The organism is Cellulosimicrobium cellulans, assembly GCF_007679345.1.
Taxonomy (GTDB): Bacteria; Actinomycetota; Actinomycetes; order Actinomycetales; family Cellulomonadaceae; genus Cellulomonas; species Cellulomonas cellulans_A.
In genome coordinates this window covers 281231-338901 of sequence record NZ_VEGH01000001.1, presented here as the reverse complement: position 1 = coordinate 338901, position 57671 = coordinate 281231, and the positions used below count along the sequence as shown (strand labels likewise).

Here is a 57671-nt window from a genome sequence, read left to right as displayed (position 1 = left end):
CGAACGGACGACGCCGGGCCGCGGGATCGTGCGGACGGCCGACGACCGCGCCCCGGCTCCGCGGCGAGGCTGCCCGGCATGGACGCCCTGCGCGAGAACCCCGTCGCCCTGCTCGTCGTCGCCTGCGAGGTCGCCTTCTGGGTGTTCCTCGCCGCCGCGGTCGTGGCCCGCTACGTGCTGCGGCGCCGGCGCCTGTCGACGGTGCTGCTGCTCTGCGAGCCGCTGCTCGAGGTGGTGCTGGTCGTCGCGACGGTCGGCGACCTGCTCCGGGGGAGCGAGGCGACGTGGACCCACGGCCTCGCGGCGCTGTACCTCGGGTTCACGGTCGCGTTCGGGAAGCGGACCGTGCACGCGGTCGACGCGTGGGTGGCGCACCGGTTCTTCGGCGGTCCCGAGCCGGTGCGACCGCCCAAGCACGGCCCGGTGCGGGTCCGGTACGAGTGGGCGCTGTGGCTGCGGGTGCTGCTGGCCTGGGCCGTCGCGTGGGCCGTGCTCGGTGTGCTGCTGCTCGTCGCGTCGGGCGCCGGCGAGGCGGCGGCGCAGCAGCGCGAGGTGCTGCTCGGCTGGGGTGCGCGGGCGACGCTCGTGCTGGTGGGGTGGCTGGTGTTCGGCCCGGTGTGGGAGACGCTGACGCCCGCGCGGCGCGAGGAGGAGCCCCGCGCGGGCGACGGCGCTCAGCCGGCGAAGATCCGGCGGTAGGTCTCCGGCGGGAGCTTCGGGTTCCGGTGGGAGTCGCACAGGCCGTTGGTCTCCAGGCCCGTGTCGGTGAGCTGGGTGTAGCAGTAGCCCTGCAGCACCGTCGACGCGCGGACCGCCCCGACGATGTCGGACAGCCGCGCCTCGAGGTCCTCGGCCGACCGGGCCTCGGAGTAGCCCCAGGACCCCTCGGGCGCACCGGGCGCGTAGGAGACGCCGCCGAACTCGGTCAGCAGCACGGGCAGCGACCCCGGCTCGGGTGCCGGGCCGCCGACCCACATCCGCCGCCCGGCCGGCCCGACGCCGCCGAGGGTCGCCGCGACCGCCGCCGCGTCCGCGTACCGGGGGCCGAGCACCGCGCCGCTGTCGGCGTAGTCGTGCACCGTCAGCAGGTCGGAGGCGGTGTGCTCCCAGCCGTCGTTGGAGATGACCGGGCGCGTCGGGTCGAGCGCCCGGGTCAGGTCGGTGAGCGCCCGGCTGTACGCCTGCTGCGCCGGGTCGTGCGGGATGTGCTGCACGCCCCACGACTCGTTGAACGGCACCCACGCGATGATCGACGGGTGCGACACGTCACGGCGCACGAGGTCCAGCCACTCGCGGGTCAGCTGGGCCACCGCCTCGTCGCTGAACCGGTACGCGCCGGCCGTCTCCGACCACACGGCGAGCCCGAGCACGTCGCACCAGTACAGGTAGCGCGGGTCCTCGACCTTCTGGTGCACCCGGACCGCGTTGAAGCCGAGGTCCTTGGTCAGCTGCACCTCGGCGCGCAGCGCGTCGGGGCTCGGCGGGGTCAGGTGCGACTCGGGCCAGTAGCCCTGCTCGAGCACGGAGCGGAGGAAGAAGGGCCGGTCATTGAGCAGCAGCGTGCCGCCGAGCACCGCGACCGAGCGCAGGCCGCAGTACGACTCCAGGCGGTCGAGCTGCGCGCCGTCCGGGCCGAGCAGGGTGACCTCCGCGTCGATCAGCACCGGGCTGTCCGGCGACCACAGCAGGCGCTCGTACTGCTGCCCGTTCGCCTGCCGCGCGATCGGCACAGTGACGTCCGCGACCGAGCCCTCGACCGGCACCTCGGCGGCACCCAGGTCCTCGCCCGCGCGGGTCAGCCGGACCCGGACCCGCGTCCCGGCCGGCGCGGCGGCGCGGAGCCGGACCTGCGCCGCCACCCGGCCGCCCGGCACGTCCGGCCGCCACGCGACGTCCGCCACGGCCACGGCCGGGACGCGCTCCAGCCACACGGTGCGCCAGATGCCGGAGGTGCGGTGGTACCAGATCGCGTGCTGCTCGGGCTGCCAGTCCTGCTTGCCGCGCGGCTGCTCGACGTCGGTGCGGTCGTCGGTCGCGCGCACGACCACGACGTGCTGCTCCGCGGCGGCGTCCGGGTCCAGCAGGTCGGTCACGTCGACCGAGAACGGCGTCTGGCCGCCCTCGTGCCGCACCGCGTGCTGCCCGTCCACCCACACGTCGGCCTCGTGGTCGACGGCGCCGAGGTGCAGCAGCAGCCGGTCGCCGCCGGGGCCCGCGCCGAGGTCGGCCGGGACCGCGAACGCCCGCCGGTACCACAGGGCGGCGTGGTCGCCGTGGTCGCCGATCCCGGACGCCGCGGACTCCGGCGGGAACGGCACGACGATCTCGCGGTCGAACCGCCCGGCCGCCGCGGGGGCGTGCCAGCGCTCGCGCAGCCCGGCGTCCGCGTCGTCGAACGCGAAGGCCCACGGCCCGTCGAGCGACCACCAGCGGTCCGGGCGGACGAGCTGCGGGCGGGGGTGCAGGCCGCGGTCGGCTGCTGACGTCGTCGTCATGGGCGGTCCTTCGGTGTCGCGGGAGTGCTGGCCAGGTCGCGCACGGCCATGTTGCCACGTGGCAAAGGCGCGCGTCACGTCCGTGCCCGGGCGCGTCGCCCCGGGCCGGGGCGGCCCGTGGGCGGCCGCGGGACGGTCAGGACGCCGCGGTCGACTCCCGGGCCACCACCGCGTGCGGCACGGTGACGTCCTGGGCGGGCCCCGCCTCGTCGCCGAGCTGCACCCGCGTCACCAGCCGGCGCACCGCGGCGCGGGCGATCGCGTCCCGGTCCGGCCGCACGGAGGAGAGCGACGGCGTGGCGAACCGCGCCTCCTCGACGTCGTCGAACCCCATCAGCGCGACGTCGTCCGGCACCCGCACGCCGCGGGTCAGGCACGCGCGCAGCGCCCCGGCCGCGAGGACGTCGGTGAAGCAGAACACCGCGTCCGGCCGGGGGGCGGCGTCGAGCAGGGCCGACATGGCGGCGAACCCGGCGGACCGCTCGTAGGCGTCGACGTACCGCATGAGCCGCGGGTCGGCGGGCAGCCCGGCGTCGGCGAGCGCCGCCCGGTACCCCGCCTCGCGCTGCGGGCCGGTGCGCGCCGCCGCGCCCGGCTCCAGCCCGATCGCGGCGATCCGGTGCCGGCCCGCCGCGACCAGGTGGGTGGTGGCGTCCCGCGCGGCGGCCACGTTGTCGATGTGCACGTGGTCGAACGAGGTCGGCACCGTCCGCTCGCCCAGCAGCACCACGGGGCGGTCCGGGTCCGCGGCCGCCAGGTCGTCGGGGGTGAGGGACAGCGGGCTGAGCACCAGCCCGTCGAACAGCGCGCCGCGCGGGCCGCGCAGCAGCAGCTCGCGCTCCCGGTCCGGGTCGCCGTCCGTCTGGTCCACGACGACCGTGAACCCGGCCCCGGTGGCCTCCCGCACCACCGCGCGGGCGAGCTCGGCGAAGTACGGCTGGTCGAGCGCCGGCACGACCAGGCCCAGCAGGCCGGTGCGGCCCGTGCGCAGCGAGCGGGCCGCGGCGTTGGCCCGGTAGCCCAGCCGGTCGATCACGGACTGGACGTGGGCCCGGGTGCGGGGCGCGACGTGCGGGTAGCCGGTGACGACGTTGGACACGGTGCGGGGGGACACGCCCGCCGCCCGGGCCACCTCCTGCAGCGTCACCGCCGACCTGCGCGCCATGCGGGGCACCCTAGCCGGTGCCCGGACGCACCCGGGGGCCCTCCGTGCGGCCTCGGTAAGGTGCGGCTGTGCCGTCGCGTCCCCCGTCGTCCGTCGTCGCCCCGACGACCGCCGGGCCGGGTGCCGGCGCCGGGCGGGGCGTAGCGGCCGTGGCGCTGGTCGCGCTGGGCGCCGTCGGCGTGGCCCAGGTCGCCACCGCCGCCGTCCTGCCCGCGCTCACCCGGCAGCTCGGGCTCGCCGACTGGCAGGCCGGCGCGGTGACGTCGCTGTCCGGTGCGGTCGTCGTGGCGACGAGCCCCTGGTGGGGGCGGCGGGCGGACCGCCGCGGGGCCCGTCCCGTGCTGCTGGCGGCGGTGCTCGCGGGCGGGCTGGGCGCCGGAGCGGTCGCCGCGGTGCTCGCCGCCGCGGACCTGCCCGCCGGCCTGGCGTGGGCGCTGCTGCTGCTCGCCCGCGGCCTCGGGATCGGCGCCGCGGTCGCCGCGGCCGGCCCGGCGACCCAGGTGGTGCTCGTCGCCCGCTCCCGCACCCAGGCCGAGCGGGTCGGCTGGATCGCCCGCGCGGGGGCGGTGCGAGGGCTCGCGACCGCGCTCGGCGCCGGCCTCGCCGCCGCCCTCGCGGGGCTCGGGACGGCGGTGCCGGTGCTGGCGACCGTCCTGGTTTTGGCGGGCGCGGGCGCGGCGGTGCTCGCGTCGCCGCGCGGGACCCGGCGCACGACCCCGACCCCGGCGCCGGCCGCGGACGCGCGGGCGCCGCGCGGGCACCGGCTCGGCGCCCTCGCCGTCCCCGGCGTGCGGGTCGCGGTGACCGCCTCCGTCGCGGTGTTCCTCGCGCTCGCCCTGGTCCAGGGCAGCGTGGGCTTCCTGGTCCAGGACCGCTACGGCCTCGGCCCGGAGCCCGCCACCGCGCTGACCGGGACGCTGCTGCTCGCGGCGGGCCTCGGGTCGGTGCTCGCGCAGGGCGTCCTCGTGCCCCGGCTGCGGTGGGCGCCGTGGCGGCTCGTGCGGGCGGGCGCGGCCGTGGCGCTCGCGGTGCTGGTGGCGTACCTGGCGCCCGTCCCCGCGCCGGTGCTCGTCGGGGTGGCGGCGGTGTTCGGCGCGGCCGTGGGGGCGGCGGCCGCCGGGTGCACGTCCGCCGCGTCGGTCGCGGTCGGGGCGGCCGGCCAGGGCGACGTCGCGGGCGTCGTCAACGCCGGCAACGCGCTGACGTTCGTGCTCGGCCCCCTGCTCGCGACGGCGGCGTACGGGCTCCGCCCCGAGCTGCCCGCGGTCCTCGCGGTGGCCGCCGCCGCGGTGGCGCTCGCGGCCGCTGCGCGGAGCGGGCGGTGACCGCCGTGCGCCGGGGCGTCCCCCGGGTGCCGTCGTGGGCCGTGCCCCGCCGCGGGCTGCGCGAGCGGCTCGACCCGGGCACCGCGCTGCTGGTCCTGCGCGGCCCGGCGGGCGCCGGCAAGACCCTCCTGCTGGCGTCCTGGGCGCGGGCGACCACGGACCGCGCGGTGCTGTGGCTGGACGCCGAGGCCGCCGGACCCGAGCCGTGGGCCGCGGCGCTCGAGCAGCTCGTCGAGGCCGGCCTGCTGGACGCCCGCGCCGCCGGCGCGGCGCAGTCGGCGGCCCGCCGCGGCGGCCGCGCGGTGGCGGGCGAGGTGGCCGGCGCCCTGCGGTCGCTGGCGTCGCCGGTGCTGCTGGTGCTCGACGGCTACGAGGCGGTGTCCACGCCCGGCGTCGACCACGACCTGGTCGAGGTGCTCGCGGGCTCCGACCTCCTGCACGTCGCCCTCACCACCCGCGGGTCGCAGGACCGGCTGCTCGCGGCGGCCGCGGTGCGGGTCGACGTCGCGGTGCTCGGCCCGGACGACCTGCGGCTGTCCGAGGACGAGGTGGCCGAGGTGCTCGCGCGCGCCGGCCAGGCGCCCGACGCCGCCGGGCGGGTGCGGGCGGCCACCGACGGCCTCGGCCTGCTGGTGCGGACCGTGGCGCTCGCCGGGGCGGCCGGCCAGGTGGACCTGCGCACCGCGCCGCACGACGCCCTGGTCGAGGTGGCCGCGCGCGGCGTGCTCGCCGCCCTGGACCGCGACCCGGGCGACGCGGCGTACCTCGCGGCGGCCCGCCGGGTCTCCGTCACCGCCGTCGTGCCCCCGGCGCTCGCGGAGGCCCTGGCCGGGGACGGCGCCCCGGCGCTGCTCGCGCGCCTCGAGCGGGACGGCCTCGGCGCGTGGGAGGAGCCCCCCGGCGTGCCCGGCGGCGCCCCGGCGGCGGCAGGCCCGGAGCTCCGGCTCACGCCGGTCGTGCGCGCGGCCCTCCGGGCGGACCTCGCCCGCACCGAGCCCGGCGCGGTCGCGGGCCTGCTCCGCACGGTGGTCGCCTGGGGGCTCCACGCGGGCCGGTACTACCCGGCGCTGCACGCGGCGGCGGAGACCGGCGACCCGGACCTGGTGACGTCCGTCGTCATGCGGGTGTGGGGCTCGGGGCAGCGCACGAGCGCCGAGGACACGATCCGGGTCCTCGAGCGGCTGCCCCGGACCGCGGTGGCGGCGCGCCCGGCGCTCGCGCTGCTGGTGGCCCTGCTGCACAACACCCGGGCGGAGCACCGGGCGCGGGCGCTGGAGTGGTTCGCCGTCGCGGCGGGCGCGGCGGTGCTGCACCTCCCGCGCGCGACGACCGCGGAGCGCGCGGTCCTCCGGGCGGCCGAGAGCGTGGCGATGCGGCTGCTGGGCCGGGGCGGCCGTGCCCGGGCGGCGGCGCTCGCGGCGGTGGACCACCTCGCCGCGACGCCGCCCGGCGCGGACGGCACGGTCGACGGGCTCCGGGCGCTGCTGCACCGGCAGCTCGGCACCTCGCTCCTCACGGCCGGTGACGTCGAGCACGGCCTGGAGGTGGCGGCCGGGGGCGTCGCGCACGAGCGCACGGGCTCCCTCGGCGCCTTCTCCGCCCAGGCGCTCACCGCCGGCTTCCTCGCGGTGCAGGGCGACGTCGCCGGCGCGCGGGCGGCCACCGCGGCGGCGGCCGCCACCGAGCCCCCGCGCCGGCCCGAGACGGCCTACCGCCGCTCACCCCTCGACCTCGCGCGCGTGCACCTCGCTCTGGAGGACGGCGACGCGGCCGCCGCGCTCGAGCTGCTGGACGAGCTGGCCGGCGAGCTCCGCACCAACGAGTTCTGGCCCGCCTTCGCGGAGGCGCACGCCACCGCCGATCTGCTGCGGGGGCACGCCGCCGCGGGGGAGGAGGCGCTCGCGGTGGCGCTGCGCCGGGGGAGGCGGGCGCCCACGACCGGCTACTGGCGCGCCCGGCTGGCGGCGTCCCGGGCGGTGCTGGCGCTGGCCGCCGGCCAGCCCGAGCGCGGGCTGGAGCTCCTGGACCCCGTCCGCCGGCCGCACGCCGCGGTCCGGGTGGCGCGGGGGCGCCTGCTGCTGTCCACCGGCCGGCGCGACGAGGCGCGCGCGCTGCTCGCCGCGCCCGACCTGCCCGACGAGGGCCCGCGGCTGCGCGCCGCGCGCCGGTTCCTGCTCGCCGCCGCCACGGTGCCGGACCCGGACGCCGGGGGCGACCGCCGGGCCGAACCGCGCGCCGGGGACGCGCCGCCCGCAGGGGACGCGGTCCGCGACGGGGACGAGGCGCGCCGGGCCGTGGCCACCCGCGCCCTGCGCGAGGCGTGCGCGGTGCTCGCCGCCGGCGGGTCGCGGACCGGCTGGCTGCTGGTGAGCCCCGCCGAGCGTGCGGCGCTCGCCCGGCTGGCGGCGGCGGACCCGGCGACGGCCGCCGCTCTCGACCGGCTCGCCGACCTGCCGGCGCCGGTCCCCGACGGTGCCCCGGGCGTCGGGCTGACCGAGCGGGAGCTGGTGGTCCTGCGGCACCTCGCGGACGACGCCGGGCTCGCCGAGGTCGCCGCCCGGCTGCACGTCTCGCACAACACCGTGAAGTCCCAGGCCCGGACCGCCTACCGCAAGCTCGGCGTCCGCAGCCGGGCGGACGCCGTCGCGCGCGTGCGGGAGCTCGGCCTGCTCTGACCGCCGTCCGCCACGCCGTCCGGGTCTGTCACCCCTTTCACCCCGGTCCTCACCTCCCCGGCCACGCCGGCCGTCCCGATCCCCGATCGGCCGGACCAGGGCGCGCGACCCGCGCCCGCACCGCCGGCGCAGTCGAGACGGATGGGCACGGGGATGAGCTGGGGATCAGGCGCGCGCGGCGCGTCACGGGGGATGCTGGAGCGGCTGACGGCGGTCGCGACGGTGGTCGCGCTGCTGCTGGTCAGCGTGGTGCTGGCGGTGGCGACGCCGCAGGCCGCGCAGGCGGCGGACGGGGACCGCGGGACGCTGGCCGTCCGCAAGACGGCCTCGGCGACGACGGCGCGGCCGGGCGACGGCGTCACGTGGACCGTCGAGGTGACCTGCGAGTCGATCGTCGCGATGTGCGCCGACGTCGCGCTCGAGGACGCGGTGCCGGAGCCGTTCGTGCTGGACGCGGACGGCGTGACCGTCCAGGCCGAGCAGACGGGCCAGTCGGTCGTCGCGGTGTCCGGGGCGACCGCCCGCGTCGCGTTCCGCGAGACGGACCCGAGCCACCCCGGCGTCGTCGGGCTGGCGGCGGGCCAGAGCGTGTCGGTGCTGCTGCGCACCACGCTGCCCGCCGGGACCCCGCTGTCCTGGGACGGGAAGTCGGTGACGAACACCGCGGACGTCACCGCGAGCAACGCCGACCCGGTGAGCGCACCGGCCACCGTGGGCATCACGGTGCCGGTGACCCCGAGCGTCGCCGTCACCAAGCGCGTCGCGCCGGCCGACCAGGTCGCGGGCGACCCCGGCGACGTCACGGTCACCCTGGGCGCGCAGAACACCTCGCCCGTGGCCGCCACGGCGCTGACCGTGACCGACCCGGCCGCCGGGACGCCCGCCGCCTTCGGCCCCGGCACGCCGCTGGTCCTGCGCGGCCTCGGCGCCTGGACCGCGCCGGAGGGCGCGACCGGGCTGTCGATCGACCTCACCACGCCGGGCGGCACCGTGACCGTCGGGCCGTTTGCGCCCGGCGCGACCCTGGACGCCGGCGGCGTGGATCTCGCGACCGTCTCGGCGGTCGGGCTGCGGTTCGCCGGCGACGGCACCGCGGACGGCACCCTCGTCCCCGGCGGGGCCGCCGGCTCCGTCGCCCTGGTGCTCGGGCAGGCGGGCACCGCCCCCCGCGACGCGACCACCCGGGTGCCGAACACCGCGTCGGCCGCGCTGACGACCCCGCGCGGCGACGCGACGGGCACGGCGTCCGCCGCGTTCCAGATCAACCCGGTGACCGTCGAGGTCGCCGCCGGGAAGACCTTCGACGGCGCGGCGCGCGCCGAGGTGGTGGCGGGGCAGACGTCGGTGGTCCGGCTCACCGCGCGCAACGCCTCGAACTCCGCCCTGTCGCTGCTGCGCGTGGCCGAGCCCTCCGCGCCCGGTGCCGGCCCGCTCGGCGACCCGGCCGCCGGCCTGCTCGGCTTCGACGGCTTCGGCACCGACGGCTCGGGCGCCGTGGACGCGGCGGCCTGGCCCGCCGGCGCGGACGGCGCCACGGTGACCTTCCTGGGCACCGGGGTGGGTGGCCCCGTCGCGGTGCAGCCGCCCTCCGGCGGGACCTCCACCTGGCCGGCGCCCCCGGCCGGCGCGGTCGTGACCGGCTTCGTCGTCGAGTACCGGGGCGAGCTCGCCCCGGGCGTCGCGGCGACGGTGCCGTTCCGCGTCGCCACCGACGCCGGCTGGTCGCCGGTGCGCACGTTCACGAACGAGGTGGCGGTCGACGGCGAGGCGGCCGACGGCACCCCGGCGGCGGCGCGGACGGCGTCCGCGCGGCTGACCGTGGTCCCGCGCCAGGTCGTCACCACCGCGAGCAAGTCGCTCACCCAGCAGGCCCAGGGCGCGCCGCTGCCCGGGGCGCCGGGCCAGGAGCTGGTGGCCACGCTCACCGGTCGCGTGTCCGCCGACACCACCGTCCCGGTCGGGTCCCTGGTGATCGAGGACGCCGCCGGCGGGGACGCCGGGTCGTCGCTGTGGGACGCGGCGGCGCTCGACCGGGTCGGCTCCGTGCAGGTGCCCGCGGGGGCGCGCGCCGAGGTCCTGGCCCGCACCGGCGGCGACTGGGTGACGCTGGCGGGCCCGACCACGGACGCGACGTCGCTGCTGGACCTCGCCGTCCCGGCCGGCGCGGACGGCGTCCGCGTGGTCTACACGCCGACCGGCGCCTCGCTGCCGATCGACGGCACCTTCACCCCCCGGGTGGCGCTGGTGCTGGTGCTCGACGAGGCGGTCGCCCCGGGCACCGCCCTGCGCAACACCGTGGCGGTCGAGGCCGCGGGCAGCGGCGTCGGCGCCGGCCTGACGGGTCCGTCCGACGCCGGTGACACGGCGACCTTCGGGCCCGGCGACGCCCCGCTCGACATCCGGCGGGTGGACGCGAGCAAGTCCTGGCGCGACGCCTCGGCGCTCATCGGCGTCGACAACGCCGGACCGGGCGCCGACCGGCCGGCCAACCGGCTGACCATGCGGGTGCAGAACGTGTCCGGCGTGCCGGTCGGCTCGCTGCGGCTGGTCGACCCCGACCCGGCGACCGACGACGGCAGCACCTTCGAGCACGTCGACCTGACCCGACTCTCCGTGACCGCCCCGGCGGGGACCGACGACGTGCGGGTCGTCCTGCGCGGCGCCGACGGCGGCGTGCGGCACGACCTCGGGTCCGCGGCCGCGGTCGCGGCGCTGTCCCCGGCCGACCTCGCCGACGTGGTGTCGGCGGAGGCCCGCGTCGACGGCACCCTGCCGGACGGCGCCGCGCTGGTCGTGGTCGCGGACACCGTGCTCCGGGCGCAGACCCGGTCCGGCGTCCCGATCACGGGCACCGCCGAGGCCCCGGCGTCGACCACCCTCACGAACACCCTGGTCGGCGACCTCGGCCCGGGAACGCCGGACGACGTCGCGCAGGCGGCCACGGTGCTGTACCCGGAGGCGCTGCAGCCGCTCGACGGCGCGCTCGCCAAGTCCGTCTCGCCGGGCACCGGGACGCGGTACGCCGCGCAGGACCGCACCGTGCGGCTGTCGCTCAGCGCACGCCGGGTCAGCGACGCGGCGGTGAGCCGGCCCGCGACCTACGTGCTCGAGGACACCTCGGAGGCGTTCTGGGACGCGTTCGACCTGGTCGGGCTGGAGGCGCTCGCGGGCGTCACCGCCGCCGACGGGGCCGGCTACGCCGCCGACGTGCAGTACCGCGTCGACGGCGCGTGGACGGCGCCGGTCAGCAGCGCGCTGCCCGCCGGCGTGAGCACGACGATGCCGCCCCTGCCGGACGGCGCCGCCGCGCTGCCGGACGGCACCTCCGGGCGGGACGTCACCGGCGTGCGGGTGACCTTCCGGGCGCCCGCGGGCTCGTGGTTCGCCAACCGGCAGGTCGGCGGGTTCGAGGGCCCGACGGCGGTCTTCGCGCTCAGCCCCCGGTCGACGCTGCGCAGCACCGGGGCGGAGGTGCCGGCCGGCACGCTGACCAACGAGGTCACCGGGACCGTGCAGGCGGAGCACCAGCCGAGCCCGGTCGTCCTGGACCCGGCCCTGGCGACCTACGAGGTGACGGACGGCGTCCTGGACGCCACCGTGACCAAGACGCCCGGGACCACCACCACGGGCCCCGGCTCCCGGCTCCCGTTCCGGCTCACCGCGACCAACACGGGCACGGCGCCGATCGTGGACCCGGTGCTGGCCGACGTGCTGCCCGCGGACGCCGCCGGGCCGCAGCTCGTCTACGACCCCGACGCGTACGGCGCCGCCGCGGTGGCCATCACGCCCGAGGACGCGGCCATCGCGGGCGCGGCGCCGTCCGTGGTCGTCGACGGGGGCGAGGTGCGCGTGACGTTCCCGCCCGGCACCCGGCTCATGCCGGGCGAGCAGGTGGTGGTCACCGTTCCGCTCGCGGTGCGCGCCGGGACCCCGGCGGGCACGGAGCTCACCAACCGGTTCGTCCTGTCGTCCGCCGACGGGCTCACCCGGGAGGCGACCGCGCGGATCGACGTCGTGGCGCTGCCGAACTACCTGCGGGTCAAGGACGTCGCCGAGGACCTGGCGCCCGGCGCCACCCCGACCGGGGTCGTGAACACCTCGGCGAGCGGCCAGGAGTGCGTGTCGGCCGACGGGTTCTACCGGACGCCCTGCCTCGTCCGCACGCAGCCCGGCGGGACCGAGACCTGGCGGCTGCGCGTGACCAACACGGGCAACCTGCCCACGGCGAGCGCCACGCTGGTGGACGTGCTCCCGTTCGCGGGCGACACCGGCACGTCGCGGTCCCAGAGCACCAGCGCGCGCGGCAGCGTGTGGGCGACCGAGTACCTCGGCGACCTGCAGCTCACCGGGCTGCCGGACGGGGCGCAGGCCACGGTGTCGTACCTGCTGGACGGCGCGACGTGCACCTACACGGGCGACCCGCGGTCGGCGGACCCGTTCGGCACCGGCTGCGCCGCGGACGTCTGGACGCCGGCGGACCAGGTGGACGACCTGTCCCGGGTGCGCGGCCTGCGCGTCGACCTGGACCTGTCGACGGAGAACCTCCGGCCGGGCGACACCGTCACGGCGACGTTCCGCACGCGGTCCGCGACGGCCTACGACGTCGCCGCGGCGGACGTCGACGCGCCGGCGTGGAACACGATGGTGGTGACCACCGCCAGCGTGACCCCCGCCGGGCTCGAGCACGAGACGCTCGAGCCCAACCGGGCGGGCGTCGCGGTGCACCGGACCTACGCCCTGGGCGACCGGGTGTGGCTGGACGAGGACCGTGACGGCCTCCAGGGCGCGGGCGAGCCGGGCGTCGCCGGGGTGACGGTCCGGCTGTACGCCGCCGGATCGGACGAGCCCGTGGCGACCACCACCACGGACGCCGACGGCCGGTACCTGTTCGACCTGCTGCCGGCCGGCACGTACCGGGTGCAGTTCGTGCTCGACGGCGACCTGGCGGGACGGTACGGGTTCACCGGGCCGCGCCGGGGGGACGCGGCCGAGGACTCCGACGCCGACGCCACCGGCTGGACCCAGGAGGTCACGCTCGGCGCGGGCGCACCGCGGGTGCGCCCGGTCGGCCCCGGGGACGGGGCGCGGGCGGACTACGTGGACCCGACGGTGGACGCCGGGCTGGTGCGGGTGCTCGGTCCGTCGCTCCCCGGTGAGCCCGGGGACCCGGGGGACCCCGGTGACCCCGGTGACCCGCCCGCGGGCGGCGACCCGGTCGGCGGCGGCGCCCCCGCGGGGGCGGACGTCGTGGCCACGCCGGGCGGCGGCGCCCTGGCCGTCACGGGGACGGGCCTCGGGCTGCTGGCGGCCGCGGTCGTCCTGATCGGGCTGGGCGGCCTGGCGCTGAGCGCGCGGCTCGGTCGCCGGCACGGCTGACCCCCCGGGGGGTCACCGCGCTCCTCCGGCCCGCCGGAGGAGCGCGGCCCCGACGTGCGGAGACGTGCGGAAGGCGCTTCACTCGGGCCGCATGAGACGCACCGCAGGACTGCTGCTGACCGCGGCGCTGCTCGCGGGGTGCTCCGGCGGGTTCCCCGCCGACCCCGACGGCACGCTCGAGCGGGTGACCGGCGACGCGCTGCGCGTCGGGATCACGGCGAACCCGCCGTGGACCGTGGTCGAGGAGGGCGCACCGCCGTCCGGCCTGGAGGCCGAGGTGGTCGCCGAGTTCGCGGAGACGCTCGACGCCGACGTCGACTGGACCGTCGGCAGCGAGGAGCGGCTGATCGGCGACCTGGAGGCGGGCGAGCTCGACCTCGTCGTCGGCGGCTTCACCGGGCGGTCCCCGTGGTCCGCCCGGGCGGCGCTGACCACGCCGTACACGACCGTGCCCGACGAGCACGGCGCGCCCGAGCCGCACGTGATGGCCGCGCCGCTCGGCGAGAACGCGTTCCTGGTCCGGCTGGAGACGTTCCTGCTCGAGAACCACCGGGACGTGCTGCCGTGAGCGCGCCCGGGACGACCGCCACGTTCGGTCACACGGAGCTGCCGGAGGAGCAGGCGGCGGCCCTGCGCCGGGCCGTCCGGCTGGCCTGGGGCACGATCGCGTTCCTGGTCGTCGGCGTCACCCTGGTATACCTGGTGATGGGCAGCTCCCAGGCGATGAAGGCGGCGTGGACGGAGGACCTGCTGTCCTTCATCCCGCCGATCTCCTTCCTGGTGGCCGTGCGGTTCGCGCGGCGCCGGCCGACCACCGCGCACCCCTACGGGTACCACCGGTCGGTCGGGGTCGGGCACCTCGTGGCGGCGGCGGCGCTGCTCACCATGGGCGCGTTCCTGGTCGTCGACTCCGGCAGCGGGCTGCTCGCCGCGGAGCACCCGCCGGTCGGCGTGATGCACCTGGGCGACCACGTGTTCTGGGCCGGCTGGCCGATGATCGGCGCGATGGTCCTGACCGGGATCCCGCCGGTGCTGCTCGGGCGGGCCAAGATGCCGCTCGCCCGCACGCTGCACGACCGGGTGCTCTACGCGGACGCCGACATGAACAAGGCCGACTGGATGACGGCGCTCGGCTCGGTCGTCGGGATCCTCGGCATCGGCGCCGGCCTGTGGTGGGCCGACTCCGCGGCGGCGCTGTTCATCTCGGTCAGCATCCTGCGCGACGGCGTCGGCAACCTGCGGGTCGCGGCCGGCGCGCTCATGGACGCCCGGGCCACGACCGTCGACGGCGACGAGCCGCACCCGCTCGACCGGGCGATCGACGAGCGGCTCCGGGCGCTGCCCTGGGTCCAGGACGCGCGCTCGCGGGTGCGGGACCAGGGGCACGTGTTCCACGTCGAGTCGTTCGTGGTCCCGCGCGCGGGCCGGGCACCCGGGCTGCGGGAGCTCGCCGAGGCGCGGGCGGCCGCGACGGCGCTGGACTGGAAGGTGCAGGACCTCGTGGTGGTGCCGGTCGAGGAGCTGCCCGAGGAGATGCTGCCGGGCGTCGCGGCGCCCCCAGGCGAGGACGACCGCCGCGCGGGGGCGGACGCGCGCTGACGCCGGCGCCCGGGCCGCCCGGGCGCGCCGGCGCCCGCCGCGCCGAGTGGGTACGGGACACGTCGAGCGAGCATCCGCCGGATGCTCGCTCGACGTGTCGGCTACCCCCTCGGCGCTGCGCGGGCGGGCGCGGGTGGGGTCAGGCGGTGGCGCGGTCCGGGGTGGCGGCGCCGTCCGGGGCCGCCGCGGAGGCCGGGGTCGCCGGCGGGGCGCCGTGGCCGGCACGGGACGGGGCGGCGAAGAACGCGACCAGCACCGCGCCGACCAGCGCGATCGCCGCCGGGAGCAGCAGCGACTGCGCCATCGCGTCGGAGAACCCGCCGGTCAGCGCCTCCGGCAGCGAGCCCGCCGCCTCGGCCGCGCCCGTCGAGTCCCCGGCGCCCGCGCCGAGCTCGGCCACCAGGCGCGCCTGGATGAGCGCCGCGATCGCAGCCGAGCCGAGCACCGAGCCGATCTGCCGGGTCGTGTTGAACACGCCCGACCCGGCCCCGGCCTGCGCGCGCGGCAGGTTGCGGGTCGCGGTCGAGGAGATCGGCGACCACAGGCAGGCGTTCGCGACGCCGAGCACCGCGCTCGGCAGCAGCAGCCGGGCCCACTGGTCGGGGTCCGGGCTCAGCCAGAGGAAGAACCACACCAGCGCGCCCGCCTGGAGCAGCATGCCGACCAGGGCGATGTTCCGCGGGTTCGCGGTGTCGACGCGGCGCCCGATCACCGGCGACAGCACCAGGGTCATCACGGCCATCGGCGCGAGCATCAGCGCGGACCGGGTCGGGGAGAAGCCGAGGACCAGCTGGTAGTAGAAGACCAGCGGGAGCGACATCGAGGTCACCGTGAAGCCCAGGGCGCTGATCGCGCCGTTGGCCAGCGCGAAGTTCCGGTCGCGGAACAGGCCGAGCGGCAGCAGCGGCTCGTCCGTCGTGCGCGCCTGGTGCAGGACGAAGAGCGCGAGCACGACGACGCCGGCGCCGACGACGCCCCACACCGGCAGCCAGCCGCCGATCAGGCCCCAGTCGTAGGACTGGCCCTCCTGGATGCCGAACACCAGCAGGAACATGCCGAGCGCGCTGAGCACGACGCCGAGGACGTCGAACCGGTGCGCGTGCGTCTCGAGCCGCGGCACCAGGCGCCAGGCCAGCACGAACGCGACGACGCCGACCGGCACGTTGACGAAGAAGATCCACTCCCAGCCGAGCCCGTCGACGAGCACGCCGCCGAGGATCGGCCCGACGAGGGTCGCGACGCCGGCGACGGCGCCCCACAGGCTCATCGCCTTGCCGCGGGAGTCCGGCGGGAACATCCGGGTGATGACGGCCATGGTCTGCGGCGTCATCAGCGCCGCGCCGAGGCCCTGCACGGCGCGGGCCGCGATCAGCACGCCGATCGACCCGGCGAGGCCGCAGGCGAGCGACGCGAGCGTGAACACCACCAGGCCGGTCAGGTAGACCGGCTTGGGGCCGAAGCGGTCGCCGAGCCGCCCGGTGACGAGCAGCGGGGCGGCGTAGGTGAGCAGGTAGGCGCTGGTCACCCAGATCACCGCGTCGATGTCGGTGCCGAGCCCGGCCATGATGGCCGGGTTGGCGACGGACACGATCGTGGTGTCGACCAGGATCATGAAGAAGCCCACGACCAGCGCCCAGAGGGCGGGCCAGGGACGGGTGGTCTCGGACATGGGAGTTCCTCGCAGGGAAGCGTGCTCGCGCGGAGCGGGTGGATGGGGTGCGCGGCGGTGGCCGCGCCGGGTCACCAGGCGATGTCGCCGGACTCGATGCCCTCGATGAAGGAGGCGATCCAGGCCGACTCGGTCTCGTACACCGCGATCTGGTAGGTCAGGTCGATCCAGTAGCGGGCCGGGAGGTCCTTGGCGCGGACCCGCTCGACTCCCGCGCGCAGGTCCTCCAGCTCCGCCGCCAGCCGGGTCCGCCGGTCGCGCAGGAGGGTCAGGACGGTGTCCCGCGGCAGGTTGTGCGACTCCGCCAGCGCGAGCGGCAGGCGGGGGTACTCGTTGACCGGTGCGGCGATCATCGCGGCGAGCTGCTCGGTGAGCGCGTCGCGGCCGGCGGGGGTGATCTCGTAGGTGGTGCGCTCGGGGCGGTTGCCGGCGCGCTCGGTGCCGACGGCCCGCACGAGCCCGTCCCGGTGCAGCCGGTCCACCGAGTGGTAGAGCGAGCCGGGGCGGACCTTGACGATGCGGTCCGTGGCGCGGTGCAGGAGCACCTGGTGCATCTCGTAGGGGTGCAGGGGACCCTCGACCAGCAGTCCGAGGACCGCGACCGCGAGGGGGGTGAGCGTTCCTGCCACGTGATGCTCCTTCTTGAATACTCCACGTGGACTATAGGACATCTGTCCTATGCAGGGAAGTGGGCGCGCGGGTGACGCCGCCGCGCACGGCAGCCGTCAGTCCCGGGCGAGCAGCTCCGCGACGAGCGTCGGCAGCGCCTGCTCGATCGGCTCCCGCACCACACGGTCGGCGATCCGGTCGTAGGGCGTCGGCTCGGCGTTGACGATGACCACCTCGGCACCCGAGTCGGCGGCGAGGGCCGCCAGGCTCGCGACCGGCTGCACCGTGAGCGTGGTGCCGACGGCCAGCAGCACGTCCCCGTCGGTGGCCGCGGCGACGGCACGCTCCAGCGCCCGCTCCGGCAGCCGCTCGCCGAAGTAGACGACGTCGGGCTTGAGGATGCCGCCGCACACCGCGCACGGCGGATCGGGCTCGGCGTCCAGGCGGGCGAGCACGTCGACGGTCGGCTGCCGGTCGCCGCACGCCAGGCAGGAGGTGGTGCGCAGGGTGCCGTGCAGCTCGACCACGTCGGCGGGGTCGGAGCCCGCGGCCTGGTGCAGGCCGTCGAAGTTCTGCGTCAGCAGCGCCTGCAGGCGACCGGCGCCCGCGAGGTCGACCAGCGCGCGGTGCCCCGCGGCCGGACGCGCCGTCCACGCGGGGTGCGTGCGCCACATCTGCCAGCCGCGCCGTCGGACGTCGGGGTCGGCGACCAGGCGGCCGATCTCGAGCAGCTCCGCCTGCTCGGGGTGCCGGGTCCAGGTGCCGTCGGGCCCGCGGAAGTCGGGGATGCCGGCGCCGGTCGAGATGCCGGCGCCGGTGAGGACGGTGACCCGCAGGCCGGGCACGGGCATGTGCACGGCTCAGCGCCCCTTGCGCCCGCGGGACGACCCGGGTCGGCCGCCGGGCCGCCCGCGCCCGCCGCCCGAGCCGAAGGAGGGGCGTCCGCCCCGGGCCGGGGCGCCGCCGCCCCTGCCGGCCGTGCCCTTGCCGCTCGGGCCCCTGCCGGTGGGGGTCGCGCCGCCGGAGCGGTCCGCCTTCGCGTCCTTCCGTGCCGAGCCCGTGGCCGCGTCCGCGGGCGCCGCGGCACCGCGGCCCCGCGAGCTGTTCACGGTCCGCCCGCGCACGATGCCGATCAGCTCCTCGACGAGCGGGTCGCCGTCCCGGTCGCCGAGCCAGGCGAGCGCCGCCTGCGACCCGGGTGCGCCGGTCAGCGGCCGGTACGTGAGGTCCTTGCGGTGGTGCAGCCGGGCGAGCGACTGCGGCACGAGCAGCAGCCCGACCCCCGACGCGACGAGCGCCACCGCCTCCTCCGTCGTCGCGGGCGTCGGCAGGAGCGACGGCTCGCCGGGCGCGTCGGCCCAGCGCAGCACGTCGTCGGCGGGGGTGATCAGGGTCTCCTCGGCCAGGTCGTCCGCGCCCACCTCGTCGAGGGCGGTCAGCAGGTGGTCCTTCGGCAGCACGACGACGGTGGTCTCGACGTACAGCGGGATCGCCGACAGCACGTCCCGGTCGACCGGCAGCCGCAGCAGGGCGGCGTCGGCCTCGCCACGCGCGAGCACCGCCCCGGCGTCGGCGGCGGGCGCGTGCACCAGCTCGAGCGGGACGTCGGCGACCCGCTCGCGCCAGGTGCGGACCCAGGAGGCGGGGACGACGCCGGGGACGAGCAGCAGCCGGAACCGCGGCGGGGCGGCGGGCTCGGCGGGCTCGGCGGGCTCGGCGGAGGAGGGCTCGGACATCGGCGTCAGCGTAGCCGCGCCCCGCGTCCGTATCCTGGTGCGGTGACCTCCGAGCCCACCCCCGCTCCCGCCCGCCGCGCGCGCACGCCGCAGACCATGAAGCCGGCCACGGCCGCCGCCAAGCTCGGGGTCTACCTGCCCGCGACGCCCGAGGAGTTCCAGGCGGGTCCGGTGTCGCGCGACCAGCTCGACGACCTGCAGCGGAACCCCCCGGAGTGGCTGACCGAGCTCCGGAAGAACGGCCCGCACCCGCGCTCCGTCGTCGCCGCGCGGCTGCGCATCTCGACGTCCGGCCTGGCGCGCAACGGCCTCACCGACCCGCTGACGACCGAGCAGATCGACGCGATCGTCGAGGAGTCGCCGGAGTGGCTGCACCGCGAGCGCGCCACGCAGGCCGAGGTGAAGCGCGAGGAGCAGCGCCTGCGCGAGCGCGACGCCGCCCGCGCCGCCGAGGGCCAGGGCGACCGCCCCCGCGGCTGACGCCGGCCCGACCCGCGCACCTCAGCCGTGGGCGAGGAGCTCCAGGGAGACCACCGCGACGCCCAGGGCGACCTCGGCGGCCAGCACGAGCAGCTTCTGCCACCCCGGCAGCGAGATCCGGCGCACCGCGAGCCAGCCGACGACGCCCAGGCTCGCCACCAGGGCGATCGTCGACGCCCGCAGCGCCCCGTCGACGGTCCAGGACCCCGTGGCCGCGACCCCCACGAAGACCATCGGCAGCGCCAGCACGCCGAGCGCCCCGGTGCACACGGCCACCATGTGCCGGGCCTCGGCGGGGCTGGGCAGCGCGGCGTGCACGGCGATGTGCGACACCATGTCGGCGAGCAGCACCGCGAGCACCGTGCCCCCGACGGTGATGAGCAGGGTCGTCGCCGCGACCCCGGCGGTGACGTCCCCGTGCGACCGCAGGGTGAGGACGACGGCCAGCGCCGCGAACGTGACGTAGACCCGTTCCTTGAGGCGGTCGGCGCGCTCCTCCGGGGTGGGCGCGGGGGCGTCGGCGCGGGCTCGGCGGTCCATCGGCCCAGGCTAGGGCCGGGTCACCCGAACGTGTGCGATCCGCTCGTCCTGACACCGCGTCTTGTCTTCTGAGGAGTACCTAACTTAGGTTTGGCTCACCTTCGCCACGGCGCCCGCTCGGAGCGCCCTCGTGCGCGAGCCTCACCCGCTCAGGAGTCGCTTCGTCATGCCCGCACGCCCGCCCGTCCCGCCCCGCCGCACCGCCCTCCGGTCGGTCCCGGCCCTGGTCGCGGCCGTCGTGGTGGCAGCGCTCGCCGGGTGCACCGGGGTGGCCGGGGCGTCCGGCGGGACGGCGGCGGTCGCGGGCGACCGGCCCGCGCTGGCCGACCTGACGCCGCTGGACGAGCCCCGCGCCTGGGAGGGCGAGCAGACCGCCGTCGCCGCCGCGACGCCGGTGGACCCCGTGGCCGACGACCCGCAGCCCGCGCTGCCGGTCACGCTCACGGACGCGCAGGGCACCGAGGTCACCGTCACCGACACGAGCCGGGTGCTGGCGCTCGACCTCTACGGGTCGACGTCCCGCATCCTGTTCGAGCTCGGGCTGGGCGGGAGCGTCGTCGGCCGGGACTCGTCGTCCGACTTCCCCGAGATCGCCGACCTGCCCGTGGTGACGACGAGCGGGCACGACCTGTCCGGCGAGGCGATCCTCGAGCTCGCGCCGACGCTGATCATCACCGACACCACGCTCGGCCCGTGGGACACCGTGCTGCAGATGCGGGACGCGGGCATCCCCGTGGTCGTGGTCGACGCCCACCGTGAGCTCGGCACGGTCGGCGACCTGATCGCGTCGGTCGCGGCGGCGGTCGGGCTCCCGGACGAGGGCGCCGCGCTCGCCGCGCGCACGCAGGCCGCGATCGACGACGTGCGCGCGCAGGTCGGCCGGCTCGCGCCCGACGACCCGGCCGACCGGCTGCGGGTGGTGTTCCTCTACCTGCGCGGCCAGGCCGGCGTGTCCTACCTGTTCGGCGAGGGCTCGGGCGCGGACTCGCTGATCGAGGCGCTCGGCGCGGTCGACGTCGCCGGCGAGATCGGCTGGCAGGGCATGCGGCCGGTGACCGACGAGGGGCTGGTCGCCGCCCAGCCGGACCTGGTGCTGGTGATGACCAAGGGGCTGGAGTCGGTCGGCGGGGTCGACGGGCTGCTGGAGCAGCTGCCCGCCGTGGCGCAGACGCCCGCGGGCGAGCACCGGCGGATCGTCGACATGGCCGACACCCAGGTGCTGTCGTTCGGGCCCACCTCGGCGCAGACGCTCGACGCGCTCGCGCGGGCCTTCTACGCGCCGGACGCGTCGTGACGGCGCTGCGCGAGCCCGGCGCGGACCGGGTCGCGCCGGCCGGCGCACCGAGCACCCCCGCGCCCGGCCCGGCCCGCACCCGGCACCGCCGCGTCGTGCCGCTCGGGATCGGCCTCGTCGTCGCCCTGCTCGCCCTCGCGGTCATCGCCGCCGGCATTGGGCAGCTCCGCGTCCCGCCCGCGGAGGTCCTGGGCTCGGTGCTGCACCGGCTCGGCCTGGACGTCGGCCCGCTGCCGAGCCACGCGAACGGCGACGCCGCGCTGTGGACCATCCGGTTCCCGCGCGTCGTGATGGCCGTGCTCGCGGGCGCCGCCCTCGCGACCGCCGGCGCCGTCATGCAGGGCGTGTTCGGCAACCCGCTCGCCGACCCGGGCGTGGTCGGGGTGTCCTCGGGCGCGGCGCTCGCGGCGTGCACCGGCATCGTGTTCGGCCTGAACTTCCTCGGCGCGTTCACCTCGGCGGCGCTGGCGTTCGTCGGCGGCCTCGTCACGACGCTGGTGGTCTACCTGCTCGCCCGGTCCGGCGGCCGCACCGAGGTGGTCACGCTGGTGCTGACCGGCGTCGCGGTGAACGCCGTCGCCGGTGCCGGGATCGCGCTCCTCACCTTCCTCGCCGACACCCAGGCGCGCGAGCAGATCGTGTTCTGGCAGCTGGGCTCGCTGAACGGGACCCGCTGGCAGTACGTGGCCGTGGTCGCGCCGTTCGTCGCCGTCGGGCTGCTCGTGGCCCTGCTGGTCGCGCGGCGCCTCGACCTGCTGGCGCTCGGGGAGCGGGCCGCGCGGCACGTCGGCGTCGACGTCGAGCGGCTGCGCGTCGTCAGCATCGTCGCGGTCGCCCTGCTCACCGCCGCGGCCGTGGCGTTCTGCGGGATCATCGCGTTCGTCGGGCTCGTGGTGCCGCACCTGGTCCGGATGCTCGTGGGCCCGGGGCACCGGGCGCTGGTGCCGCTGAGCGCGCTGGGCGGGGCGGTGCTGCTGCTCGCCGCCGACCTCGTCGCCCGCACCGCGGTGGCCTATGCGGACCTGCCGATCGGCATGCTGACCGCCCTGGTCGGCGGGCCGTTCTTCTTCTGGCTCATCCGCCGCACCCGCCGCCGGGCCGGGGGCTGGGCGTGAGCGCGGCGGAGGTCGAGCTGGCCGGGGCCGGGTACGACGTCGACGGGGTGACGCTGCTCGACGGCGTGGACCTGCGCGTCGAGGCCGGCGAGCTGCTCGCGGTGGTCGGCCCGAACGGCGCAGGGAAGTCGACGCTGCTGGGCCTGCTCGCGGGCGACCTGCACCCGACCCGCGGCACCGTGACGTCCGACGGCGCCCCGGTCGAGCGCCTGAGGCCCGCCGACCTGGCCCGCCGGCGCGCCGTGCTGCTCCAGGAGCACGGGCTGAGCTTCCCGTTCACGGTCGCCGAGGTCGTCCGCATGGGCCGGGCGCCCTGGCGGGGCACCGCCGCCGAGGACGACGACGACCGCCTGGTGGCCGGGGCCGCCGCCGCCGCGGACGTGCTGCACCTCGCCGAGCGCCGGTTCCCGACGCTCTCCGGCGGCGAGAAGGCGCGCACCGCCTACGCCCGCGCCCGGGCCCAGGCGACGCCGGTGCTGCTGCTCGACGAGCCGACCGCGGCGCTCGACCTGCGGCACCAGGAGATGCTGCTCGGCCAGGCGCGCGAGCTCGCCCGCGCGGGGCACGCGGTCGTCGCCGTCCTGCACGACCTCAGCCTCGCCGGCGCGTACGCCGACCGGGTGCTGCTGCTCGGCGGTGGCCGGGTGCGGGGTCTCGGCGCGCCCGCCGCGGTGCTGCGCCCCGAGCTGCTCGGCGCCGTCTACCGGCACCCGGTCGAGGTCCTCGTCCACCCCCGCACGGGCGACCTGCTCGTGCTGCCCGACCGCACCGCCGGCACCGGCGACGGCGCCGCCCGCACCACCCCGGAGGACCCCCGATGACCCCGACGCCGCTCCGCGCCCTCGCGGCCGCCGCGCTGACCGCCGCCGCCGCGCTCGCCGCCGCCGGACCCGCCGCCGCCGCGCCCCAGGTGGTCGTCGCCGGCGAGGGCGGGCAGGCCGTCGCCGCGGCGGACGCGCCGACGCGCGTGCAGGTGTCCGGCACCGGCTTCCAGTCGGTCGCGGGCGGGTTCGGCGGCGTCTACGTGCTGTTCGGCTGGGTCGACCCCGCGTCCGACGGCTGGCGGCCGTCCGCCGGCGGCGTGTCCGGCGTCCAGTACCGGTACGCCGTCGACGTGCAGGGGCAGGAGAACGCGGGCTACCAGCGGTTCGTCGCGTTCCCCGGCTCGACCACCGCCGTCGAGGCCAACGGGGGCGAGGTCGCCGAGGACGGCTCGTGGTCCACGGACCTCACGATCCCCGGGGCGACGATCACGGCCCTGGACGCCGACGGCGGGACGGTGGAGGTCGACTGCCGGGTGGTGACCTGCGGCGTCATCACGATCGGCGCGCACGGGGTCGCGAACGCGAACAACGAGTCCTTCACGCCGGTGACGTTCGGCGCGCCGGACGCCGCGGCCGCCGCCGCGCCGAGCGCGGAGCCGTCCGCCGAGCCTGCCGAGCCCACCGCCGAGCCGACCGCCGAGGTGACCGCCGTCGCGGCCCCGGTCGACGACGGCGCGGGTGCGGAGGGCTCCGGCGCCGCGCCGTGGGTCGTCGCCGGGTCGGCCGCCGCGGCGGCGGTGGGCGCGACCGTGGCGGGGGTGGCCGCGGCCCATGGCGCCCGCCGCCGGCGGGAGGCCGGGGCGGTCGAGCCGGGCGCGCCCGGTGCGACCCCCGGCGGGGCGCCGGACGACCAGCAGCAGTGACCGAGGAGGACCGCGGCCCGTCGGGGGGCGCGGCCCGCACGATCGCCCGGGTTCCCGGGCCGGAGAGGGAGACGATGCACCGAGGAACGAGGACCCGCGCCTGGCGCGCGGTCACCGGCGCGCTGGTCGCGCTGGTCGTAGGGGCGGGATCCGCGCTCGTCGCGACCCCCGCGGTCGCCGCGCCGACGCCGACGCTGACCGTGTCGCCGACGACGGGCCTGGACCCGGAGGGCGCGACCATCACGATCACCGGCCAGGACTTCGACCCCGCGTTCACCCAGGGGCCGATGACGGCCGGGATGTACGCGCAGATCGGCTGGCTCGCGAGCACCTGGCGCCCGTCGGAGGGCGCGGCCGCGTCCGCGCGGACGAACGCCTACCGCGTCGCGGTCGAGGACACCCCGACCGGCGGCGAGTACGTGCAGTGGACGATCGGCGAGGACGGCCTGGCGGACTTCACCTGGACGCAGACGATCACGAAGGCCGCCCTGGACGCGGTCGCGATCGACGGCGGTCAGCTCGCGGTGTTCACGGTCGGCGCCAAGGGCGTCGTGCAGGCGGGCAACGAGCTCGCCGTGCCGATCGCGTTCGCCGAGCCCGTGACGGAGGAGCCGGGGACCGGGCCCGGGACGGGCGAGCCGGGGACCGGGGAGCCCGGCACGGGTGAGCCCGGCACCGGGGAGCCCGGGACGGGTGAACCCGGCACCGAGCAGCCGGGCACCCCCGCGGAGCCGACGCTCACGGTGTCGCCGACCACGGGCCTCGACCCCGCGGGCGCGACCCTGACGATCACCGGGTCCGGCTACGACACCAGCGCGCTCGGGCTCTACGGCCCGAACGCGGGCAAGCCGGCCGGCTTCTACGCGCAGGTCGGTTGGCTGGCGAGCACGTGGCGCCCGTCGGAGGGCGCGGCCTCGGCGGCGCGCACGAACGCCTACTCCGCCTGGGTGCAGGGCGTCAGCGAGACGGCGCCCTACCTGAAGTGGACCCTCGCCGCCGACGGCACCGCGGGCTTCACCTGGACGGTCACCGTCGACAAGGAGACGCTGGACGAGAAGGCCCTCGCGGGCGGCACGCTCGCGGTGTTCACCACGGGCGCCGGCGGCACGACCCAGGCCGGCAACGAGCGCGCCGTCCCGATCACCTTCGCCGCGGGCGGCGGCGGGACCCCGGGCGGCGGGACCCCGGGCGGCGGTACCCCCGGCGGCGGCGAGACCCCCGCGCCCGGTGACGGCGGCACCACCCCCGCCCCGACGTGCGTCGCGATCGACGGCGCGACCCTCTCCTGGGGCGTGCGCGAGTCGTTCCGCTCCTACATCACGAGCCCGATCGCGAACGGCTCGATCAGCACCACCGGCGTGTCCGGCTCCGGCCCCTGGACGTGGTCCTCGGGCGCCGGGCAGGTCGACGCGGCCGGCCTGGCGACCGCCGCGTGGTCCGGCGGCGTCCGGTTCACCGGCCACGACGGCGCGCTCGACCTGACGTTCGCCAGCCCCGAGGTGCGGGTCACCGGCGCCACCACGGCCTCCCTGCTGATGGCGGTGTCCTCGGGCACGGCGCCCGCGACGCGCGTCGAGGTCGCCACGCTCGACCTGTCGGGCGGCACCGCGGCGTCCACCGCCGCGCAGGTCGCCTGGTCCGGCGTCCCCGCGACGCTGACCGCGGCGGGCAGCACGGCGTTCGCCGGGTTCTACCCGGCCGGTGCCGCGCTGGACCCCGTGTCGTTCACCCTGCCGCTCGGCGCTGCGACCGGCTGCGGCACCCCCACGGTCCCGACCACGCCGACGGTCCCGACGACGCCGACCCTGCCCGGCGGCGGCGACGCCGAGCCGGCGCCGGTGCGCGAGCTCCAGGGGCTGAACGCCGCGGGCGCGGTCGTCGCCGGTGGCGAGCTCACCCTCACGGCGAACGGGTTCGGGGCGGGTGAGGGCGGCATCCGCCTCGAGCTGCACTCCGACCCGGTCCTGCTGGCCACGCTCACCGCCGACGCGTCGGGGACGGTCGCGGCGACGGTCACCATCCCGGCGTCCACGCCGGCGGGCAGGCACACGCTCGTGCTGGTCGGCGCGGGTCAGACGCTCGAGTTCCCGATCACCGTGCAGGCGGCGGCGCCGACCTGCGTGGCCCGGGCCGTGTCCGGGGCGTCGCTCACCTGGGGCGTGCGGGACTCGTTCCGCGGCTACGTGACCGGCCCGGTCGCGAACGGCTCGATCAGCGCGTCCGGCGTCGCGGGCTCCGGCCCGTGGACCTGGTCCGGCGGGACCGGGCGCTACAACACCGCGGGCGCCGTCGGCGCCACGTCCTGGTCGGGCGGCGTGCAGTTCACCGGGCACGCCGGTCAGCTGGACCTGACGTTCTCGAACCCGACGGTCCGCGTCACGAGCGCCTCGTCGGCGACGCTGACGATGACCGTCGCGAGCCCGTCCGGCTCGTCCCGCGTGGCGATCGCCACCCTGGACCTGTCCGCCGGCTCGGCCTCCTCGGGCGCCGCGCAGGTGGCGTGGTCCGGCGTGCCGGCGACGCTGACCCAGGCCGGTGCGACCGTGTTCCAGGGGTTCTACACCGCGGGCGCGGCGCTCGACCCGGTGTCGTTCACGCTGCCGCTCGGCGCGGAGGTCGAGTGCGACGCCGCATCCGGCAGCCTGGCCACCACGGGCGCCGAGCCCGGGGACGCGGTCGGCTACGCCGTCGCGCTGCTGCTGTTCGGGGCGCTGCTCACCGCGGCGGCGTACCGTCGCCGGCAGCGGACCGCCGCGGCCGCGGCCTGATCGACGGACCGGCGCGACCCGCGGGTCGCGCCGGTCCGGACCCCCGTGCCCGGCACGGTGTCGCGCGGAGGGCGACCGCGTGGCACCGTGTCCGGCGCGCCCCTTCTGCTCCGTGATCCGAGGACCCGCATGACCGCCCAGCACCCCGGCCGCCCGGCCGGTGCCACCGCACGACCCGGAGGCCGGCCGGCCGCCCACCCCGGCGCCGGCCACCCCGGCCACCCCGGCGGGAGCCACCCCGGCCACCCCGGCCGCCCCGGCGGCGCGCCCCTAGGCCCGCCGCAGGTCCCGACGCCCCCGCTGTCCCGCCGCACCAGCCTGCTGCCCGCCGTGCTCACCTGGGTGGTCGCGGCCGGCACCACCGCCGTCTACCTGGCGCTCGGCGCGGTCCTCGACGGCGCCCGCACCGGCGCCGGCGTCCCCGGGGGCGCGCTGGTCGCGATCGTCGTCGGCGTCGTCGCCCTGGCCGCCGCCGCCTTCGCGGGCCCGCGGCTGAGCCTGGGCGCGGTGGGCCGCCGCGAGGTCGAGCGCCGCGACGTGCTGCTGGACCAGATGTTCCGGCTCGGCGTCGCGTTCCGGACCCAGGAGCGCTCCGGCCGGTTCGTGTCGACCGCCACGGACGGCGTCGAGCGGGCCGCCTCCTACGAGGTCACCTTCAAGTTCCCGATCATCGCCTCGATGACCGTCCCCGTGATCGCGCTGGTCGCGCTCGGCGCGACCGTCGACTGGGTGGTGGCCGGCTGGCTCGCGCTCGCGCTGCCGGCGATCCCGCTGCTGGTCAACGGGTTCCAGAAGCTGTTCCGCAGCGTGTCCGTGCAGTACCGGATGACCGCCCGGCGGTTCGCCGCGCAGTTCCTGGACGCGATCCAGGGCCTGCCCACCTCGACCGCGTTCAACCGCGCCGGCGCCAAGGGCGCGGAGCTCGCCCGGAGCGCCGAGCAGCTGCGCCGGATGGTCATGCGGCTGCTCGCGGGCAACCAGGTCGTGCTGCTCGTCATCGACGCCTCGTTCTCCCTGGCGATGGTCGCCGCGGCGGCCGGCCTCGCGATGGCGCGGCTCCGGGACGGGGCCATCACGCCGGGCCAGGCGGTCGCCGTGGTCCTGGTGTCGACCGTGCTGCTCGAGCCGCTCGACCGCGTGGGGCAGTTCTTCTACGTCGGCATGGGCGGGCGCGCGGCGGTCCGCGAGATCGACGCGGTGCTCGCGCAGCCCGCGACCGCGGGCGACGCCCCGGGCGTGCGCACCCCTGTGACCAGCACGTTCCACGTGAATCCACGCGGCACGGCCGAGGGCGACGCGCCTGCCGACGCGGAGGCCCGGCCCGAGGCCGTCGCCCTCGACCGCGTCTCGTTCGCGTACCCGGGCGGCCGCCCGGTGCTCGACGACGTGTCGTTCACCGTGCCCCGGGGCGGGCGGGTCGCGCTCATCGGCCCGTCCGGCTCGGGCAAGAGCACCGTCGCCGCGCTGATCCAGGCGCACCTGCGCCCGGCGAGCGGCGCCGTCCGGGTCGGCGGCCACGACGCCACCGCCGTCCCCGTCGACTGGGTGCGCGCGCAGACCGCCGTGGTCGCCCAGACGACCTACCTGTTCACCGGCACGCTGGCGGACAACCTGCGCCTGGCCGCGCCCGACGCCGACGACGACCGGCTGTGGCACGCGCTCGCCGAGGCGAACCTCGCCGACGACGTCCGCGGCTTCCCCGACCGGCTGGCCACCCGGGTCGGCGAGCGCGGGCTGTCGCTGTCCGGTGGGCAGGCGCAGCGGCTGGCGGTCGCCCGCGCGCTGCTGAAGGACGCGCCCGTGCTGCTGCTCGACGAGCCGACCAGCCAGGTCGACGCGGCCTCCGAGGCCGCGCTGGTGGAGGCGCTCGACCGGGCCGGCGAGGGTCGCACCGTCGTCGTGGTCGCGCACCGGCTGAGCACGGTCCGCGGCGCCGACGAGGTGCTGGTGCTCGCCGAGGGCCGCATCGTCGAGCAGGGTCCGCCGGACCGGCTCGGCGGCATCGACTCGTACTACGCCCGCGCGCTGGACCTGTCCGGCGTCGCCGCGGGCCCGCTCACCGAGCAGGAGGCCCGCCCGTGAGCGCCGCCACGCACGCCACGCCCGCCGCCGACGCCCCGGCTGCCGGCGCCCCGCCCGCCGACGTCCCGCTGAGCCGCGCGGCGATCTCCCGGCGCCTCGTCCGGTTCGGCCGCCCCGTGCTGCCGCCGCTCGCCGCGTCGCTGGTCTGCCGGGTGCTCGGCCAGCTGCTCGGCATCGCCCTGCTCGGCGTCTCCGCGTGGGGCGTCGCCCGCGTCGCGGAGGACCCGGCGGCCCCCATCGCGCCGGTCGTCTGGACCCTGGTCGTGCTGTCGCTGGTCAAGGGGGTGCTGCGCTACCTCGAGCAGTTCACCGGGCACGCCGTCGCGTTCCGGGCCCTGGCGATGCTCCGCGTCGACTTCTACGACCGGCTCGCCCCGCAGGCACCGGCGGGCGTGCTGTCCCGGCGCACCGGCGACCTGGTCAACCGCGCGACCAAGGACGTCGACCGCGTCGAGGTGTTCTTCGCGCACACCCTGGTGCCGGCGGTGAGCGCGGTGGTCGTCCCGGTCGTGGTGCTGGTCGTGCTGGCTGCCGGGTACGACCCGGTGCTCGCGCTCGTGCTGCTGCCGTTCCTCGTGCTGGTGGGGGCGGTCGTGCCCGGCTGGGGCCGCACGCCCAGCGCCGTCGCCGCGACCCGGGTCCGCGCCGCGCGCGGCCGGCTCGCCCAGCTGGTGACGGAGTCGCTGCAGGGCGTCCGCGAGGTGCTGGCGTTCGGTGCCGCGGGCCGCCGCCGCGCCGAGGCCCGGGCCGTCGCGGCGGACGTCGACGCCGGGCTCGCGGGGCTCGCGACCTGGACCGCGCGCCGCCGGGCCGCGAACTCCGTGCTCATGGTCGGCGCGGTCGTGACCGTCGCGCTGGTCGGCGCGGCGCGCGTCGGCTCCGGCGCCCTCGACTGGCCCGCGTACGCCGTGGCCGTCGTGCTCGCCCTGGCGGTGTTCACCCCGGTGCTCGCCGTCGAGGACGTCGCACCCGACCTGGAGCAGGCGTTCGCCGCCGCCCGCCGGATCTGGCGGATCACCGACGCCGCGCCCGCCACGACCTCGCCCGCCGACCCGGTGCGGCTGCCGGACGGCCCGCTCGACGTCCGGTTCGAGGGCGTCGGGTTCACCTACCCGGCCCCGGACCTCGACCCGGACGACCCGGCCGCGGCCGCGCTGCGGTCCGTCGAGCGCCGGCCGGTGCTGACGGGGCTCGACCTGCACGTCCCCGCCGGCAGCACCACGGCCGTCGTCGGGTCGTCGGGCTCCGGGAAGTCGACGCTGGTCAACCTGCTGACGCGCGCCTGGGACCCGGACGCCGGGCGGGTGCTGCTCGGCGGCGTCGACGTCCGGGACGTGTCGCTGGAGGACCTGCGCCGGCACGTCGCCGTCGTGGGTCAGAGCACGTACCTGTTCAACGACACGCTCGCCGCCAACCTGCGCCTCGCGGCACCCGAGGCGACCGACGCCGAGCTCGAGGCGGCCTGCCGGCGGGCCGCGCTGCACGACGCGATCGTGGCGATGTCGGACGGCTACCAGACCCGGGTCGGCGAGATGGGGGAGCGGCTGTCCGGCGGGCAGCGGCAGCGGGTCGCGATCGCGCGGGCGCTGCTGCTGGACGCCCCGGTGCTGGTGCTCGACGAGGCGACGAGCCAGCTCGACGTCGCGACCGAGGCGGAGATCCAGGACGCGCTGGCCGAGGCGGCGCGGGGGCGGACGGTGCTGGTGATCGCGCACCGGCCGGGCGCGGTCCGCACCGCCGACCGGGTGCTCCGCATCGACGACCTGAGGCGGGGCTGACGCAGGGCGGCTCGACCGGTGGCAAGCGGTGGGACAACCCAGAGCGGCTGGTGCGCCTGCTCGTCGGCGGCGTGGTGCAAGATGGGCAGACGAGCGTCTAGCACGGACGCAGACGGAGGAGGGCGGGCGAGCGTGGTGCTTCCCGACGTTGGTCGCGTCGCTGTGATGTCCATCCGATCCGGCTTCGCGGAGGCGATCCTCGACGGTCGCAAGGGCGTGGAGTTCCGGAAGCGGCCACTGGCCGGCGACGTGACGACGGTGCTGATCTACGCGACAGTGCCGGTCGGCCGGGTGATCGGAGCGTTCGAGGTCGCGGGGCAGGAGATCGCAAGCCCGACTGCACTGTGGGAGCGCCACAAGCAGCACGCCGGGATTCCGCGAGCCGCGTACAGGGAGTACTACCACGGCAAGCGTTCGGCGGTTGGCATCATCGTCAGCGACGCCAGGCGTCTCGCACGCCCTCTCGCGCTGAGGGAACTGGATCCTGGTCTCGCCGCGCCGCAGAGTTTTGCCTACCTCCGGTTGAACCCGAGTCACGGAACGAGTGAGGCCGATGCGTCGCTTCGGGAGGCGTTGACGCTTATCCCTCGATAGATCTACGTCGGGTACCCGCGTCGTAGATCGAGCCGAAGAAGCGGGCCGATATCTCGAGTGGTGATTGCAGGGTTGTTTCCGCCTGCGCTCCAGGCAAGGTCCAGAGCCGGTCGTAAAGGACTGGGTGACGTAGAGTCTCGGTGTCAACGAAACGCAGTGCGGTCGCGGTGCCGTCACGGGCGACAGACAAGATGTTCTCGCGACCGTAGACACCGAGGCGTCGGTAGCGGGCGTACAGCTGCTCGGGGTGGGCGGCGTCGACCTCAACGAGGTGCGATACGGCGACAACGGCACCGATCCCACGCTTCCCGGTGTCAGACGCGTACCAAGCGATGCGTGCTGGGGCCCTGGGTGAACGCCCAGGAGTCCGGTAGTAGACGTGCTCACGACTCAAGGTGAGCAATCCCGTCTCCACCCAGAGCGTGTCCGTCAAACCAAAAAGCTGTCGTGCCCACACCGGCTGGATCGGGATCAAGTAGGACGGCAGATCACTGTCTAGCAATTTCGCGGGCCAGAGCGCCCGTTCGAGCGCCAAGGTCCGCTCGGGAGAGGTTGCTTCGGTCACGGCGTCGCGCACGTGAGCGTTGAGCGCGGCATCCCCGCTCATCGCAGCGACCGCCTCGGCGCGCGAGCGCACGTCGAGGACGGCAGCCTCCATGGTTTCCTGGATCTGGCGGTAACCGTCGCTCAGCAGATCGGACCGTACGTGGCGAGCGAGATGCGGGTCACTGATGCGAATCCTGTTCAGACGGTGCGCCAGCGCGTCTTGGCGGAGCTGGAATGCGATCAACTTGCTCACCGTCACGCCCGCCGTGGAAGGTGCAGAACGCAGAAGGGGAACCTCAAGAGCGCCGTCCCGTGCCCGAGGCGCGCTCGCCCAAGTGGCCACCGGCGCTCCCAGAGGGTCATGGACCCACCACCTCGTCGAGGCGGTATCGGCTGCGACGTCGTGGAGTCGTCGATTGAAGGCCGTCCGACGCTCCCCTCCCGCGTTGTCGAGGAGCGAACCGACCTGCCCCTCCGCCCCGCCCCGGAGCAGCGCGACCTGGAAGCCGGTGCCGCGGAGATTGTCAGGTTGGTAGCGGCTGGCGTCGGCGAGCTCGTCGAGGTGGACGATTACCTCCTGTGGGTGGAGCAGATGCATTCCAAAGACGTCGGTCGCGAGGGGCCCGTAGGTCTTGATGAGCGCATCGTCCCGAGTCACGAGGATTGTCACGCCCCCGGCCGCAGCGCTGATGATGTGGTTACAGTCGCTCCTGTCTTTGGCGGGTATGGAACCGACGGCTCCTTCCCAGCTTCGCTTGGCGCGTTCGTATGCGCTCGGCGGGTAGTCGAGTGCCTCGAAGCCGGCGAGCGCTTTCATGTGCCGCGTCCGTCGCGTTGGATCGGGATCGTCTGCGGCCTCCCGGAAGGACTCGGTGGTGACCTTGAGAGTGATCTGGTCCCGCAGCCAGTCCGCCTCAAGCGACTGAGACTGCTCTGCCCCCTCGCGATCGCGGTCGACAGTCAAGTCCTTGAACACGTTGTGATCGATTGCGATCGGCGTCGTCAGCGGTTCCTCGCCGAGAGTGAACAGATCGGGAAGATTGTTGGACAACCACCAGACGAGCAGAGTCGCACCATCGCGGCCACGCCCTGGAACTTCCGATCGGGGCCGGAAATCTAGGGACTTCCACAGCCCAGTGGCCGCCACGTAGTCCCGCCGGCATTTCACGAGGATGCCCGCGAGATCGCGATGATCGTCGGCAAGTCGCCGTACGAGAAGCTGAGCCACGCCGCGGCCCCGTGTGTGGGGCGCAACGCATAGGTGGATGAGCCGGACTCGACCGTATGCGACGGAGAACAGGGCGTAGCCCGCGAGGGCACCCTGCCCATCGACAGCTGTCAGCACGTCGCCGCGCTCGGCGAGACTTCGGATCGCGCCGGCGGGCATCAGACCGAGAGTCCCCTTGTTTGCGTCGGCCAAAGAGATCACGGCGTCGGTGAGTGCGGTGCTCGGGTAGTAGGACAGCGTGAGTACGGGTTGGCCGCCATCGAGAGGCATGCTCGACTTCGTACCGCGCGGACACGGTGTCGCGGTAGCCCCACTTGGGTGGTGGCGCCAGGAACGTTGTCAGCGGTCGTAGCGCCGAGGGGTTGATCCGTGCTGCCGAGCGCGCGGGGTCAGGCGGTGCGGGTCGCGATGACGTCGCGGGACGCGCGGCCGGCCGCCAGGCCCCGGCGCTCGAACTTCGTCAGCGGCCGGTGCGCCGGGCGCGGCGCGTAGCCGTCGTAGGGGTTCGACAGCCCGGGGTCCGCCGCGACGACCTCGACCATCCGCTCGGCGTACGGCTCCCAGTCGGTGGCGCAGTGCAGGACCCCGCCCACCCGCAGCCGGCTGCGCAGGAGCGCGACGTGGTCGGGCGCGATGATCCGCCGCTTGTGGTGCCGGGCCTTCGGCCACGGGTCCGGGAAGTAGACGTGCACCGCGGCGAGCGAGTCGGGCGCGATCAGCCGGCGCACCAGGTCGAGCGCGTCGCCGTGCGCCACCCGGACGTTCGTGAGGCCGCGCTCCTCGGCCAGGGCCAGCAGGTTGGCGACGCCGGGCAGGTGCACCTCGACGGCGAGGTAGTCGCGGGCCGGGTCGGCGGCCGCCATGGCGGCGGTGGTGTCGCCCATGCCCGACCCGATCTCCAGGACGAGCGGCGCCGACCGGCCGAACAGCGCGACCGCGTCGAGCGCGCCGTCGGGCCCGGTGGGGGGCAGGCCGAGCGCGGGGTCGTGCACGGAGACGCCGAACCGCGGCCACAGCCGCTCCAGCGCATCGGCCCGGCGGGCGCCGAGCGTGGCCTTGCGGGGGTGGAAGGTGCGGACCGGCTCGCCGGCCGTCTGGGAGGGGTGCTGGAAGGCGTCGCCCGGGCGCGGCTCGCCGGCGGGCGGAGGAGCGGGGAGGTCCGGGGCGGGCACGGCGTCGAGGGTAGTCGCGCGGGGACGACGCTCACGCGGTGCGGGCACGCTCACCGCGTGCCCGCACCGCGCCGCATGCACGTGCCCACCGCGCGCCCGGGTCAGCCGTGCGCCTCCGTCCCGGTGTCCGCCATCACCCAGAACCGCTCGCCGAACGGCCCGGTGATCCCCGCGATCCGCCCGTACGGCGTGTCCTCCGGCGCGAGGTGCACCGACCCGCCGAGCCGGGGCGCCGCCGCCGTGATCGCGTCCGTGTCGGCCACCCGCAGGTAGACCGCCCACTCCGGCCGGTCGCCGCCGCCGATCCCGCCGACCGGCCGGCCGTCGAGCAGCAGCGTGGTGTAGTCGAACCCGGGTCCGCTGATGTCGTCCAGCGCGTACCCGAACAGCCCGGTGTAGAACGCGCGGGCCGCCGCCGGCTCGGCGGACATCTGCTCGGTCCACGCGAGCGCGCCGTGCTCGTCGACGGCCTCCGCGCCGAGGGACGTGCCCGCCTGCCAGAGCGCGAACCGCGCGCCGACCGGGTCCTCGAGGACGGCCATCGCGCCGAAGTCCATGACGTCCATCGGGGCGGCGAGCGCGCGGGCCCCCGCCGCGACCGCCGCCTCGGTCCGCACGCGGACGTCCGACGTCGCGAGGAACGTGAGCCACTGCGGCTCGGCGCCCTCGGGCACGTACCCGCTGAGCGCGGCCGCGCGCCGGCCGCCGACGAGCGCCTCGGAGTAGAACCCGGTCTCCTCGGTGCCGATCTCCCACTCCCAGCCGAGCAGGTGGCCGTAGAACTGCCGGCCGAGCTCCAGGTCCGGGACGGCGAGCTCGACCCAGCAGGGCGTGCCGTCGGGCCAGGCGGTGTCGCGCGTGGTCATCGTGGTCCCCGTCCGTCGACTCCGGCGCGACCCGGTCGGCCCGCCACCGGACCATCAGACCACTGGCCGCCGACACCGACCAGACCCCCGGCTACGGGGTCGGGGAGGGCACCGGGGCGACCTCGACCGGGTCCGGTGCCGCGCCCTCGGCGGGGGAGGGCGGCGGTGTGGGCGTCGCCGAGGAGCCCCCCGCGGTGGACCCGGACGGCGCGGGCCCGGACGGCGCGGGTGCCGTGCCCGGTGCGGGGGTGGACCCCGGCGCCGGGGGCGCGCTCCGCGTGCCGGCGTCGGCGCTCCCCGGAGGGGCCGCCCCCGGCGCGGTGGGCGCGGGGCTGGGCGGACCGGCGACCCCGGACGACCCCGGTGCGGTGCTCCCCGCGGCCGGGGGCGCGGTCGGCAGCACCGCCCCCCCGAACCGCCGCGCCGGGTCGGCGATGCCGTCCCGGAACGCCGCCAGGCTGTTCGGCCGCGAGTCGACGCGCCAGTCGTTGGTCGCGAGCTCGCCGCCGACGTAGGTGGTGACGGCCAGGTTGAACCAGGAGAACCCGATGACGTCGTCGTTGCGCCCCGGGTCGAAGCCGCCGAAGAACGAGCGCAGCCAGGCCGGTTTGGTGCCGCCGATCTCGGACGCCCCGACCTCGGCGAACAGGATCTTCTTGTCCGTGATCTCGCGGAGCTGGTCGAGGGTGCGGTCGTAGGTGTACGCGAACGTCGAGTCGTTGCCGGCGCGGATCGGTGGCCGCTGGTAGCCGGACACGCCGACCCAGTCCACGTAGGCGTCGCCGGGGTAGAGGCTCGCCGGGTAGCTGAACCGCGCGAGCGGGCCGCCCAGGTTGTTGATGATGTTCGGTGCCCACACCCAGATGACGTGCCGGTTGGCGCCGTTCGCCTCGAAGACGTCGTGCACGTGCCGCCACATGTCGGCGAAGTCGCCCCGGCCGTTGCCGTTGACCGACCGGCCGCCGGCGTTCTGCTCGGCCCACGGGTACCAGGAGCCGTTCATCTCGTGGTCGAACCGGATGGCGACCGGCAGGCCGGTGCGGACGACGTCCTGGGCGAACCGGGTGAGGTAGGCGTCCCAGTCGCCCTCGATGATGCGCGGCAGCGCGTAGGCGGGCTCGTCGGTGACGCCGTTCTTGGCCTCGATCGGGCGCGACTCCCAGGTGAGCAGGGGCAGCATGCCGCGCTGCCACGCCCGGGTGACGGCGTTCGCGCGGTACCCCTGGTCCCAGCCGCTGAAGTACCCGACCATGTTCGGCGTCCGCCCGACCTTGACCGCGGCGGCGTCGAACGTGGACCAGCTGAACGGCGCCTGCTCGGTGTACATGCCGTAGTACCGCTGCGCCGGGTCGAGCAGCGCGGCCCGGGAGGGCGCGGTGGGCGCGGGCTCCGGCGCCGGTGTCGCGGGTCCCCCGGTCGGCGGGCCCTGCGCGGGGCGGCCCGGTGCGGGCGGCGCGGCGACGGCGCCCGTGCCGCCGGCCGTGACGGCGCCGGCCCCGGCCGCGCCCGCGGACCCGCCCGGGCGCCCGGAGCCGGAGCCGCCCGAGCGCCCGCCGGAGCCCGATCCGGACCCGGACCCCGACCCGGACCCCGACCCGGTGCCCGCCCCGGACCCGGCCGACTCCGCAGCCCGCTCCCGCTCCTCGGCCTGCCGCTGGGCCTCGCGCTCCGCCTGCGCCTGCGCGGCCGCCGCCTGACCGTTCCGCCGGGCTGTCTGCTCGCGCCCGACGACCCCGCGCAGCGCGTCTCCCTCGGCCTCGGCCGCCGCGAGCCGGCCCTGCAGCGCGTCGTTCTCCGCGCGGAGCCGCAGCTCCGCGGCGGAGGGCCCGTCCCGGTCGCCGCCGTCGGGCAGCCCGGTGGGCGACGTCCACACCAGGACGGTCAGGGTCACGAGCGCGACGACCACCGCGGCGGTGGCGGCGCGGGCGCGGACGGTCATGCCGCGGGTGCCCGGCAGCCACCACGGGGCGCCGGTCAGGGTGGGGGCGGACGGCTCAGACATAGAGGAGGGCCTCCGAGGCGAGCAGGACGGCGGCGACCAGGTACGGCACGGCCGCGAGTGGGTTGGGGCGGCGCCGCGTGGCGGGCGGCGTCGCGGCGCGCGTCCCGCCCCGGGCCGGGGCGACGGCGGGTGCGGGTGCGGTCGCGGCGGGTCCGGCCGGCACCGCCGGCACGGGGGCGGAGGCGAGGGAGAGGTGGGCGGGCCACTGGTCCGCGGCCGCACCGTCCCGCGCGGCCACCGACACCAGCGCGGGCACCGGCACCGCCCCCGCCCCGGGTCCCGGCGCGTCCGCGCCGGCCGTCGCCCGGTCCGCGTCGTCCCCCGCGTACGCGCCGGCGCGCGTCCCCCAGCCGGACACGTGCGCCATCCGCAGGAACCCGAGCAGCCGCACCGGCATGAGGAACAGCGTCGACACGACGATGTACACCGGCAGCCGGAGCACGTCGCCGGGCACCTCCTGCAGGTGCCGGATCTGCCGGACGGTCATGGACAGCACCGAGGACGCGAGCATCAGCGCGATCACGGCGTACCAGCCGCGCTGGGCACCGTACGTCTCGAGCATCGCCTCGTACAGGTTGACCCCGGTCCCGGTCGACGCGCGGTACACCCAGCCGGCGATGGTCCCGAGCAGCAGGAACGGCAGCAGGATGTCGGCGGTGAAGAACACGGCGAGCAGCGGGGCGTGCCGCGCCATCCAGGGCAGCATCCGCAGGGTGTTGTACTGCGAGCCCCGCGCCCAGCGGAGCTGCTGCCGGAACAGCTTCCCGACCCGGAGCGGGGCGTCGGTGTAGACGAGGCTGGTGTGCTGGTACGCCGTCCGGTACCCCTGCTTCAGGGTGAGGTTGGTCAGGGTGCGGTCGTCGCTGACCTCCAGGAACACGCCGAGGAACCGCTGGGCGAGGAACGCGGGCATGGACCGGACCAGCACGTGCCGCCGGAACGCGATCGTGCGCCCGGGCAGGCAGCCGACGGTGCCGAGCACCGACTGCGCCGGCATCGCGTACAGCGAGCGGGTGTTCTCCAGCCAGTCGGCCCACCGGGTGATCCAGGACCGGGCCGGGTCGAGGATGCGCTGCCGGGTGGTGACCCCGCCGACCCGGGGGTCGGCGAACGGCTTGACGAGCTCGGCCAGCGTGCCGGGGGTCCAGACCGTGTCGGAGTCGAGCAGGACGACCACGTCGTGCCGGGAGGCCTCGACCCCGATCCGGACCGCGTTCCGCTTGCCGGGCACCGGGGTGTGCTCTCGGCGCACGAGCGGGGCGAACTCGTCGCAGACCCGCTCCAGACCGGGGTTCGGTGCCCCGTTGATGACGACGACCACCTCGTCCGGCTGCTGCTCGACGACGCGGCGGAGCACGTCCCGGAACAGGTCGAGCGGCTCGTCGACCACGGGCACCACGACGCTGGTCGTCTCGTGGTGAGGGGCGGTCCAGGGCCGGTAGCGACGGGACAGCACGACCTTGATCAGCCACAGCGCCCACACCAGGGCTGAGAAGACGGCGAACAGGTAGATCTCGTGCTGGTCGGTGACGGTGTGCCGGACCTGGAGGATGAAGATGAACACGGCCTACCCCCGCGGCGCGCGGTGCTCTGGCGGTGTGCTGGGCGGACGGGTCGTCCCGTCGAGCGGAGGGGAAGCCTCCGGCATGCGGTGCCTGCGGTGCCTGGTGCCTGCGGTGCGAGTGCGGTGCAGCGGCTCCTGCGCGGTTCGCCCGCCCCGAGGGGGCGTCGCGTCCCAGAGTGGGGGCAGGGCGCCGAGGTGCGCAAGGCCTCGGGTCCGGATCTGCTCACCTGACGGACCGGCCCTGTCCGGATGCCGGGCACGACGAAGGGGCGCCCCGACCGGCCGGCGCTCCCTCCGCGCGCCGACCGGCCGGGACGCCCCGTCCCGTGGCCGCCCGTCAGGCGGCGGGCCGCCCCAGACCGGCGAACTCCCAGCCGGCGGTCCGCCAGCGGGTGGGGTCGAGCTTGCCGCGCGCGTCGACGACGCGGGGCGTGGCGGTCAGCGGCGCCAGCTTGTCGGCGTCCGCGTTCGCGAACTGGTCCCACTCGGTGAGCACCAGGACGACGTCGGTGCCCTCGACGGCCTCCTCGATCGAGGTGGCGTAGGACAGGGTCGGGAACGAGCGGCGCGCGGTGTCGCCGGCCTCCGGGTCGAAGACGGTGACCTGGGCGCCGCGCAGGTGCAGCGCCGCGGCGACGTTCAGGGCCGGCGAGTCGCGGACGTCGTCGGTGTCCGGCTTGAACGCCGCGCCGAGCACGCCGATCCGCCGGTTCAGCACCGAGCCGCCGCAGGCCTCGACGGCCATGTCCAGCACGCGCTCGCGCTGGCCCATGTTGATCTCGTCGACCTGCTGCAGCAGCGCGGAGGCGCGGTAGGCGCCGAGCTCGTTCGCACGGTGCATGAGGGCGCGGATGTCCTTGGGGAGGCAGCCTCCGCCGAACCCGAGGCCCGCGTTGAGGAACTGCCGGCCGATGCGGACGTCGTGGCCCAGGGCGTCGGCGAGGACGGTGACGTCGGCGCCGGCCGCCTCGCAGACCGTGGAGATCGCGTTGATGAACGAGATCTTCGTGGCGAGGAACGCGTTCGCGCTGACCTTGACCAGCTCGGCGGTCGGCAGGTCGGTCACGACGACCGGGGTGCCCTCGGCGATCGGGCCGGCGTACACCTCGCGCAGCGTGGCCTCGGCCCGCTCCGAGGTGCCGCCGAGCACGATGCGGTCGGGGTGCAGCGTGTCCTCGACGGCCTTGCCCTCGCGCAGGAACTCCGGGTTCCAGACGAGCTCCAGCGAGACGCCCGCGGGGACGTGGGCGGCGACGACCTCGCGCAGCCGGGCGGCGGTGCCGACCGGGACGGTCGACTTGCCGACGATCAGCGCGTCCTTGGTGAGGTTCGACGCGATGGTGGTCGCGGCGGACTCGACGTAGGACAGGTTCGCGGCGTGGCTGGTCTTCATCTGCGGCGTGCCGACGCAGATGAAGTGCACGTCGCCCCAGGCGGCGGCGGAGGCGAGGTCGGTGGTGAACCGCAGCCGGCCGGTGTCGAGGTGCTTCTCCAGCAGCGGGTCGAGCCCGGGCTCGAAGAACGGCACCTTGCCGGCGGCCAGCGCGTCGACCTTGGCCTGGTCGACGTCGGCGCCGAGCACCTCGAAGCCGAGCTCGGCCATCGCGACCGCGTGCGTGGCGCCGAGGTACCCGGTGCCGTACACGCTGATCTTGAGCGGGGCGGAGCCGGTGCGGGCGGTCGTGCCGGCCTCGGTCTCCTCGACGGGCAGGTCGGCCGCGGCCAGGCCCTCGGCGGACAGGGCGGCGGCGGAGAGGGACGCGTCGTTCATGGCAGTGCTCCTCACGGTGGGGCGCGGGTGGCGGGGAGTGCGGGTCCGGCGGGCGGTCACGGGGTCGCCGCCGGGGTCGGGGCGGGCGAGGCGGTCGCGCTGGGCGACGGCGACGGCGAGGCGCTCGGGGCGGGCGTGGCCGTCGGCGCCGCGGAGGGAGCCGGCGTCGGCGCCAGGGTCGGCGCCGGCGTGGGTGCCGGGGCGGCGGCGGCTGCCGGCTCCTCCGCGGCCGGCTGCTCCGGGACGGCGGCGGGAGCGGTCGCGAGCACCTGGCCCCCGAAGTCGCGCGCCGGGTCCGCGATGCCGGCCCGGAACGCCTCGAGGCTGTTGGCCCGGGAGTCGACCCGCCAGTCGTTGGTCGCGAGCTGGCCGTCGACGTAGGTCGTCACCGCGAGGTTGAACCAGGCGAAGCCGATCACGTCGTCGTTGCGACCGGGGTCGAAGCCCTGGAAGAACGACGACACCCACGCGGGCTTCGTGCCGCCGATCTCCGACGCGCCCACCTCGGCCAGCAGGATCTTCTTGTCCGTGATCGCGCGGAGCTGGTTCAGCGTGCGGTCGTACGTGTACGAGAAGGTCGCGTTGTTGTCGGCCTTGTACGGCGGGCGCTGGTAGCCGGAGACGCCGACCCAGTCCACGTAGTCGTCGCCCGGGTAGAGCGCCCGCAGGAACTCGGTGCTCTGGTGCGACGAGGACAGGTTGTTGACGATGTTCGGGGCCCAGACCCAGATCACGTACTGGTTGGCGCCGTTGGCCTCGAAGACGTCGTGGACGTGCTGCCACATCTTCACGTAGTCGCCCACGTCGTTGCCGTTGATCGGGGCGCCGGAGCCGGTCTGCTCGGCCCAGGGGTACCAGGTGCCGTTCATCTCGTGGTCCAGGCGGATCGCCAGGGGCAGGCCGGTCGCGGCGATGTCCTGCGCGTACTTCGTCAGGTAGGCGTCGAAGTCGCCCGCGATGATCTTCGGGAGGGTGTAGTCCGGCTCGTCGACCACGTCGTTCTTCGACGCGATCGGCCGGGACTCCCAGGTCAGCATCGGCAGCATCCCGCGCTGCCAGGAGCGGGTGACCGCGTTGGCGCGGTAGTCCTCGTCCCAGCCGCCGAAGAAGCCGACCATGGTCTGCTGGCGGCCGACGGCGTTCGCCGCGTCGTCGAACGTGGCCCAGTTGAACGGGGCCTGCTCGGTGTACATGCCGAAGTAGCGGTTCGTCGGGTTCACCAGCTCGGCCTTGCTCGGCGCGGTGGGCGTGGCGGGCGCCGCCGGCGTGGCGGGGTTCTCGGGGCGCGGGTTGGTCGGGTTGGCCGCGCCGCTGCCGGAGGACGAGCCGTGGCCGGACGCCGAGGTGCCGGCGGCGGCCGCGGAACCGCCGCGACCGGACCGGGACGACGAGCCGGAGGACTTCGACGAGCCCGACGACCCGGAGGCCGCCTGCTGGTCCGCCTCGGCGGCTGCGGCCGCCTCGGCCTCCCGCTGCGCCTGGTTCTGCGCCGCGGACTCCTCGCCCTTCTTGCGGGCGGCCTGCTCGTCGCCCAGGACCTCGCGCAGGGCGTCGGCCTGCGCGCGGCTGGACTGGAGCTGGCCCTCGAGCTCGGCGTTCCGCTGCTGGAGCGCGAGCTCGGCGGCGGTGGGCTCGTCGGCCTCGGCGTTCACGATCGAGGAGACGGTCGGCAGGTTCCACACGACGGCGGTGACGGCGACGAGGGCCAGCACGATGACGGCGGTCGCGACCCGGGCGCGGAGGGTCATCCGGCCCATCGTGGGCGCCCACCAGTGCTTGCCGCTGGGGGTGATCGGTGCGTCAGACATAGAGGAGGGCCTCCAGGGCGAACAGGACCACGGCGATCACGTAGGGGATCGCCGCGAGCGGGTTGAGCCGTCGGCGGGCGGGGGCGGGGGCGGCAGCACGGGCGTGCCGCCGCGAGCTCTCGGGTGCGGCCACGGTGGCGACCGCGGTGTGCGTCCCCGGCGCCGCGGCCGGGGCGGGGGCGGGGGACGCGATCGCGCCGGCCTCCAGCGGGGCGTGCCCCGCGACGGCGTGCACCGGCTCGCCGTACGCGCCCGGGTCGGTGGCGTGGTCGCGCTGCGTCGGGAAGCCGCCGCGGTCGACGACGTCCACCGGCGCGGTGTCGGCGATCAGGCCGAGCTCGGCCTCGAGCGTGCCGGGCTGCGGGTTCTCCTCGGCGCCACCCTGGCCCGGGTCGCCGCCGGCGTACGCACCGGCCCGGGTGCCCCAGCCGGAGGCGTGCGCCATGCGCAGGAAGCCGAGCAGGCGGACCGGCATGAGGAAGAACGTCGAGACGATGATGAAGATCGGCAGCCGGAAGAAGTCGCTCGGGACCTCCTGCAGGTGCCGGATCTGCCGGATCGCCATCGACAGCACCGAGGACACGACCATCAGGCCGATGACCCAGAACCAGCCGGCCTGGGCACCGTAGGTCTCGAGCATCGCCTCGTAGAGGTTGACGCCGGTTCCGCTCACGGAGCGGTAGACCCAGCCCGCGATCGTCCCGACGAGCAGGAACGGCAGCAGGATGTCGGTCAGGAAGAAGATCGCCAGGATCGGCGCGTGCCCGAGCATCCAGGGGAGCATCCGCAGGGTGTTGTACTGCGAGCCCCTCGCCCAGCGGAGCTGCTGCTTGAACAGCTTCTTCACCTGCAGCGGGGCGTCGGTGTAGACGAGGCTCGTGTGCTGGTAGACGGTCCGGTAGCCCTGCTTGAGGGTCAGGTTCGTCAGGGTGCGGTCGTCGGAGACCTCGAGGAACACGCCCATGAACCGCTGGGTCATGAAGTCGTCCATGACGTCGATGAGGATGTGCCGGCGGAACGCGATCGTGCGGCCCGGGAGGCAGCCGACCTGGCCGAGGACCGACTGCGCCGGCATCGAGTAGAGCGAGCGCGAGTTCTCCAGCCAGTCCGCCCAGCGGGTGATCCAGGAGCGGGTCGGCTCGAGGATGCGCTGGCGGGTGGTGACCCCGCCGACGTTCGCGTCCTTGAACGGCTTGATGAGCTCGGGCAGCGTGCCCGGCGTCCACACCGTGTCGGAGTCGAGCAGCACGGTGATGTCGTACTTCGACATCTCGGTGCCGATCTTGACCGCGTTCCGCTTGCCCGGGACGGGGGTGTGCACCCAGCGGACGAGCGGCGCGAACTCCTCGCAGACGGCCTGGAGCCCGGGGTTGACCGCGCCGTTGATGACGACGATCACCTCGTCGGGCCGCTGCTCGGTCACGCGCGTCAGCACGTCGCGGAACAGGTCGAGGGGCTCGTCGACCACCGGGACGATCACGCTGGTCGTCTCGTGGTGCTCCTCGGTCCACGGGCGGTACCGCCGGGACAGGCCCACCTTGAGGAGCCACAGGGCCCAGACGAGCCCGGAGAAGATCGTGAAGAGGTACAGCTCGGCCTGCTCGTCGAGCATGTGCCGGATCTGCAGGATGAAGATGAACATCGCTCACCTCGGCGTCGGTCGGGAGGGGGCCGGCGGCGACGGTGACGCGGCGGAGGGCGGGGACGCACGTGTGCTGTCCCGGTCGGGAGGCGTGCGCCTCTGTGACAGGAGCGGGGGCTTCGGGGGCGGTGGTGTCACCCGTTCGGACGGGCGGCGACGAGACGATCGGGTGGAGTCTGTGCGCCGGATGTGCTCCCGGCCTCGAGTGGGCCCAGCGTGTTGGACGCGGCGGGCCTCGCGCAACTCGCACCCGGCAAATCGGGCACGGTTTGTGAGATGGATCACAGCAAAGGTGTCCGGATTGCCCGCAAATGTGCAGATCACAGTCGTGCAAGTCCGACATGTCCGGAACGGGGAAGCGCTTCAACTGCTCCGCTGGTCAGCGCGCGTGTCGCGCGTTTCGAGGATGTGTCGTAAAGGGGTCGACGGCGTGAAGCCGGTCACAACGGGCAGTGACGACCGTCAGAGTCACGTGCTGCTATGACCCGGCGTCACCCGATCGGCCGAAGCGGTGCCGGGGGCCCGTGACCCACGCCCCCCGCGCGTCGGTCGTGGTCCGCCCGGGCGACCCCGGGTCGACGGCAAGAGTTGAGCGGAATAGGCTCAACTTGCTCGGCGTTGCACGGGACGTCCCGCGCGGATCCAGCGCGGTGACACCACGCACGCACGCGCGCGGCCGACCGGCCGCCGCGACCCGGACGCACGGAGGGGACGTTGGACGCGAAGCTCACCACCAAGTCGCAGGAGGCGATCGGCGACGCCATCCAGCAGGCGTCGGCCGCGGGGAACCCGCAGCTGGAGCCGGCCCACCTGCTGAACGCGCTGCTCGCCCAGGAGGGCGGCGTCGCGAACGGCCTGCTCGACGCCGTGGGCGCCGACCGCCAGGCGCTCGGCCGGGCGGTGCGCGCGATCCTCGTCAACCTCCCCGCGGCGAGCGGCTCCTCCGTCGCCCAGCCGACCGCCTCCCGGGCCACCGCCTCCGCGATCGAGGCCGCGTCCGCCGAGGCGCGCACCCTGGGCGACGACTACGTGTCCACCGAGCACCTCCTGCTCGGCCTCGCCGCCGGCCAGACCGGCGTCGCCGACGCCCTCCGCGCCCAGGGCGCGTCCCGCGACGCGCTCGCCGCGGCGCTGCCGTCCGTCCGCGGCTCCGCCCGGGTCACCAGCCCCAACCCCGAGGGCACCTACAAGGCCCTGGAGCAGTACGGGGTCGACCTGACGCAGCGCGCCCGCGACGGGAAGCTCGACCCGGTGATCGGCCGGGACGCCGAGATCCGCCGCGTGATCCAGGTGCTGTCCCGCCGGACCAAGAACAACCCGGTGCTGATCGGCGAGCCCGGCGTCGGCAAGACGGCCGTCGTCGAGGGCCTGGCCCAGCGCATCGTCGCCGGCGACGTGCCGGAGTCCCTGCGCGGCAAGCGCCTGGTCTCGCTCGACCTGGCGGCGATGGTCGCCGGCGCGAAGTACCGCGGCGAGTTCGAGGAGCGCCTCAAGGCCGTCCTGGAGGAGATCACCTCCTCCGAGGGCGAGGTCGTCACGTTCATCGACGAGCTGCACACGGTCGTCGGCGCGGGCGCCGGCGGCGAGGGCGCGATGGACGCGGGCAACATGCTGAAGCCGATGCTGGCCCGCGGCGAGCTGCGCCTGGTCGGCGCCACCACGCTGGACGAGTACCGCGAGCGGATCGAGAAGGACCCCGCCCTGGAGCGCCGGTTCCAGCAGGTGTTCGTCGGCGAGCCGTCCGTGGAGGACACCGTCGCGATCCTGCGCGGCCTCAAGGAGCGGTACGAGGCGCACCACAAGGTGACGATCGCCGACGCCGCGCTGGTCGCCGCCGCGACCCTGTCGGACCGGTACATCACCGGCCGGCAGCTCCCGGACAAGGCGATCGACCTGGTCGACGAGGCGGCGTCCCGACTGCGGATGGAGCTCGACTCCTCCCCGGTCGAGATCGACGAGCTGCAGCGCGCCGTCACCCGGCTGGAGATGGAGGAGGTCGTGCTGTCCGAGGCGGACGACCCGGCCTCCCGCGAGCGGCTGGAGAAGCTGCGCGCCGACCTGGCCGACCGCCGCGAGGAGCTCGCCGGGCTGACCGCGCGCTGGGAGAAGGAGAAGGCCGGCCACAACCTGGTCGGCGACCTCAAGGCCCGCCTGGACGACCTGCGCTCGACCGCGGACCGGCTGCTGCGCGAGGGCGACCTCGCCGCCGCCGCCCGGCTGCAGTACGGCGAGATCCCGGCGGTCGAGAAGGAGATCGCGGAGGCCGAGCGCACCGAGCGGGAGGCCGACGCGTCGGTCGCGGCCGACACCCCGATGATCGCCGACAAGGTGGGCCCGGACGAGATCGCCGAGGTCGTCGCCATGTGGACCGGCATCCCCGCCGGGCGGCTGCTGGAGGGCGAGACCGCGAAGCTGCTCCGGATGGAGCAGGTCATCGGCGAGCGGCTGATCGGGCAGTCCGCGGCGGTCGCCGCCGTCTCGGACGCCGTGCGGCGCTCGCGCGCGGGCATCGCCGACCCCGACCGGCCGACCGGGTCGTTCCTGTTCCTCGGCCCGACCGGCGTCGGCAAGACCGAGCTGGCCAAGGCGCTCGCGGACTTCCTGTTCGACGACGAGCGCGCCATGGTCCGGATCGACATGTCCGAGTACGCCGAGCGGCACTCCGTCGCGCGCCTGATCGGGGCGCCCCCGGGGTACGTCGGCTACGAGGAGGGCGGCCAGCTCACCGAGGCCGTCCGGCGCCGCCCGTACTCGGTGCTGCTGCTGGACGAGGTCGAGAAGGCGCACCCCGAGGTGTTCGACATCCTGCTGCAGGTGCTCGACGACGGCCGGCTCACCGACGGCCAGGGGCGCACGGTCGACTTCCGGAACGTCATCCTCGTGCTGACGTCGAACCTCGGCTCGCAGCACCTGGTGGACCCGCTGCTCGACCCCGAGCAGCGTCGCGCGGGGGTCATGGACGCCGTGCGCGCGGCGTTCAAGCCGGAGTTCCTCAACCGGCTCGACGACATCGTGCTGTTCGACCCGCTGTCGCTCGAGGAGATCGGCCGGATCGTGGACCTGCAGGTCGCGGCGCTCGCGGCCCGGCTGCGGGACCGGCGGCTCACGCTGGACGTCGACCCGGCGGCGCGCGAGTGGCTGGCGATCGAGGGCTTCGACCCGGCGTACGGCGCCCGGCCGCTCCGGCGTCTCGTGCAGCGCGAGATCGGCGACAAGCTGGCGCGGCTGCTGCTCGCAGGCGAGGTCCGGGACGGCGACACCGTGCGGGTCACGCGCGCGGACGACGGCGGCCTGGTGCTGACCCGGGCCTGACCACGGGCGGTGCGGTGCCGACCGCGGTGCGTCGCGCCGAGCGCGGGAGCAGGAGCTGCCGCGCCCGGCGCGGACGACCGCGCTCGGCGCCGCATGTCCGCGATGTCCGGTGTGCGCGGTGTGCAGGACCTGTGCGCCTCGCACGCCCGACTGCCGTCCTCGCAGGCCGCGGGCGAGGTCGCGTGCGACGATCGACCGCGATGAACGCGACCCTCGCCCTGGCCGCCGCCCCCGCCGCCTCCGACGCCGCGCCCGAGCTCACCGGCCTGGCCGGCTGGGTGGTGAGCGTCATCGAGACGATGGGCCCCGCCGGGGTCGGTCTCGTCGTGGCGCTGGAGAACCTGTTCCCGCCGATCCCGTCCGAGGTCGTGCTGCCCGTGGCCGGGTACGTCGCGAGCCAGGGGCAGATGAACCTCGCGTGGGCGATCGTCTCCGCGACGCTCGGCGCGGTCGCCGGCGCCTGGCTGCTCTACGGGCTGGGCGCGTGGTTCGGCCGGGCGCGGCTCCGCCGCTGGCTGGAGAAGATCCCGCTGATGGAGGTCGAGGACCTGGACCGCGCCGAGGCGTGGTTCGAGCGGCACGGCGGCGCGGCGGTGCTCATCGGGCGGTGCGTCCCGATCGTCCGCTCGCTGGTCTCGATCCCCGCCGGGCTGGAGCGGATGCCGCAGGTCCGGTTCCTGCTCTACACCGCGATCGGCAGCGCCGTGTGGAACAGCCTGCTGATCGTCGGCGGGTACGTGCTCGGCTCCCAGTGGCAGGACGTCGGGCACTACTCGGACTACATCAACTACGCCGTGTACGCGGTGATCGTGGTGCTGGTGGTGCGGTTCGTCTGGACCCGGCTGCGCCGCCGGCGGCTCGCCGCCCGCGGCTGACCGACCCCCGGCTCAGGCGAACAGCGCGCCCACCTTCGACGCGTACAGGTCCTCGCCCTTCAGCCGGCTCGTCGCCGCCGCACCGACCACGCGGCGCACCCCGTCCTCTCCGACCAGCTGCGAGGCCCCGCCGGCGCGGCCCAGCGGCAGCAGGATGCGCTCCGGCGCCGGGGCGTAGGTCGCGGTCGGCTCCCGCCCCTCGATCAGCGCCGTGATGTTCGCGGCCACCACCTCGGCGTGCGCCCGCGCCGCCGACGCGCGCTTCGACTCCGGCACGTCCGTGATGTCGCCCACCGCGAACACCGTCGGGTGCCCGGTCAGCGCCAGGGTGCCGTCCACCCGGACCTCGCCGAGGCCGTTGCGCGCACCCATCAGGTCGCCCGCCAGGTAGTCGCTCGCCGGCAGGTTGCCGTAGCAGCGGAACCACATCTGCGCCTCGACGCGGACGCCCGCCTCGGTCTCCACGACGAACGGCTCGTGCACGCCGACGTCCGACGGCGGCAGGTAGCCCAGGCGGGAGCCCAGCACCAGCTCCACCCGGTCGGCGAGCTGGCCGCGCACCGTCTCCCGCAGCTCCGGCAGGTAGTCGTCCGTGGTGAGCACGTCGTCGGCCTGGTCGACCAGGGTGATCCACAGGTGCGGGTAGGCGTCCAGCAGCTCGCCGACCAGCTCCAGGCCCACGGCGCCGGCGCCGACGACCAGGACGCGCTCCGCGCGCGCCAGCCCCTCGCGCATCCGGGCGAGCCGCGCCTGCGCGACCGCGGTCTCGGACTCGATGAACTTGGCCGGGAACGGGTACGCGGTCCCCGTCGCGAGCACCAGGTAGTCGGCGTCCAGCGTGGTGCCGTCCGCGAGCCGCACCTGCCCGGACGTCGCGCGCTCGACCTTCTGGCGCAGCACGAGACCGCGGTCAAGCAGGCGGTCGTAGCCGAAGAACACGCGGTCCTCCCACGACGGGTCGACCGCCGCGCGCAGCGCCGCCGCGGCGTGCACGAACGCGTCCTTGGGGTCCACGAGGACGACGTCGGCGACGCCGTCCAGCAGCGAGGCGACCTGCGTCCCGCCGTACCCGCCACCGACCACGACGACCCGCGGTGCTGCCATGTCCGAACCCCTCTCGCCCCGACGCGACCGCCGGACGCGGCCCCGTGCCCTCGAGCCTGCCACCGCTGCCGCGGCGCGGGATGGGACGCAGGGCCCGCCCGGACGCCGTCGGCGCGCACGCCCGTCTGTCCGGCGCTCGAGCCCGCCCGGTCGTCCCGCTGGGAGGCGAATGGATCCGATCGTGCCGACACGCCCGGGCGCGTCGGCACGATCGGGTCCATTCCCCGGTGGCGGTGCGACCCAGACGCGCCGCAGGCCCGCCGCGCGAGGTGCGCGGCGGGCCCGCGGGCGGGTGCGGCGTGCGGCGCCGCCGGCGGGTCAGGCCCCGGCCCGCGCCACCAGGTCGTCCAGCCCGGCCAGGTCGAAGCCGCCCATGCCGAAGCCCGCGACGACGCGCATCGGCATGTCGCCCATCATCGCCAGCATCGTCGGGTCGAGCGCCGCGGTGGCCTCGCCGAACGCGGCGCCGAGCAGCTCGGCGCCCCGCGGGTGGGCGAGCCACTCGTTGACCGTCGAGTCCGCGGTGAGCGTCCCGTGCAGGGACTCGCCGACGATGGTCACCTCGGCCGTGCCGCGGATGTCGCGGGACGACGCGCCCACCTCGATCACGGTGCGCCCGCCGCCGACGGCCCAGCGCCGGAGCGCCGGGTGCCAGTACGACAGGTCGCGGGCGTCGAGCGCGAAGGTCAGCGTGCGGGACTCGCCCGGCTCCAGCGTCACCTTCGCGAACGCCTTGAGCTCGCGGGTCGGGCGCAGCACGGCGGCCTCGGGGTCGCCGACGTAGACCTGGACGGTCTCGGCGCCGGCGCGGTCGCCGGTGTTGGTCACCGTCACCGACACGTCCACGGCGGACGTCGCGCCCTCGCCGGACACGGTCGCCGCGACGTCGGAGTAGCCGAACGTCGTGTACGACAGGCCGTGGCCGAACGGGTAGGCGACGTCGAGCAGGCGGGTGTCGTACCAGCGGAAACCGATGAGCACGCCCTCGCCGTACCGGACGTGCCCGTTGTCCCCGGGGAAGTTGCCGAACGCGGGGGTGTCCTCGACGCGGTGCGGGATCGTCTCGGCGAGCTTGCCGGACGGGTTCCGCACGCCCAGCAGCAGGTCCGCGACGGCCGAGCCGCCGGCCTGGCCGCCGAGCCACGTCTCCAGCACCGCCGCGGCGGCGGCCTGCCACTCGACGGCCACCGCCGAGCCGTTGGCCAGCACGACGACCACGCGGTCGTTCACCTCGGCGACCGCGCGCAGCACGGCGAGCTGGTTGGCGGGCAGGTCGAGGTGGGTGCGGTCGTAGCCCTCGGACTCGTCGGGGGCGGGCAGGCCGAGGAACAGCAGCACGGTGCCGGCGCCGCGGGCGACCTCGACGGCCTCCGCGAGCAGCGCGGCGTCGTCGGCGTCCTGCGAGCCCTCCACGCCGGCGACCGAGAAGCCGGCGGCGAACGCGAGGTCCGTGCCGGTGGCCGACCGCAGCGCCGTGAGCGCGTCGTCCAGGCGGGTCGGGTTCACCTGCGAGGACCCGGCGCCCTGGTAGCGCGGGGTGCGGGCGAACTCGCCGATCACCACGGCGCGACCGGCGTCGTCCGCCGACAGCGGCAGGACCGGGGTCCCGTCGACCGGCGCGTTCTTCAGCAGCACCGAGCCGTCCGCCGCGGCCTCGCGGGCCAGCGCGTGGTGCGCCTCGACGTCGATCGAGCCGGGCTCGGCCAGCGCGGGCTGCGCGCGGGCGATCAGCGTCAGCACCCGGCGCACGGCGGTGTCGAGCACGGCCTCGTCCAGCTGCCCGTTCTTCACCGCGTCGACGACCAGCGCGTCCGTCCGGCCGCCGGTGGCGGGCATCTCCAGGTCGAGCCCGGCGGCGACGGCGGCGACGCGGTCCACCACGGCGCCCCAGTCGGACACGACGAGGCCCTCGAAGCCCCACTCGTCGCGCAGCACCTCGGTCAGCAGCCAGGGGTCCTGCGAGGCGTAGGTGCCGTTGATCTTGTTGTACGAGCACATCACCGTCCACGGCTGCGCCCGCTTCACGACGCGCTCGAAGGCGGGGAAGTAGATCTCGCGCAGCGTCCGCTCGTCGACGTCGGAGGAGACCCGCATGCGGTCGGTCTCCTGGTTGTTCGCGGCGTAGTGCTTGAGCGACGTGCCGACGCCCTCGGACTGGATGCCGGACACGAGCGCCGCGCCGAGGTCCCCGGCCAGCGCCGGGTCCTCGGAGAAGTACTCGAAGTTCCGGCCGCACAGCGGGGAGCGCTTCATGTTGACGCCCGGGCCGAGCAGCACGGCGACCTCGTTGCCGCGGGTCTCGCGGCCCAGCGCGCGGCCGACCCGGTCGAGCAGGTCGACGTCCCAGGTCGAGGCCAGCGCGGCGGCGGGCGGGAAGCAGGTGGCGGGCACGGAGTTGCCGATGCCCAGGTGGTCGGCGCTCTCGGCCTGCTTGCGCAGGCCGTGCGGGCCGTCGGTCACCATCACCGGCGGGACGCCGAGGCGCTCGACGCCCTCGGTGTGCCAGAAGTCGGAGCCGGAGGTCAGGGCGGCCTTCTCCTCCAGGGTGAGCTCGGCCAGGACGCGCTCGACGTCGAATGCGACGGTCATGCGGGGGCACCTCCTCGTGCGGTGGGTCGTTGCCGCCACTGTAGCCGATGCCTACCGCATGGTCGGGTTTATCTCCCGAGTCCGCGGACCTCCTGTGAGAACCTGTCCACCACGCGCCGCCCGGCGCGCACGGAGCACGGTGACGGGGGCCAGGGACGATGTCCGTCGAGACGCAGCAGCGCGGGTACGCGAAGGGGCGCGCGAAGCGCCGGGAGATCATCGACCAGGCGACGGCCATGTTCGGCGAGGTGGGCTACCGCGGGGCGTCGCTGCGCGAGATCGCGGCGCGGTGCGGCATCTCGCACCCCGGCCTGCTGCACCACTTCCCGACCAAGGAGTCCCTGCTGCTCGCGGTGCTGGAGCACCGCGACGAGGTCGACATCGCCTGGCTGGACGTCGACAGCGCCGACGGCGTGACCACCCTGCGGCACCTGGTCGAGCTGGTGGCGCTCAACGCCACCCGGCGCGGGATCGTCGAGCTGTACGCGGTGCTCTCCGCCGAGGCCACCTCCGCGGACCACCCGGCGCACGTGTACTTCCAGGACCGGTACCGCCGGGCGCTCGACGCCGCGACCACGGCGTACGCGCGGGCCGCCGAGCAGGGTGCGCTCCGCGACGGGGTCGACCCGGACGCGGCGGGCCGTCAGCTCATCGCGCTGATGGACGGCATGCAGGTCCAGTGGCTGCTGGACGGCGGCGCGACCGACATGGCCGGCGTCGTGCGCCGGCAGGTGCAGGACCAGCTCGTCGTGCCGCTGGACGCGGGGGAGGACGCCCCGCCGTCGGACGCCGCCGAGATCGACGGCGCGGACCGCTAGGACGACGCCGGCGCGGCCGTGCCGTCCAGCAGCGACCCCGTGACCGGGGCGGGCGGCACCGCCACGCACAGGCCCGTCCGGTCCCCCCGCGCCCACGACCCCGCCGAGGGGGCCCACGCGAGCATCCGCGTGCCCTGGTCGCGCTCGGCGGCGGTCAGGTCGCAGGACGCCTCGACGCGGGCGGACGCCTCCGCGGGGCCGGGCCACGCCGAGCCCGGCTCGAACGCGTAGGACGACACCACCTGCGCCGCGTGCGGCTCGGCGCACGGCACGACGCGCACCCGGTCGACCGGCCCGTCCGCGGGGACGTCCGCGAGGCAGGCGCCCGGCACGAGCTGGACCGCGTGGGCGTCGACGGGCTCCGTGACGTCCGCGGGCAGCGGGCGGGCGGCGACCGCGGAGCCCACCAGCAGCGCGACCGCACCGGCCCAGGCCAGGGTCCCGAGCGCGCCGAGCGCCACGCCCGCCACCGCGAGGCCCCGCCCGGCGCGACGGACCGGGGCACCCGGCCGCGTGCGCCGCAGCCCGACGAGGCCGAGCACCAGGGCGACCGGTCCGGTGCCGAGCACGCCCGCGACCAGCGCCGCGACGGACACGCCGTCCGTGCGCGGGCGGGGCGGCGCCCACCCGGGCGCGTAGAACGGCTCGGGGTAGCCGAACGGGTCCGTCACGCCGCGTCGGCGATGTCCAGCACCACGGGCACGTGGTCCGACGGCGCCTTGCCCTTGCGCTCGACCCGCTCGATCGACACGCCGGTCACCCGCGGGGCGAGGGCCGGCGACGCCCAGGTGAAGTCGATCCGCATGCCCTCGTTCCGCGGGAAGCGCAGCTGCTGGTAGTCCCAGTAGGTGTAGGTGTGCTCGGCGGGCACGTGCACGCGGGACACCTCGGTGTAGCCGCCGGCGCCGAACGCCTGGAACGCGTCCCGCTCCGCCGGGGTCACGTGCGTCCGCCCGGCGAACACGCCGATGTCCCACACGTCCGTGTCGAGCGGGGCGACGTTCCAGTCGCCGACGAGGGCCACCGGCAGCGCGGGGTCCTCCTCGATCCACCGGCGCGACTCCTGCTGCAGCGCCTCCAGCCAGCGCAGCTTGTAGTCGAAGTGCGGGTCGCCGACCTCGCGGCCGTTCGGGACGTACAGGCTCCACACCCGCACGCCGCCGCAGCTCGCCCCGAGGGCGCGGGCCTCGGTCACCGGGTCCTCGCCCCAGCCGGGCTGGCCGGCGAAGGCGTGCTCGACGTCGTGGATGCCGACCCGGGAGGCGATCGCGACGCCGTTCCACTGGCTGAACCCGCTCGTGACCACCTCGTAGCCGGCGGCCTCGAAGGCCTCGCGGGGGAACTGCTCGTCCTTGCACTTGGTCTCCTGCATCGCCAGCACGTCCGTGCCGGTCCGCTCCAGGAAGGCGATCACGCGGTCGACGCGGGTGCGGACGGAGTTCACGTTCCAGGTGGCGAGGCGCATGACCGGCACGGTACCGGCCGCTCCCGACACCCGGGGAACCGGGCGACCGGCACCCGGGCGACCGGGGGGTCGCGACCGTAGGGTGGCCGCATGGGAACCGCACTGATCACGGGCGCCAGCTCCGGCCTGGGGCTCGAGTTCGCGTGGCAGCTCGCCACCGCCCGCCACGACGTCGTCCTCGTCGCCCGCGACGCCGACCGCCTGGAGCGCCTCGCCGCCCAGCTGCGCGCCGCCGCGGGCGTCCGCGCGGAGGTCCTGCGCGCCGACCTGACCGACCGCGCCGACGTGGAGCGCGTCGCGGAGCGGCTGCGCGCGACCGAGCGGCCCGTGGGCCTGCTCGTGAACAACGCCGGCATCGGCCTGGGCCAGCGGTTCGTCGGCAGCGACCTCGCGCAGCAGGAGGCGGCGCTCGACCTCATGGTCCGCGCCGTGCTCGTGCTGTCCCACGCCGCGGCCGGCGCCATGGTCGAGCGCGGGCGCGGCGCGATCCTCAACGTCGGTTCGGTCGCCGCCCTCATGACCTCCGGCACGTACTCCGCGCACAAGGCGTGGGTGCGGACCTTCACCGAGGGGCTCGCCGCGGAGCTCGCCGGCACCGGCGTCACGGCCACCGTCGTGTCCCCGGGCCTGACGCACACCGAGTTCCACGAGCGCGCCGGCCTGCGTGCCGGCGAGGCCTACCCCGAGCTGGCCTGGCTGTCCGCCGACCGGGTCGTGGCCACCGCCCTCGCGGACGTGCGCCGGGGGGCCGTGCTGTCGACGCCCAGCCTGCGCTACCGGGCCGCCTCCGGCGTGCTGCGGGTGCTGCCCCGCTCCGCCCTCCGCGCGCTCGCCACCCGCCGCCCGGACAGGGCCCCGGGGGACTGACGCGCGGCACGGCCTCGCTACGCTGGCGGCCGTGACGACCTCCTCCCTCTCCCCGACCCCGCGCGAGCAGCTCCGCGACCTCATCGTCGAGCTGGCCGTCGTGCGCGGCCGGGTCACGCTGTCCTCCGGCCGCGAGGCCGACTACTACGTCGACCTGCGCCGGGTGACCCTGCACCACCGCGCCGCGCCGCTCATCGGCCACGTGCTGCTCGACCGGCTGGAGGAGGTCGGGCTGGGCACGGCGGACGTCGAGGCCGTGGGCGGCCTGACCCTCGGTGCCGACCCGGTCGCCACCGCGCTGCTGCACGCCGCCGCGTCCCGCGGGCAGGACCTCGACGCGTTCGTCGTGCGCAAGGAGGCGAAGGCGCACGGCATGCAGCGCCGCATCGAGGGCCCGGACATCGCCGGCCGACCCGTCGTGGTGCTCGAGGACACCTCGACCACCGGGGCCTCGCCGATCGCCGCGGTCGAGGCCGCGCGCGAGGCGGGCGCGGACGTCCGCGGCGTGGCCGTGATCGTCGACCGGGCCACGGGGGCGCGCGAGAAGATCGAGGCCCTGGGGGTGCCGTACCACTTCCTCTTCGACCTGGCGGACCTCGGCCTGGCCTGACCCGCCCCGCGCCCCACCCGCGCGGGGCGCGGAGACCTGCGCCTTCCCGCCCGGCCACCCCCGTCGGCCCGAGGCCGGGCCGGAGGGCGTCGGGGACGGCCGTCAGACCGCCGCCAGCACCGACCCCACGACCGCGAGCGTCGCGACCACCTCGCCCGCCCCGATCACGGCCGGGCGCACCCGGCCCCGCCGGGGGAGGGCCGCGGCCCGCACCAGCAGCGCGACCGCCACGACGACCAGGGCGGCCCCGGCTCCGCCCCCGGGTCGCCCCGCGGCGGCCAGCGCGGCCGCGCCCGCGACCAGTGCCGCGTGGTACGCCACCGACAGCCGGTAGGTCGCGGGGCGGTCGCGCTCGCGGATCATGGACTTCACGTAGGGCACCGTGCCGACGAGGTACGCCGCGAGCAGCCCGGCCGCCGACCACGCGCGCGGTTGGTCGGCCCCGGCCGGCCAGGAGCCCGCGGGGGTGGTCCCGAGCCCCGCGGCGACGACCGTCAGCAGCACCGCCGCCGCGATGGTCACCAGGTCGTTGCCGTAGGACCGGTCCGCGCGGCGCGCCGCGTACCGCAGGCTCACGGCGAGCAGCACCGCGTAGGCAGGTGCCCAGCGCAGCAGGGCGGGCTGGGCGACGAGCAGCGGCAGCCCGAGCCCGGCGGTCGCCGCGGCGTAGCCGAGCACCGGCGCGCGGTACCGCGCCTTCCTGCCGGAGCGGAGCCACCGGGACGCCGCGAAGTACAGGCAGTACGCCGCGAGCCACGCGACGAGCAGCAGCGCGTGCCACCCGGTCGGCCCGGCGACGAGCGCCCCGACCACGGGCGGCGCGACGACCATCGCCCACGCGCCGTGCTGGTTCGGCACCCAGGTGCGCGGGACGCGCCGCCGCCGGCTCGGGCCGCGCCGAGGGCGGGGCGCCGCCGGCGGCCGGGGCGCGGCCGGCCCGGGTGCGGCGGGCGCGGTGGGGGTCACCCCGCCATCCTGGCGCCCGCCCGCGGCAGGTCCCGGGACCGAGGGCTCACGCCGGAGCCGGGCCCCCGCCCGTGCCCGGGTACGCCTGCGCCCACTCCGGGACGCGGGCCACCAGGTCCGCCACCGAGTCGAGGACCTGGGTCGGGCGGAACGGGTAGCGCACCAGGTCCTCGGAGCGGGTCGACCCGGTGAGCACCAGGAACGTCCGCAGCCCCGCCTCGATCCCGGCGACGACGTCGGTGTCCATCCGGTCGCCGATCATCGCGGTCGTCTCGGAGTGCGCGTCGATCCGGTTCAGCGCGGACCGGATCATCATCGGGTTGGGCTTGCCGACGAAGTACGGCTGCCGACCGGTCGCCGCGGTGATCATCGCGGCGACCGCGCCCGTGGCGGGCAGGTCGCCCTCCTGGCTGGGGCCGGTGACGTCCGGGTTGGTCGCGATGAACCGCGCGCCGCCCTGGATCAGCCGGATCGCCCGGGTGATCGCCTCGAACGAGTACGTGCGGGTCTCGCCCAGCACCACGAAGTCGGGGTCGGCCGAGGTCAGGGTGTAGCCGGCCTCGTACAGCGCGGTCGTCAGGCCGGCCTCGCCGATGACGTACGCCGAACCGCCCGGCTCCTGGTCGGTGAGGAACTGCGCGGTCGCCAGCGCCGACGTCCACAGCGACTCCTCGGCCAGGTCGATGCCCGAGGCGGCGAGCCGCGCGCGCAGGTCGCGCGGCGTGAAGATCGAGTTGTTGGTCAGCACCAGGAACGGGTGGTCGCCGTCGCGCAGGGCCCGCACGAACTCCGGCGCCCCCGGCAGGGCGACGCCCTCGTGCACCAGGACGCCGTCCATGTCCGAGAGCCAGGAGGAGATCGGCCGGGCGGTCACTGGTCGAACGCCTTCCGCTCGACCGCGGCGCGCTCGGCGGGCTCGTCGTACCGCTCGTCGCGGCCCTCGGCCGTCACCTGCCCCCGCTTCGCCGCCCGGCGGCCGCGCCACAGCTCGATCCCCACCGGGATCACCGAGACGAGCACGATGAGCACGGCCAGCGCCTCGATGTTCTCCCGGACGAACGAGATCGTGCCGAGCAGGTACCCGAGCACCGTGACGCCCACGCCCCAGAGCAGGGCGCCGATGACGTTGTACGAGACGAACGTGCGGTACCGCATGCCGCCGACGCCCGCGGCGACCGGGGCGTAGGTGCGCACGATCGGCACGAACCGGGCCAGGATCACCGTCCGGCCGCCGTACTTGTCGAAGTAGGCGTAGGTCTGGTCGATGTACTGCTGCTTGAAGATCTTCGAGTCCGGCCGGCGGAACAGCCGCGGGCCGACCTTGTGCCCGATGAAGTAGGCCACCTGGTCGCCGAGGAACGCCGCCGCGAACAGCAGGGCGCACAGCAGCCAGAGCGGGAAGTCCAGCGCCTCCTGGGCGACGAGGGCGCCCGCCGTGAACAGCAGCGAGTCGCCGGGCAGCAGCGGGAACAGCAGCCC

42 protein-coding genes (1 of these 42 cut by a window edge) are annotated in these 57671 nt (G+C 76.1%); 20 read left to right on the top strand and 22 right to left on the bottom strand.

Features of this window, described 5'->3' with window-relative positions; translation table 11 throughout:
* Positions 1 to 78: 78 nt before the first annotated feature.
* Positions 79 to 699, top strand: a complete 621-nt coding sequence (locus FS882_RS01565) for a hypothetical protein (protein ID WP_158370073.1) — start codon at positions 79 to 81, stop codon at positions 697 to 699.
* Here the strand turns inward: FS882_RS01565 and FS882_RS01560 are convergent.
* Positions 675 to 2495 (bottom strand): glycoside hydrolase family 2 protein, encoded by a 1821-nt coding sequence (locus FS882_RS01560; RefSeq protein ID WP_158370071.1) that lies wholly within the window; start codon positions 2493 to 2495, stop codon positions 675 to 677. The genes FS882_RS01565 and FS882_RS01560 overlap by 25 nt on opposite strands.
* Positions 2496 to 2631: 136 nt before the next feature.
* Positions 2632 to 3660 carry a LacI family DNA-binding transcriptional regulator gene (locus tag FS882_RS01555; protein ID WP_158370069.1) on the bottom strand — a complete coding sequence of 343 codons (1029 nt, stop codon included), beginning with the start codon at positions 3658 to 3660 and terminating at the stop codon, positions 2632 to 2634.
* A gap of 68 nt (positions 3661 to 3728) precedes the next feature.
* On the opposite strand from FS882_RS01555, the gene FS882_RS01550 reads away from it, so the two are divergent.
* The 5 genes from FS882_RS01550 (at position 3729) to FS882_RS01530 (ending at position 14635) form a co-directional block, all read left to right on the top strand.
* On the top strand, positions 3729 to 4985 hold the full coding sequence (locus FS882_RS01550; RefSeq protein WP_158370067.1) for an MFS transporter: 1257 nt from the start codon (positions 3729 to 3731) through the stop codon (positions 4983 to 4985).
* Positions 4982 to 7660: a LuxR C-terminal-related transcriptional regulator gene (locus FS882_RS01545; RefSeq protein WP_158370065.1), complete on the top strand. Its 2679-nt coding sequence runs from the start codon at positions 4982 to 4984 to the stop codon at positions 7658 to 7660. Before FS882_RS01550 ends, FS882_RS01545 begins: the two co-directional genes overlap by 4 nt.
* Before the next feature lie 153 nt (positions 7661 to 7813).
* The gene (locus tag FS882_RS21290; protein ID WP_222848088.1) at positions 7814 to 13036 is read left to right on the top strand and encodes an SdrD B-like domain-containing protein; all 5223 of its coding nucleotides are present in this window, start codon (positions 7814 to 7816) and stop codon (positions 13034 to 13036) included.
* A gap of 91 nt (positions 13037 to 13127) precedes the next feature.
* Positions 13128 to 13604, top strand: a complete 477-nt coding sequence (locus FS882_RS01535) for a substrate-binding periplasmic protein (protein WP_158370064.1) — start codon at positions 13128 to 13130, stop codon at positions 13602 to 13604.
* A complete protein-coding gene (locus FS882_RS01530) occupies positions 13601 to 14635 on the top strand; it encodes a cation diffusion facilitator family transporter (protein WP_158370062.1) in 1035 nt (344 codons plus the stop codon). The genes FS882_RS01535 and FS882_RS01530 overlap by 4 nt, the downstream gene beginning before the upstream one ends.
* Before the next feature lie 139 nt (positions 14636 to 14774).
* On the opposite strand, the gene FS882_RS01525 is transcribed toward FS882_RS01530, so the two are convergent.
* The 4 genes from FS882_RS01525 to FS882_RS01510 form a co-directional block, all read right to left on the bottom strand.
* The gene (locus FS882_RS01525; protein ID WP_158370060.1) at positions 14775 to 16304 is read right to left on the bottom strand and encodes a DHA2 family efflux MFS transporter permease subunit; all 1530 of its coding nucleotides are present in this window, start codon (positions 16302 to 16304) and stop codon (positions 14775 to 14777) included.
* A 71-nt stretch (positions 16305 to 16375) separates the two neighbouring features.
* The gene (locus FS882_RS01520; protein ID WP_262347993.1) at positions 16376 to 16933 is read right to left on the bottom strand and encodes a helix-turn-helix transcriptional regulator; all 558 of its coding nucleotides are present in this window, start codon (positions 16931 to 16933) and stop codon (positions 16376 to 16378) included.
* Positions 16934 to 17029: 96 nt separating this feature from the next.
* Entirely contained in the window at positions 17030 to 17764 is a 735-nt protein-coding gene (locus tag FS882_RS01515) for an SIR2 family NAD-dependent protein deacylase (protein ID WP_158370057.1), read from the bottom strand.
* A gap of 9 nt (positions 17765 to 17773) precedes the next feature.
* Positions 17774 to 18649: a LysR family substrate-binding domain-containing protein gene (locus FS882_RS01510; RefSeq protein ID WP_158370055.1), complete on the bottom strand. Its 876-nt coding sequence runs from the start codon at positions 18647 to 18649 to the stop codon at positions 17774 to 17776.
* A gap of 96 nt (positions 18650 to 18745) precedes the next feature.
* Between FS882_RS01510 and FS882_RS01505 the strand changes: the two genes are divergently transcribed.
* The gene (locus FS882_RS01505; protein ID WP_158370432.1) at positions 18746 to 19129 is read left to right on the top strand and encodes a DUF5997 family protein; all 384 of its coding nucleotides are present in this window, start codon (positions 18746 to 18748) and stop codon (positions 19127 to 19129) included.
* Positions 19130 to 19150: 21 nt separating this feature from the next.
* On the opposite strand, the gene FS882_RS01500 is transcribed toward FS882_RS01505, so the two are convergent.
* Positions 19151 to 19669: a hypothetical protein gene (locus FS882_RS01500; RefSeq protein ID WP_158370054.1), complete on the bottom strand. Its 519-nt coding sequence runs from the start codon at positions 19667 to 19669 to the stop codon at positions 19151 to 19153.
* Positions 19670 to 19835: 166 nt separating this feature from the next.
* On the opposite strand from FS882_RS01500, the gene FS882_RS01495 reads away from it, so the two are divergent.
* The 8 genes from FS882_RS01495 (at position 19836) to FS882_RS01455 (ending at position 30987) form a co-directional block, all read left to right on the top strand.
* A complete protein-coding gene (locus FS882_RS01495) occupies positions 19836 to 20963 on the top strand; it encodes a hemin ABC transporter substrate-binding protein (protein WP_158370052.1) in 1128 nt (375 codons plus the stop codon).
* A gap of 5 nt (positions 20964 to 20968) precedes the next feature.
* A complete protein-coding gene (locus FS882_RS01490; RefSeq protein WP_410053256.1) occupies positions 20969 to 22078 on the top strand; it encodes a FecCD family ABC transporter permease in 1110 nt (369 codons plus the stop codon).
* A complete protein-coding gene (locus FS882_RS01485; RefSeq protein WP_222848087.1) occupies positions 22075 to 22899 on the top strand; it encodes a heme ABC transporter ATP-binding protein in 825 nt (274 codons plus the stop codon). The genes FS882_RS01490 and FS882_RS01485 overlap by 4 nt, the downstream gene beginning before the upstream one ends.
* On the top strand, positions 22896 to 23765 hold the full coding sequence (locus tag FS882_RS01480; protein ID WP_158370050.1) for a hypothetical protein: 870 nt from the start codon (positions 22896 to 22898) through the stop codon (positions 23763 to 23765). The genes FS882_RS01485 and FS882_RS01480 overlap by 4 nt, the downstream gene beginning before the upstream one ends.
* A gap of 74 nt (positions 23766 to 23839) precedes the next feature.
* The gene (locus FS882_RS01470) at positions 23840 to 26533 is read left to right on the top strand and encodes an HtaA domain-containing protein (RefSeq protein WP_187365072.1); all 2694 of its coding nucleotides are present in this window, start codon (positions 23840 to 23842) and stop codon (positions 26531 to 26533) included.
* 129 nt (positions 26534 to 26662) lie between these two features.
* Complete coding sequence (locus tag FS882_RS01465; protein ID WP_158370046.1) at positions 26663 to 28615, top strand: ABC transporter ATP-binding protein/permease; 1953 nt, start codon at positions 26663 to 26665, stop codon at positions 28613 to 28615.
* Positions 28612 to 30393, top strand: coding sequence for a thiol reductant ABC exporter subunit CydC (gene cydC / locus FS882_RS01460; RefSeq protein WP_158370044.1), 1782 nt, complete (start codon positions 28612 to 28614; stop codon positions 30391 to 30393). Before FS882_RS01465 ends, cydC begins: the two co-directional genes overlap by 4 nt.
* Positions 30394 to 30525: 132 nt before the next feature.
* Positions 30526 to 30987, top strand: coding sequence for a hypothetical protein (locus FS882_RS01455; protein ID WP_187365071.1), 462 nt, complete (start codon positions 30526 to 30528; stop codon positions 30985 to 30987).
* Here FS882_RS01455 and FS882_RS01450 read toward each other — a convergent pair.
* The 8 genes from FS882_RS01450 to FS882_RS01420 all read right to left on the bottom strand — a co-directional run bounded on the left by FS882_RS01450 (position 30974) and on the right by FS882_RS01420 (position 43586).
* Positions 30974 to 33031 (bottom strand): GNAT family N-acetyltransferase, encoded by a 2058-nt coding sequence (locus FS882_RS01450; RefSeq protein WP_158370042.1) that lies wholly within the window; start codon positions 33029 to 33031, stop codon positions 30974 to 30976. The two genes, FS882_RS01455 and FS882_RS01450, sit on opposite strands and share 14 nt — an antisense overlap.
* A 119-nt stretch (positions 33032 to 33150) precedes the next feature.
* Positions 33151 to 33933: a tRNA (guanosine(46)-N7)-methyltransferase TrmB gene (gene trmB / locus FS882_RS20770; RefSeq protein WP_187365070.1), complete on the bottom strand. Its 783-nt coding sequence runs from the start codon at positions 33931 to 33933 to the stop codon at positions 33151 to 33153.
* A gap of 101 nt (positions 33934 to 34034) precedes the next feature.
* Positions 34035 to 34799 (bottom strand): VOC family protein, encoded by a 765-nt coding sequence (locus tag FS882_RS20765; protein WP_187365069.1) that lies wholly within the window; start codon positions 34797 to 34799, stop codon positions 34035 to 34037.
* 91 nt (positions 34800 to 34890) lie between these two features.
* Positions 34891 to 36801 (bottom strand): glycoside hydrolase family 26 protein, encoded by a 1911-nt coding sequence (locus FS882_RS01440; protein ID WP_262347992.1) that lies wholly within the window; start codon positions 36799 to 36801, stop codon positions 34891 to 34893.
* On the bottom strand, positions 36794 to 38365 hold the full coding sequence (locus tag FS882_RS01435) for a glycosyltransferase (protein WP_158370039.1): 1572 nt from the start codon (positions 38363 to 38365) through the stop codon (positions 36794 to 36796). Before FS882_RS01435 ends, FS882_RS01440 begins: the two co-directional genes overlap by 8 nt.
* 337 nt (positions 38366 to 38702) lie before the next feature.
* The gene (locus tag FS882_RS01430; RefSeq protein WP_158370037.1) at positions 38703 to 40136 is read right to left on the bottom strand and encodes a UDP-glucose dehydrogenase family protein; all 1434 of its coding nucleotides are present in this window, start codon (positions 40134 to 40136) and stop codon (positions 38703 to 38705) included.
* Between the two features lie 56 nt (positions 40137 to 40192).
* On the bottom strand, positions 40193 to 41944 hold the full coding sequence (locus FS882_RS01425) for a glycoside hydrolase family 26 protein (protein WP_187365068.1): 1752 nt from the start codon (positions 41942 to 41944) through the stop codon (positions 40193 to 40195).
* A complete protein-coding gene (locus FS882_RS01420; RefSeq protein ID WP_158370035.1) occupies positions 41937 to 43586 on the bottom strand; it encodes a glycosyltransferase family 2 protein in 1650 nt (549 codons plus the stop codon). Before FS882_RS01420 ends, FS882_RS01425 begins: the two co-directional genes overlap by 8 nt.
* A gap of 714 nt (positions 43587 to 44300) precedes the next feature.
* Here FS882_RS01420 and clpB point away from each other — a divergent pair.
* Positions 44301 to 46898: an ATP-dependent chaperone ClpB gene (clpB, locus tag FS882_RS01415; RefSeq protein WP_158370033.1), complete on the top strand. Its 2598-nt coding sequence runs from the start codon at positions 44301 to 44303 to the stop codon at positions 46896 to 46898.
* 200 nt (positions 46899 to 47098) lie between these two features.
* A complete protein-coding gene (locus FS882_RS01410; RefSeq protein ID WP_158370031.1) occupies positions 47099 to 47773 on the top strand; it encodes a DedA family protein in 675 nt (224 codons plus the stop codon).
* Positions 47774 to 47785: 12 nt separating this feature from the next.
* Here the strand turns inward: FS882_RS01410 and FS882_RS01405 are convergent, their stop codons facing one another.
* Positions 47786 to 48877: an FAD-dependent oxidoreductase gene (locus FS882_RS01405; protein ID WP_158370029.1), complete on the bottom strand. Its 1092-nt coding sequence runs from the start codon at positions 48875 to 48877 to the stop codon at positions 47786 to 47788.
* Positions 48878 to 49195: 318 nt separating this feature from the next.
* Positions 49196 to 51466, bottom strand: coding sequence for a glycoside hydrolase family 3 C-terminal domain-containing protein (locus FS882_RS01400; RefSeq protein ID WP_158370027.1), 2271 nt, complete (start codon positions 51464 to 51466; stop codon positions 49196 to 49198).
* 158 nt (positions 51467 to 51624) lie between these two features.
* On the opposite strand from FS882_RS01400, the gene FS882_RS01395 reads away from it, so the two are divergent.
* Positions 51625 to 52284, top strand: a complete 660-nt coding sequence (locus tag FS882_RS01395; RefSeq protein WP_158370025.1) for a TetR/AcrR family transcriptional regulator — start codon at positions 51625 to 51627, stop codon at positions 52282 to 52284.
* Here FS882_RS01395 and FS882_RS01390 read toward each other — a convergent pair.
* Together FS882_RS01390 and FS882_RS01385 are read right to left on the bottom strand one after the other, a co-directional pair.
* Positions 52281 to 52955, bottom strand: coding sequence for a DUF4190 domain-containing protein (locus tag FS882_RS01390; RefSeq protein WP_262347991.1), 675 nt, complete (start codon positions 52953 to 52955; stop codon positions 52281 to 52283). The genes FS882_RS01395 and FS882_RS01390 overlap by 4 nt on opposite strands.
* Positions 52952 to 53749: an exodeoxyribonuclease III gene (locus FS882_RS01385; RefSeq protein WP_158370023.1), complete on the bottom strand. Its 798-nt coding sequence runs from the start codon at positions 53747 to 53749 to the stop codon at positions 52952 to 52954. The genes FS882_RS01390 and FS882_RS01385 overlap by 4 nt, the downstream gene beginning before the upstream one ends.
* A 90-nt stretch (positions 53750 to 53839) precedes the next feature.
* Between FS882_RS01385 and FS882_RS01380 the strand changes: the two genes are divergently transcribed.
* Together FS882_RS01380 and pyrE are read left to right on the top strand one after the other, a co-directional pair.
* Positions 53840 to 54616 (top strand): SDR family NAD(P)-dependent oxidoreductase, encoded by a 777-nt coding sequence (locus tag FS882_RS01380; RefSeq protein WP_158370021.1) that lies wholly within the window; start codon positions 53840 to 53842, stop codon positions 54614 to 54616.
* A gap of 31 nt (positions 54617 to 54647) precedes the next feature.
* Complete coding sequence (gene pyrE, locus FS882_RS01375; protein ID WP_147794623.1) at positions 54648 to 55226, top strand: orotate phosphoribosyltransferase; 579 nt, start codon at positions 54648 to 54650, stop codon at positions 55224 to 55226.
* 102 nt (positions 55227 to 55328) lie between these two features.
* Here pyrE and FS882_RS01370 read toward each other — a convergent pair whose 3' ends face one another.
* The 3 genes in view from FS882_RS01370 to FS882_RS01360 are tightly spaced (at most 46 nt apart) and all read right to left on the bottom strand, a layout consistent with a single transcriptional unit that may run on beyond the window.
* Positions 55329 to 56192, bottom strand: a complete 864-nt coding sequence (locus tag FS882_RS01370; RefSeq protein WP_262347990.1) for a YwiC-like family protein — start codon at positions 56190 to 56192, stop codon at positions 55329 to 55331.
* Between the two features lie 46 nt (positions 56193 to 56238).
* Complete coding sequence (locus FS882_RS01365; protein WP_158370425.1) at positions 56239 to 57030, bottom strand: HAD-IIA family hydrolase; 792 nt, start codon at positions 57028 to 57030, stop codon at positions 56239 to 56241.
* 32 nt (positions 57031 to 57062) lie between these two features.
* Positions 57063 to 57671, bottom strand: the 3' portion of a protein-coding gene (locus FS882_RS01360; protein ID WP_158370019.1) for a VTT domain-containing protein. The gene runs 150 nt beyond the window's last position; 609 of the gene's 759 nt are visible here — the last part of the coding sequence; its start codon lies off the right edge, out of view; the stop codon is at positions 57063 to 57065.

Coding starts and splice junctions, on each gene's coding strand:
- FS882_RS01565 (WP_158370073.1), top strand. CDS start 79: ATGGACGCCCTGCGCGAGAACCCCGTCGCCCTGCTCGTCGTCGCCTGC.
- FS882_RS01560 (WP_158370071.1), bottom strand. CDS start 2,495: ATGACGACGACGTCAGCAGCCGACCGCGGCCTGCACCCCCGCCCGCAG.
- FS882_RS01555 (WP_158370069.1), bottom strand. CDS start 3,660: ATGGCGCGCAGGTCGGCGGTGACGCTGCAGGAGGTGGCCCGGGCGGCG.
- FS882_RS21290 (WP_222848088.1), top strand. CDS start 7,814: ATGAGCTGGGGATCAGGCGCGCGCGGCGCGTCACGGGGGATGCTGGAG.
- FS882_RS01535 (WP_158370064.1), top strand. CDS start 13,128: ATGAGACGCACCGCAGGACTGCTGCTGACCGCGGCGCTGCTCGCGGGG.
- FS882_RS01525 (WP_158370060.1), bottom strand. CDS start 16,304: ATGTCCGAGACCACCCGTCCCTGGCCCGCCCTCTGGGCGCTGGTCGTG.
- FS882_RS01515 (WP_158370057.1), bottom strand. CDS start 17,764: ATGCCCGTGCCCGGCCTGCGGGTCACCGTCCTCACCGGCGCCGGCATC.
- FS882_RS01510 (WP_158370055.1), bottom strand. CDS start 18,649: ATGTCCGAGCCCTCCTCCGCCGAGCCCGCCGAGCCCGCCGAGCCCGCC.
- FS882_RS01505 (WP_158370432.1), top strand. CDS start 18,746: ATGAAGCCGGCCACGGCCGCCGCCAAGCTCGGGGTCTACCTGCCCGCG.
- FS882_RS01500 (WP_158370054.1), bottom strand. CDS start 19,669: ATGGACCGCCGAGCCCGCGCCGACGCCCCCGCGCCCACCCCGGAGGAG.
- FS882_RS01495 (WP_158370052.1), top strand. CDS start 19,836: ATGCCCGCACGCCCGCCCGTCCCGCCCCGCCGCACCGCCCTCCGGTCG.
- FS882_RS01480 (WP_158370050.1), top strand. CDS start 22,896: ATGACCCCGACGCCGCTCCGCGCCCTCGCGGCCGCCGCGCTGACCGCC.
- FS882_RS01470 (WP_187365072.1), top strand. CDS start 23,840: ATGCACCGAGGAACGAGGACCCGCGCCTGGCGCGCGGTCACCGGCGCG.
- FS882_RS01465 (WP_158370046.1), top strand. CDS start 26,663: ATGACCGCCCAGCACCCCGGCCGCCCGGCCGGTGCCACCGCACGACCC.
- FS882_RS01450 (WP_158370042.1), bottom strand. CDS start 33,031: ATGCCTCTCGATGGCGGCCAACCCGTACTCACGCTGTCCTACTACCCG.
- FS882_RS20765 (WP_187365069.1), bottom strand. CDS start 34,799: ATGACCACGCGCGACACCGCCTGGCCCGACGGCACGCCCTGCTGGGTC.
- FS882_RS01440 (WP_262347992.1), bottom strand. CDS start 36,801: ATGTCTGAGCCGTCCGCCCCCACCCTGACCGGCGCCCCGTGGTGGCTG.
- FS882_RS01430 (WP_158370037.1), bottom strand. CDS start 40,136: ATGAACGACGCGTCCCTCTCCGCCGCCGCCCTGTCCGCCGAGGGCCTG.
- FS882_RS01425 (WP_187365068.1), bottom strand. CDS start 41,944: ATGTCTGACGCACCGATCACCCCCAGCGGCAAGCACTGGTGGGCGCCC.
- FS882_RS01420 (WP_158370035.1), bottom strand. CDS start 43,586: ATGTTCATCTTCATCCTGCAGATCCGGCACATGCTCGACGAGCAGGCC.
- FS882_RS01410 (WP_158370031.1), top strand. CDS start 47,099: ATGAACGCGACCCTCGCCCTGGCCGCCGCCCCCGCCGCCTCCGACGCC.
- FS882_RS01405 (WP_158370029.1), bottom strand. CDS start 48,877: ATGGCAGCACCGCGGGTCGTCGTGGTCGGTGGCGGGTACGGCGGGACG.
- FS882_RS01400 (WP_158370027.1), bottom strand. CDS start 51,466: ATGACCGTCGCATTCGACGTCGAGCGCGTCCTGGCCGAGCTCACCCTG.
- FS882_RS01395 (WP_158370025.1), top strand. CDS start 51,625: ATGTCCGTCGAGACGCAGCAGCGCGGGTACGCGAAGGGGCGCGCGAAG.
- FS882_RS01385 (WP_158370023.1), bottom strand. CDS start 53,749: ATGCGCCTCGCCACCTGGAACGTGAACTCCGTCCGCACCCGCGTCGAC.
- FS882_RS01380 (WP_158370021.1), top strand. CDS start 53,840: ATGGGAACCGCACTGATCACGGGCGCCAGCTCCGGCCTGGGGCTCGAG.
- FS882_RS01365 (WP_158370425.1), bottom strand. CDS start 57,030: ATGGACGGCGTCCTGGTGCACGAGGGCGTCGCCCTGCCGGGGGCGCCG.